Genomic DNA, 56,429 nt, shown 5'->3' on the forward strand with positions numbered 1-56,429 from the left:
ATCACGAGCCGCAAACACCGCATTCCGAACCAACCCGCACTTGATTTCAAAGCCGATTCGTGGGCAAGGGGGGGCATGACTGCTCGCATTTACCAGCGCCCGAAGAATGCCATGCAATCGGGCAAAGCGCGTGACCACCAGTGGGTTCTCGAATTTGCGCCGGCCGAGGCACGGCGGCCCGATCCGCTGATGGGTTGGGCCGGCTCGGGCGATACGCAAGTGCAGGTCGTCCTGACCTTCGCCAGCGCCGACGAAGCCAGGGCCTATGCCGACAAGTACGGCATTGCCGCGCATGTCAGCCCGGTGCCGCCTCGGCGGCTCAAGCTGCAGAGCTACGCCGACAACTTCCGCTAGGGTTCCCGGCTTTCGCGCGGGATTGCATTTTCCTGTGGGCGCCGCCATATGCGCCGCGGGAGTCGGGCGGACGTTAGCTGTCGCCAACCTGGTCAGGTCCGGAAGGAAGCAGCCACAACGATGTGCGGCGGGTCGCCCGGCTCCTTTCAATCTTCCCCCGATATGCCCCGCATCCGTGAACGCGCTTCGTTGCGCGAACCCGTCGCGGGCACCACGCCGCTGACTTTGCCGAGGCCGAAGGGCACCATGTTGGCGTAGATCGTCTCGCTGCCGTGGGCGGGTACGACGTAGGTTTCGTGGAAGATGCCGACAGTGCCGTCATTCCCGATGGCTTTGTTGAAGGCGGTCCATGCCGGCCAGTGCTTCTGGTCGCGGGCGCGGGCATAGGCTTCAAGGCTGTCGAAATCGCGCCAGTACTGCAGCAGCGCGATCGTGCGCAGGCTGCGCAGCATGGTTTCGGTGCCGAGGAAGCCGCTTTCGGGATTGCGTGAGAGTTCGGCGATCATCGGGCCCATGGCATTGATCACCGGCCACCACTTGCTCACCTTGTGGAAGTGGTTGATCCGCATGCCGATCACGAAGACGACAAGCGGATCCTGATGGGCGGCGGTCATCCGCCCGGGAGTGATGGTGCTCATGGGCGGGAATGTCCGGTCAGGCGGCTTGCCTGTCAATCCCCGGCAAGGTGTGCGGCAGGGCTTCGACAATCGGCGCGAGAGAGCCTAATCAGGGACCATGGCCGATTCCACCGACATGTTTGGCGATCCCGCTGCGGACGAGCCCGCGGACGATACCCCCTCGGCAGCCGAGCTTGAGGCGGCGGGGCAGGCTTCGATGTTCGGCGATCCCGTGTCGCCTGCCAGCGTGGTGCAAGAGGAGCGGGCGCCGCCGCCGGTCGCGGCCCCTGCGCCGGCACCGTCCGGCCAGCCCTACCGCGTACTGGCGCGCAAATATCGCCCGCAGACCTTTGCCGAGCTTATCGGGCAGGACGCGATGGTCCAGACGCTGGGCAACGCGATCCGGCGTGGGCGGCTGGCTCATGCCTTCCTGATGACCGGCGTGCGCGGGGTGGGCAAGACCTCGACCGCGCGCCTCATCGCCAAGGCGCTCAACTGCATAGGCCCGGACGGGCAGGGCGGGCCCACGATCGATCCCTGCGGCCAGTGCGAGCCGTGCGTGGCGATTGCCGAGGGGCGGCACATCGACGTGATCGAGATGGACGCGGCGAGCCATACCGGTGTCGACGACGTGCGCGAGATCATCGAGGCGGTGCGCTATGCGGCGGTTTCGGCGCGCTACAAGATCTACATCATCGACGAAGTCCACATGCTCAGCCGCAACGCGTTCAATGCGCTGCTGAAGACGCTGGAGGAGCCGCCCGCGCATGTGAAGTTCCTCTTCGCGACCACGGAAGTCGACAAGCTGCCGGTGACGGTGCTTTCGCGCTGCCAGCGGTTTGACTTGCGCCGCATCCAGACGCCGGTGCTTGCCGCGCATTTCGGCAAGGTCTGCGAGGCGGAAAGCGTGCAGGCCGAGGACGAGGCGCTGGCGATGATCGCGGCAGCGGCCGAAGGCTCGGTGCGCGACGGGCTCTCGATCCTCGATCAGGCGATCAGCCATGCCGACATGGCGGGTGGTGGTGCCGTTACCGCCGAGCAGGTCCGCGAGATGCTGGGCCTTGCCGACAAGACCATGCAGCGCCGCCTGTTTGCGGCGGTGATCGGCGGCAAGGGCGACGGCGTTCTCGAAGAAGTGGCGAGCCAGTTTGCGCTCGGCATCGAGCCCACGGCGATGATGCGCGCGCAGCTCGATCTGGTGCACAAGGTGACCGTGGCGCAGATTTCGGATGCGGCGGATGCGCGTTCGGCCGAAGAGCGCGAGGCGCTGGAGGGCTGGGCCAAGCGGCTGGGCGCAGGCGCGCTGCACCGGCTGTGGCAATTGCTGCTCAAGGGCTACGAGGAAGTGCGCGGCGCGCCCGATCCGCTGGTGGCGGCGCAGATGGCGCTGCTCAGGGTCATGCACGCGGCGGACCTGCCGGACCCAGGCGGGCTGATCAAGCAGCTGGAAGCCTTTGCGGCGAACCCGCCGGTTGTCCAGGCGGCGGCTCCGGCCGGCGGCGGCGCTCCGGTGGCGGCAGCGCCGCCCAGCGTGGATGCCGTGCTGGCGCAGTGGGCGGGGCTGGTCGAGCAGGTCGAGCAGATTTCGCCGCTGATCGGTTCTGCCATGCGGCTTTCGGTGCGGGTGGTATCGCTGGCGCCGGGGCGGCTGGTCTATGCGCTGGCCCCGGGCATTCCGGGCGATCCCACAGCAGACATGCGGCGCGGCCTTGAGGGCGCGACGGGCGGACACTGGCAGGTCGAGCGCAGCCATGATCTGGCAAGCGCGCTGCCCAGCCTTGAAGAGACGCGCGCCGCAGCCGCCGCGCGCGAGGAAGCCGCCTTGCGCGAGGATCCGCTGGTGCGCGCGGCCTTTGCCGCGTTTCCGGGGGCTGAAATGATCGACGAGAGCACTATATCGGCGGCGGAACGCAAACCTTGGAGCAAACGCGCATGAAGTCGATGGAAGAGATGATCCAGGCCGCACAGGCCGCCGCCCAGACCATCCAGAAGCAGATGGAGGACGCGCAAGGGAAGCTCGACCAGATCGAGGTCGAAGGCGTGGCCGGGGGCGGGCTCGTGAGGATCAAGGCTTCGGCCAAGGGCCGCGTGATCGGCGTCGCCATCGACGACAGCCTCATGGAAAAGGCCGAGAAGGGCATACTCGAAGACCTGATCGCCGCAGCCTTCAACGATTGCCGCCAGCGCGCCGATGCCGCCGCGGCCGAGGAAATGCAGAAGGTGCAGATGGCTGCGGGCATCCCGCCGGGCTTCAAGCTGCCGTTCTGAGCGCGGCAGGCTGGCGCTGACAGCGTACTGGCGTTATACACAATTGTTACAAAAGTTGAACGGGCCGCCGACATAACGTCGGCGCGCCCCATGAAGGTCGTTTCCCCCTGAGCGCACTTGTCTTGCTTGCTGCCGCCGCGATGGCCAGCACCCCGCCTTCCGATGTTACGCCGCCGGCTGCCGCCCCTGCTGCGCCGGTTGCCACGCCGGCTCCGCCTGCCGCACCGGCAGCCGCTGCGGCACCCGCACCGGCCAAGGATGCGCTGCCGCCGCTTGCGGGCGAGATCGTCGTTTCAGGCACGATCAAGGCGCCGCCCGAGGACCCGCTCGCAAAGGCGAACGAGACAAGCTACGAAATCCTGCAGACGGTGGACGACAAGCTCGTCGGGCCGGTGGCCAGCGGGTATCAGAAGGCCGTGCCGCGACCGCTGCGCATGGCCTTGCGCAACTTCATCCGCAACGTGCGCGAACCGGTGGTCGCGATTGCCTATGTGCTGGAGTTCAAGCCTGGCAAGGCGGCCGAGACGGTGGCCCGGTTCGGCATCAATTCCACGATCGGCCTTGGCGGCACGATCGACGTTGCACGCAGCAAGCCATTCAACCTGCCCTATCGCCAGAACGGCCTCGCCAACGTGCTGGGCTATTATGGCGTGGGGCCGGGGCCCTACCTGTTCCTGCCGCTGGTCGGCCCGACGACGGTGCGCGACTTGTTCGGCCTGATCGCGGACCGGCTGGTGCTGCCGCTGGGTGTGGGCACGCCGTTCAACAAGCCCTGGTACGCGATCCCGATCTACACGATTGACGCGCTCGACTATCGCAACGAGGCGGATGAGGACTTCAAGCGCCTGCGCAATGCGGCCGATCCCTATTCGACCTACCGCCGGGTCTACCTGCAATCGCGCATCGACCAGATCGAGGCGCTGCATGGGCGCGGGCCGCTTGCGAAGGGGCAGACCCGCTATGGCCCGTTCGCGCGGCCGATCGGTGCAGCGGCTGCGCCCGTCTCGGCAGCGGAGAAGCGGGTAATCGAGGCTGACGACAAGGCAGCGGATGCGGCGGCGGCGGCGGAGCCGGTGCAGCCCGCTGCACCCGCTGCAGAGCCCGCGCCGGTCGCGCCGCCGCCTGCTCCCGCAGCGCAGCCGCCCGCGCCACCGGCGCCGGTGTTCAAATCCGAGCCGGTGGTGCAGCCGACCCCCTGAGGTTTCCGGCTTGCACCCCGGCGAGCACCTGTTTGCGCAGCAGCGTTTCCCGGTATAGCTTTCCCTGAAGCCATGGGAGAGCGTTTCGATGACGCGGCTTGCGGTTGTTCTGGCGCTCGTGCTGGCCGCCTTGCCTGCAGCGGCCAAGGCCTGCGTCTGGCTCCCGGTCGGCAATCCGTCCGTTGCGGAACAACGCCACTGGTCCCGCGTGCAGACGAAGCAGCTGCAGCGTGAGGCGGCGAAGCGCCTCTCATCAGGGCAGGTTGCGGTCGACGATGAGCTGGCCGAGCTGCTGGTCCCCAATGTGCGCCCGATCAGGCTGTGGTTCAGCGATTGCGGACCTGAAGGCGAGCTCGATCTGGCCGGCGGCATCCAGGGGTACAATGATAACCTGTTCGACGATCCCCGGCTCAAGGGCATCAAGCGGGAGAATCATGCGCGCGTGCTGCGCGAGTATCAGGGGCAGACAATCCTCGGGCCGGCCTGCAACGCCGAATTCCGCCGGCGCTTTGCCGAATGGCTGCAGGCGGAGCTTTCGGCGGCCGACCGGGAGAAGGCGTGGCTCTTCCTCATCGCGCGGAAACGCGAAGCGGACCACACCGGGTTGAACGTCTACCGCCGCCTGGTCGCGTTTGAATACGGCACCCGCCGGCCCCCGATCCGCTGGGTGAGCGAGAACCGGTGGATCGCCAGAGATCTTGAACGCTTCAAGCGCAAGAAGGCGGCTGGCCGCCGGCTCGTGGCGGCGATGGCGGCGTTCTGGGCGCGGCAGGAACCTCTGCTGGCATCGGACGAGGCGGTGTGCCCTTCCGCCCTTGCGACCTACCGGAGCGACCGGGAAAACGTGATTTCCACGATCCTGCGCGAGAGGGATGAACAGGTGGAGCGTTGGCGGCAAAGCCGGCGGGCAGCACCGACGCCCTGAACGGCGGCTACCTGCGCCCTCATCCACAATCCCGGCACTAGGGGCCATTGCGGGCAGGGAGGCGGGCTCCCATATTCACTTTCAAGAGAACCTGCCGTTCTTTCTCCCGACGGCAGGGCGAATGGAATTGAAGATCATGGCTCAGTATCCCTTGCTTCCCCTGCGCGACATTGTCGTGTTCCCCGGCATGGTCGTGCCGCTGTTCGTCGGCCGTGAAAAGTCGGTCGCCGCGCTGGAAACCGCGATGGCGGGTTCGAAGGAAATCTTCCTCCTCGCGCAGCTTGATCCCGGCTGCGACGATCCCGACCGCGACGATCTTTACGATACCGGCGTGGTCGCCACGGTCCTCCAGCTGCTGAAGCTGCCCGATGGCACGGTGCGCGTGCTGGTCGAGGGTCAGCAGCGCGCGGAGCTGAAGGCGCTTACCGCCGCGACCGTGGCGGAGGGCGAGCTGGTGCTCGCAGACGTCGAGCTGGTCGAGCCGGCTGACGTCTCCGGCCCCGAGATCGCCGGCATGATGCGCTCGGTGGTCGAGCAGTTTGGCGAATATGCCAAGCTCTCGAAGAAGCTGCCCCAGGATGCGGGTTCGCAGCTGGGCGATATCGAGGATGCCGGCAAGCTGGCGGACGCGGTCGCCGCAAACCTCGCCGCGCGTGTGTCCGAAAAGCAGGCGGTGCTGGCCGAGGCCGATCCCCTCAAGCGGCTCGAGATGGTGCTCTCCTTCATGGAGGGCGAGCTTGGTGTGCTGCAGGTGGAGCGCAAGATCCGCGGGCGCGTGAAGCGCCAGATGGAAAAGACGCAGCGCGAATACTACCTCAACGAACAGCTCAAGGCGATCCAGTCAGAGTTGGGCGGCGGCGATGATGGCGAAGGCAACGAGATCGCCGAGCTTGCCGAAAAGATCGAAAAGCTGCGCCTTTCCAAGGAAGCGCGCGCCAAGGCGACCGCCGAATTGAAGAAGCTGCGCACGATGCAGCCGATGAGCGCCGAGGCGACCGTCATCCGCAACTATCTCGACGTGCTGCTGGGCCTGCCCTGGGGCAAGAAGTCGAAGCTCAAGAAGGACATCGCGGCCGCGCAGGCCGTGCTCGATGCCGATCACTATGCGCTCGACAAGGTCAAGGACCGCATCATCGAGTACCTCGCGGTGCAGGCGCGCACCAACAAGCTGAAGGGGCCGATCCTGTGCCTCGTCGGCCCGCCGGGCGTGGGCAAGACCAGCCTCGGCAAGTCGATCGCCAAGGCGACCGGCCGCCAGTTTGTGCGCCAGTCACTGGGCGGGGTGCGCGATGAGGCCGAGATCCGCGGTCACCGCCGCACGTACATCGGCTCGCTGCCGGGCAAGATCGTGACCAACCTTAAGAAAACGGGCACGTCCAACCCGCTGTTCCTGCTCGACGAGATCGACAAGCTGGGTCAGGACTTCCGCGGCGATCCCGCCTCGGCCCTGCTCGAGGTGCTCGATCCGGAGCAGAACGCGAAGTTCCAGGATCACTACCTCGAGCTCGATATCGACCTCTCGGACGTCATGTTCGTGTGCACGGCCAACAGCCTCAACCTGCCGCAGGCGCTGCTCGACCGCATGGAGATCATCCGGCTCGAGGGCTACACCGAGGACGAGAAGGTCGAGATCGCCGAGCGGCACCTCATCGCCAAGCAGATCGAGGCGCATGGGCTGAAGGAAGGCGAGTTCACGCTCGAGCCGGTGGCGCTGCGCGACCTCATCCGTTACTACACCCGCGAGGCGGGCGTGCGCACGCTGGAGCGCGAGATCGCGCGGCTGGCAAGGAAGGCGCTGCGGCGGATCCTCGAGAAGAAGGACACCGCTGTCACCATCACGCCGGAAAACCTCGCGGACTTTGCCGGCGTGCGCAAGTTCCGCCACGGCATGTCGGACGATGAAAACCAGGTCGGCGCGGTGACGGGCCTGGCCTGGACCGAAGTTGGCGGCGAGCTGCTGACGATCGAAAGCGTGACGGTGCCCGGCAAGGGCGCGGTCAAGACCACCGGCAAGCTCGGCGAGGTGATGAGCGAGAGCGTCCAGATGGCGTTCAGCTTCGTCAAGGCGCGCGGGCCGCAGTACGGGATCAAGCCTTCGGTGTTCAACCGCAAGGACCTGCACATCCACCTGCCCGAAGGCGCGGTGCCCAAGGACGGGCCAAGCGCGGGCGTTGGCATGGTGACGGCAATGGTCTCCACGCTGACCGGCATTCCGGTTCGCGCCGATGTCGCGATGACCGGCGAGGTCACGCTGCGCGGCCGGGTGCTGGCGATCGGCGGGCTCAAGGAAAAGCTCCTGGCGGCGCTGCGCGGCGGCATCAAGACGGTGCTGATCCCCGAAGAGAACCGCAAGGACCTCGCCGAGATTCCGGCCAACATCCGCGAGGGGTTGGAGATCGTGCCGGTAAGCCACGTCGATGAGGTGCTTGCCCGCGCCCTGATCGCGCCTACCGAAGCCATCGAGTGGACCGAGGCAGACGAACTGGCGGCTGGGCCCCAGCCCGTGATTGCGGGCGGAGCGGCGATCCCCACCGCCCACTGACCCTGCTTCATCGCGGGGTGCAGCATGTTGCAGCATGCTGCACCCCGCAGTGCAGCATTAACGAAGGTTTGCTCCACGCCTTCCATTCAGCGGGTTCAGGAGCTCCGTCTCGTCACGAAAGGGCCAGATTCCGCCGATAAATCGGCGATTCGGGGCGTTTTTGGCTTTGACAGCCGATTCTTTCTCGGCTCTCTTCGCGCGACCCGAATTTCGATTCAGGCAGCCGGTTGTTTGCATAAATGCCAATGGGGGTTCCGCAATGAACAAGAACGATCTGATCAGCGCTGTGGCCGACGCGAGCGGCCTTACCAAGGGTGATGCAACGAAGGCGGTCGAAGCCGTTTTCGACAGCGTGACCACCGCGCTGGCCAAGGGTGATGAAGTGCGTCTGGTTGGTTTCGGGACCTTTTCGGTTGCCAAGCGCAAGGCCTCCACGGGCCGCAACCCCCGCACGGGCGAACCGATGTCGATCAAGGCTTCCGCCCAGCCGAAGTTCAAGGCCGGCAAGGGCCTGAAGGACGCCGTCAACTAAGATCGGGAATGGTTCGGCGCGTGGTCTTCCAGCCGCGCGCGTACCGCACCAAAAACGCCGGCCCGGCCATCCGGGGCGGCGTTTTTGTGTCTGCGCTTCCGGACCGGTTGAGCGGCCGGGCTACTTCGCCAGCTTGATAAGTGCTGTCGGCGCGGCGCTCGTGCGCACATCGACCTTCCAGTCGAGCCGGGTCAGTCCGCCGGCCGCCTCAGCTTGCGGGCCCTCGTCGGTGTTGTTCGCCAGGATCTGCCCGTCGGTGCGCACGGTGAAGGTGCCCTCGGCGATCGGCGGCCCGTCTGCGCCAGGCTTCGCGCCCGGCTTGCCCGTGCTCTTCATGCCGCTCATCGCCCCCGCCATGGCACCGAGCCCGGGCATCACGGGGTTTGCCGCAGCCGTGCTGAACGCAGGCGCATCGACCCGCACGCTGCCATCGGCGCGGCGGATGACCGAGACGAACGGCATGACCATCGGCAGGCGTTCGATGGTGGGAAAAGTGAAGTCATGGTCGAGCCTGCCGCTTGCGGTGTAATCCACCTCAAACTTGCCGCCGCCCTTGCTGACGACCGACGCAAAGCCCTGCTGGCGCGCGAGGCGCTGGGCAAAGGCTTCGGCCGCCTTGGGATCGTCGGGATCGATACCGCCCATCATGGACTGCATCATCTTGCGGTTCTGCGCGTCCTCGCCCGCCTTTGCGGCCCTGCGTTCCTTTTGCTCGTCGCTCCACTTCGCGCGTTGCTGCGCGATTTCGGCCGCCGAGCATTCATGTGACTCGTCGGTCTGAGGATCGGTGCAGGGCTGCTGTTCGAAGGGTTCGCTCAGCAGATCGCCGGCCGGAACGTCCCGCGTGCCCTTGGCGCCCTGCGCCAGCGCCGCCAGCACGATCTCGCCTTTGTAGTGGAACGTGAACGTGCCGTCGCGCCGCAGCACAAGATCGCTGGCGAACTTGCCCGGCAGCACCATGCAGCCGGCCAGAAAGAGAAGCATGGCAGCGGCGCCGATAGCGGCTGTGATCCTGCGATTGGCAATCATGGCAGATCCCCCGGTTCCGCGGGGTGAAGGCCGGCTGCGTCAGTCGGTCTCGTCCCGAGTCGCGACAGCATAGAGCGCAATTGCTGCCGCATTCGAAACATTCAGGCTTTCCACCGCGGAAGCAATCGGCAGCCGGGCAATCGCATCGCAGTGCTGCGCGACATTGTGGCGCAGCCCTTCGCCTTCCGCGCCGAAGACCAGCGCGACGGGCCCGGCCGGCACCGCCGAGGGAAACACGGCCTCGCCCTCGCCATCGAGCCCGATCCGCCAATAGCCGGCCTCGGCGATCTGCTCGAGCGCGCGGGCGAGATTGACGACGCGCACCCACGGCACGACTTCAAGCGCGCCCGAGGCAGACTTGGCCAGCGTGCCGGATTCGGGCGGAGCGTGGCGGTCCTGCGTGATCAGCGCGGCGACATCGAACGCGGCGCAGCTCCTCAGGATCGCGCCGACATTGTGCGGATCGGTGACCGAATCGAGCAGGACCAGCGTGCGGCCTTCGGCTTCTTCGAGCACATCGACCAGCGCGACATCCTCGAGCGCAAGGCATTCAAGCACCAGCCCCTGATGCGGCGCATCGCGCGCGACGAGGCGCGCAAGATCGGCCGCCTGCGCGTACTCGACGGGCAGAGTGGAGGGCAGTTCGGCCTCGTTGTCGTCAAGGAGCGACTGGATCGCCTCACGCGTGCCCCAGAGCTTCTTGGCCGAGCGCATCGGGTTCGTCAGCGCCGCCTCGACGGCATGGCGCCCCCACAGTCGCACCGCACCGGTCGAGGCCCGGCCGGAGCCGCGCCCGCCCTGCATGCGCCCCGCGCGCCCGCGCATGGGCTTGCTGCGGCCGGAATTTTCATCGCGCTTGGGCATCGTTGAGGCTTTCATGCTGGAAATTATTGCGCGGGCCATGCCAGTGGGCCCATTGACAGGCAAGCGGAGCTTCGCCAAAGGGGCGCCTCACTCGGCCGGAGCCGCTCTTTTTCGAAAAGGCGTGGCGCACAATCGGGAGCATGCTCCCGGACCGGCAGCACTGGTGTGGACAGGTGGCCGAGTGGTTAAAGGCAGCAGACTGTAAATCTGCCCGCGCAAGCGTACGCTAGTTCGAATCTAGCCCTGTCCACCACCAGCCGTTCCGCCAAGCATCGCAAAACACCGGAGAAACCCGCAGAATTTTGCGACATTTTTCCCGTGCGAGCCCGCCTGTGACCGCTGCATTCCGCCTGCATCCGAGGGGGACGGGAAGACCGCGGGAGAGGACGTTTTTGGGTAAATGATGGGCAAGTTCACGGCTCTGGCGATCTCGGCAGCGTTGACGAGTTCCGGCACCTACCTTGAACGGTAAACCGGTGCCTTGCATTGGCAAGTTCACGCCAATGGGCGCGTAACTTCGTCACCGGTGGCCACCGGGACTGGTAGCGACCGAGCCTGCGATGGGCACCGCTTTGTCCAGCATGGCATCCGCCAGGAGGCGCCGCTTCATCTTGTCCGTCCTCGGCCAATCGCAACGGGACGAAATTACCAGTGGCAGGTCACCGGCTTCGGGCCTTCCAGCGGGCAGAACCGCTCCACTTCGCTCGAAGGCAGTTGGCAGCTTGCGGATGATTTTGCTTGGGAAAGCACCTTGGAGAGGTGGTGCCGCTTAGGTGATTCGAACACCTGACCCCATCATTACGAATGATGTGCTCTACCGACTGAGCTAAAGCGGCGTGCCTTGTGGGCAGGCGCGCCCTTTAGCCAGTGGATGCCCGATAGGCAATGGCATTTCGCGGAGCGCGGGGGGCAAGTTTGCTCGCGACCGTGCTGGCAGACAGGAACCGGGCGGCGCGGGTGCAGTCGGGGCTTCCGCGCGCTCCGTCACCGCTGTGCGGCCGTGGCTTCGGGGTATCCTCGGCGGCGTCACGCTCTGGCGGACGCGCGCAGACCGGTGCGCACGACGAGGCCGAGCGCCAACATGCCGAAGCTGATGAGACAGCCCGACCAGCCGACGTAGCGCACGCTGCTGTAGAGCACGCCCGCGCAGCCGGCGGCGAACAGTAGCGGGAGGAGCGGGTAGAGCGGCACCTTGTAGGGACGGTCGATATGCGGCTGGCGCGTGCGCAGGACGACGACGGCAAGGCCGCTCATGGTCAGGAACAGCCAGTAGATCGGCGACAGGTAATCGACCATGGTCGCAAAACCGCGGCCCGAGGCCGCACCCCAGGCGATCAGCGCGAGTTCGACCGCGGTCTGCACAAGGATCGCGGCACGCGGCACGCCCTTGCTCTGGTCCCACTGGGCAAGGCGGGCGAGGGCGGGTTCGTCCTCTGCGGCGGTGTAAAGCGTGCGGCCGCCCACGATGATGAGCGCGTTGAGGACGGAAAAAGCGGCAACCGCGACGCACAGGACCATCGCCGTTTCGCCCGCCGTGCCGAACGCGCGCGCCATCAGCGCGGCTGCCGGTGCCTCGCTGGCGGCGAGCCCGGCCATGCCGAGCCCGCGTACATAGGCCCAGTTGGCGATCATGTAGAGCGCGGTGATGAGCACCATGCCGCCGAACAGGGCGCGGGTCATGTCGCGGGGGCTGCGCACTTCGGCGGACAGCGTGGCGGCATCGTTGAAGCCGCCGTAGGCCAGCATGATGAAGACCATCGCCTGTCCGAACGCGGCGAGGCTGACGGGCGCTGCAGGCGCGCGCGTGACCTGCTGCGGCGGCACGCCGAGGTGCGTCAGCCACAGCGCCGCACCGCCGAGCGCGAGGAGCGCGGCGACGTCCATCGCAACCATCGCGATCTGTGCGCGCGTCCCTGTCTGCACCCCGCGCAAGTTGAGCGCGGTGAGCACAATCACCATCGCGCCCGCCACAAGGGCCCGGGTGAACGGGCCCATCGGCACGAGTTCGGCAAGGTAGTCGATCCCGACGAACGCAAGCAGCGCGCCCGAGGCGGAGAAGATCACCGCGAAGCGCGACCATGCGAAAAGCCAGGCCGCATCGGCGCCGAAGGCTTCGCGCAGGAAGCGGTAATCGCCGCCCGTATCGGGATAGGCGGCTGACAGTTCGGCATAGCAGAGCGCGCCGATGAGCGCGAAGAGCCCGCCCAGCGCCCAGGCCAGCATCAGTGTGCCCTCGCTGCCAAGGCCCTGCGCCACGCTTTGCGGCGTGCGGAATATGCCTGCGCCGATCACCATGCCCATCACCACGGCGGCGGCGGCAGTGGTACTGAGCACGCGCTTGGGCTGGTGGTGCGGTGCGGGTTCGGGGAGGGAGTGCATCGCGCCAAGGCTAAAGAGTTTTGGCGGCGGGGGAAGGCGGCATTTGCGCCCGCGCCGCTCTGGCTCCGGAATGGGGCGGTCTCCATTCGCCAAGCGGCTGGAATGCAGGCATAGTCTCCGGGCGCAGGCGGAGACTGACATGGCGTTGAAGGCGACCTACGATGTGGTCAACACGGCGGCTGTTCCGCAGTTGGTGGCCAACCTCCTCGTGGGGCTGTGCGACGAGGCGCTGAAGCAGTGGGGCGAGAAACTCGCCGGCGATGCCGATATCGCGATCCGGCTCGAGATCATCCATGGCGGCGAGACCCAGGTCCTGGCCGATGCGGGGCCCGATGCCGGCGCCGTGCTCAAGACTGATGGCGACATCAAGTACTGGGTCAGCGCGGTGGCGCTGAAGTTGCAGGGCAATGTCATCAAGAACCCGGATAATGCGCCGGACATCGTCATCCGGGTCAATGCCGACAATCTCTCGCAGGTCTTTCTCGATCCTACGCCCGAAACGCGCGGCCCCGTACCGGCGAACAAGTATGACGGGCTATCGATCATCCTGCACGAACTGGGCCACGGGCTCGGCTTCAACGGCTTCTTTGACGACGCGACCGGGACGTTCGCGGAGAACTACAAGTCTCCCTTCGATTACCGCATTGTCGCCGGCAGTCCTTACGCCAGTTTCAATGGCCCCACGAGCAGTCGGATCCTGGGCGGAATCCCGCTCACCAAGGGCAACGGCAACCATTATGGCAACGACCCTGGCGATCCGCGCGGCGGCAATATCCTGCTCGGGCTGATGAACGGGCTCGGTGCGGTCCCCGGATATGCCTACGATATCGGCGCGCTCGATCTGGCGATGCTGGCCGATACCGGGCTCGGCACGATCGGCAATGATGTGCTCGACATTCCGTTCCTGCCGATGATGCGCGGCGGGGCCGGCGATGACACGATCACCGGCGGAGATGGCGACAACACGCTGATGGGCGAGAGCGGGCGCGACGTGATTACCGGCAGCGCGGGCGATGATCGCCTGCTCGGCGGGACCGAGGTGGACAACCTGACCGGCGGGGCCGGCAACGATATCCTCGACGGGGGCAGCGGCGCGGATGTCATGGCGGGCGGTGCGGGCAACGACACCTACCTCGTCGATGACACGGGCGACCTTGTCTATGAGACCGATTCCAGCACGGGGCTGGTGGTCGATCCCGGCGGCAAGGACGTGATCCGCTCGTCGGTCGCGTGTGATATGACCGCCTACGGCCGCCAGTTCATCGAAACGGTTGTTCTCACCCGCACCGCAGCGGTGGATGTGATCGGCAACGCGCTCGCCAATCGCATCACCGGCAATGCCGCTGCCAATGTGCTCTCGGGCGGCGATGGCGGGGACGTGATCGCGGGCGGCGGGGGTGACGACACGCTGATCGGCGGCGCAGGCCGCGATGTGCTGACGGGCGGCGCCGGGGCAGACAGCTTCGTGTTTGCCACCGCGCCGGTGCGCGGCCTCTCGCTCGATGTGGTGCGCGATTTTGCCGAGGCCGATGGCGACCGGGTCGCGCTGAAGTTCGCGATGTTTGCCGCTGCAGGTTTCGCCGGGGTGCTGGCGGAGGACGCGTTCTACGCGGCGGCGGGTGCCAACCGCGCCCACGATGCCTCTGACCGTATTCTCTACAACACCGATACCGGCCGCCTGTCCTACGATCCCGATGGCACCGGCCCGCAGGCCGCCATCGCCTTTGCTCAGTTGCGCGGTGCGCCGACACTGGCGGCGCACGACATCTGGCTGGTGGCCTAGGGGCAGGCCTCAAGGTCGCGCCCAACGCCGCAGTCGCGATCGTCTACTGCGCCGATTTCACGGTGATCGATTGGCGCACCACGCCCGATTTGCCGCCGAGCGTGACCGTGACGGGCGCTTCCAGCCTGATCTTGAGCGTGGCGGCCTGCTGCGGATCGAGGTCGAGGCGGTATTCGCCCGCAGGCAGGCGTTCGAACAGGAAGAAGCCATCGGATTCGCTGCGCGCGCGGGCGGCCAGCGTGCCGTCGGCGCGCAGCAGCCGCAGCTGGAGGCGCGAGACGGCGCGGGTGCCGGATTCGGCACGGAAATAGGCGGTGCCCTCGATGTCGCTGAGGGTGACGATGGCAAAGTCGCTGGTGTGGATGCGGCCCGGGCGCGGCACCACCTCGATCCCCGGGCGCGCGGGGGCAAGCGCGATATCGGGCATGGAATCGCCGTCCACCCGGATCGAGGCGCGCGCCCCGTCGCCCAGCCCGGCGACGAAGGCGCGGCCATTGGCGTCGGTGCGGGTTTCATCGGTGCCTGAAAGGAAGGTGACACCCGCCACCGGCGCTTCGCCGGGATCGCGCAGACCGTTGGCATTGGCATCGGCAAACGCGCTCACCGCCACTGCCCCGCCGCTGGTGAGGCCGGGCCGTGCGATGAAGCCGCGGCCCGAAAGCGGGTTGCGCCCGAAGCTGAAGCCGACCCTGAGCGCGAGCGAGAAGTTGCGTGTCGGAAAGCCGTAGGACCCGTCGAACGCCACGTTGACCGGGCCGATGCGGCGGATCGCCGAAAGGCCGAGCGTGGTCTGGTGTTCGGCCAGCGTGTGGGTGATCCCGCCGCGCACCAGCGTGCTTTCGCCGAAGCGGCGGTCGGCCTCCACCGTCACCGATTGCAGGTTGACCCCGGGGGCAAGGCCGTAGCCGAGGCTGGCGCGGTAGCGCGTGCGCGAGCCGGACAGCGTCGCAAGGTCGAAGGTGCCGATCAGGCGGTTGCTGGTATCGGTGCCGCCGGCGATGTTGGGCGCGCTGGTGTGGTTGTAGTCGAAGGTGTTGGAGAGCAGCACGCCGCCCAGCGGCAAGGTGGTGCGCAAGGCGGCATCGGTCTGGCGCCGGCCATCGGCAAATTCTATCCGCCGCACCTGGCTGGTGATCGGCATGATCCGCGCATGGGTGCCCGAGCCGAGGTGCAGCGTGGTGTTGAGATTGAGCTCGGTCGCCCGGCGCAGCGGCTCGCCGGTGAAGGCGCGCACTTCGTCGATCGCGCCGCCGCCGTATTCGGCGTGGTTGAGGCTGTAGCCAAGGCCGAGGAGCTTGCCGCCGAGGCCCATCTCGACCGTGTGCCCGCCGGCGTCCTGCAGGCCGAGATCGAGCCGCAGCGCGGTCGCCCCGATGCCGGTCCTGAGGCCGGTCGCGGCAAGCCAGTGGTGCTTGCCGCCGCTTGCCCAGGTCGCCGCGCCCATCGTCGCGGTGACGGCGCGGTTGATGCCGTAGCCCAGCTCCGCGGTGGCGCGCCACGATCCGAAATCGGGGGCGGCGCTGAAGCGTGGACCGCGTACGCCGAACAGGTTGGTATCTTTCTGCGCCGCGCCCAGGCTGTAGATGAACTGTCCGGGCGCAAGGCGGCCATCGCCGACGCTGATCTTGCGCACCACTTCGCGGCGCTGGCCCTGCGGCCCGTAGAACACGAGGCGGAACACGTTGAGCCCGAAATCGACCGGCACTTGCAGGAAGGCATATTGCCCGTTCACCGGCGTGCGGGTCGATCCGATCAGCGTGTTGTTGCGGTAGAGCTCGACTTCGTAGCCATCGAGCAGATCGCCGCGCAGATCGACCGCGTCGAAAATCGAGGCCTGTTCGAGCGGCGCATTGGTGATGAAGGCGCCGCGCCCGCTTACCCCGCGCAAGCCGATAGGCAGCGCGCCGGTCGCGACATCGCCGAGCTGGAACTCGGTTGCCTTGAGCGGACCCAGCAGATCGCCATCGGGATCGCGCCGGCCCAGCTCGAGGCGGGCGGCGGTCAGGCCGTCGCGGGTTGAAAGGCTGGTATAGGCGCGCGCGGTCATGAACGCGATATCGCCGGAAAGGCGCAAGTCCGCTTCCAGCCGCGCACCGAGATCGTCGTCGGTCAGCGCGCGCAGTTCGGTTTCGCCCATCGGCACGGAAAGGCCGCGCCACGGCGTTTCCTCGCGCGGGAAGCGAGCCGGGCCTTCGCGGCCCGACCGCGAGGCAAGCCGCTCACGGTCGGCCTCGCGGGCAAGGCGCTCCTCGAAGGGAAACGGCTCGCGCGTCTGCAGCGTGATGGTCTGCGCGCGCAGATCGACCTTGAGATCGAGCGGGAAGATATCGCCGATGCGGTCGGCGCGGACATAGAGTTCGCCTTCGTAGGCCACCGCATCGCCCTTGCCGAGGGCGAGCGGCCGGCCGGCGACGACCAGCGTGCCATCGCGCAAGTTGAGCGCGAGGGTGCGCTTCTCATTGAGGAACCAGCCGCTGGCATAGTGCCCGTCGTCGCTCACCGCGATGGGCAGATCGAGGAAGCGGGTGAGGGCGCCCAGCGGCAGATAGACGCCCTCGCGCAGGCCATAGGCGACGATGGTGTCGCTCATCCCGGCCCCTGGGGTCTCGATCTGGAGGATGAGTTCGTCGTCCTCGCTGATCACCGGCACCTTGGTGGCCGCGCCAAGGCCGGCAGAATCGGTGATGTTGGCGCGCTGCGACGATGCGGTGAGGGCGGGTTTCGGGCCGCCAGGGCTGGCGGGCAGGCCGAATCGGGGCTCGGGCAGAGCGCTGCGGCTCGCGGCAAAGCCGGACGCCGCCGCTGCGGGGAGAGCGGCGGCCGTGGTCGCGAGGTAGGCGAGGCGGGGGGGCGCCGGTGCGGATGTAACGGGCGCCCGGGTCGGAGGCGGAGGCGGGTGCGGCGCTGCCGTGGGCGCTGGGCCGCCAAAGGCAGGGCGCGGGAGGGCATCGGCGAGGCTTGTCTTGTTCGGGGTCAGAGCCGGGGCTGGGGCAGTGGTAGGCGGTTCGGGCTCGGCCTTGGGCGCGGCGATCTTGCTGGCGGGCGGCTGGGGCGAGGCCGCTGTGGCCGGGGGCGGCGCGGGTGTCGCAGCAGGAGCCGCATCGGGCGGGGTGGCAGCGACAGCAGGCGGCGCAGCAGCGGGCGCTTCGGCCAGCTGCGCCTCATCCATCGCGGGTGCGGGCGGGCCTTCGGGCGGGATTGCGGGCGGGGCTTGCGGGATCGGCGCGGCCTCAGGCGGTTGGGCCACGGGCTCTGGCGGAGGTGCCTCTTGCGGGGCGACTTCGGGAAGCGTTGGCGCTGCCACTTCTGGTGCAGACGGGGGGGAGGGTGCCGGTGCCGCAGCCGCAAATTCCGGCCCCGGCAGGGCTTCCGGCGCCGCGAACACGGCAGCCTTCTTCGGCGCGGCCCGCTTCGCAGCGGCCTTCCGCGCGGGCGCTGCCGCCGCTTTTGTCACCGGGGCTGCGGCCTCGGCAAAGCGCGGTTCGGGTAGCCGCGCCGGCCGCCGCGCTTTCCTCGCCTCGCGCACCGGATCGGCGGCGGGGCCATCCGGCGGGCTCAGTTCACGGCGCGCGGTATCCCCCGCGAGCGCGAGGGTCGCGCCCAGCACGACCCGCAAGCGTCCGGAGGATCTGGTATCGCCCCCCCCGCGCCGGTTCACGGCACGACGAATTCCTGCCGCGCGAGCACTTTGCCGGGTGACATGTCGTCATCCACATAGCTCACCGTCCAGCGGGTCCCGCGGGCAAGGAAGCGCGGCTCGGTCGCCGGGTCGATCAGCACCTGCACCGCACGCTCGGGGATCTCGGTATAGACGCCGATGCCCTTGACCTCGGCCACAGGCTTCTTCGCGCCCGGGGCCGTCACGATGATGTCGCCGAAGGCCGAACGCGTGCCGTCGCGGGTGATCGTCAGCGAAAGCGCGGCCGGGCTGCCCGCCGCCGCCTTGAACGAGAGATCCTTGAGCCCCGCCGTCAGTGTCGTCTCGCCCACGCGCACGATCACCGGGATCGAGATGCCGAAGCGTGGCACGATCCGCACGCCGATGCCGCCGTTCGCCTCGCCGCCGGCTGCCTCGTCGATGCTGGTGCCGCCGGTTTCAGGCGGAACCGACACCACGGTGAAGTGCGAACGGTATTCGCCCGGCGGGAGATCGGGCGGCACGCGGGCCATGATCCGCACCATCTGCGCCTCGCTGGCCGGCAGCGCGACGTGGCGCGGTGACCAGCGCAGGAAGCCGCTGGCGGTGTGCACGGCATCGCGTGCGGCGCTGTCCTGCAGCGTGGCCAGATCGACCAGCCGCCCGTCGCGCTGCATGGCCATGTCGGAAACGGTGATCTCGTACTCGCCCGCCACCGCTGCGCGGTTATAGAGCCCCACGCTGGCGATGCGGGTGCGATCATCGATCACCACGCGCTTGGGAAAGAGGTTGATGTCGCCCATCCCGCCAACCGCGCCGGCCGGCAGTGCGGCCGGGGCCGGCGGCGCGTCTGGCGCCTCCTCTGCCTGTTTGGCCGGCTGGGCCAGGGCGTTGTTGGAAGAGGGCAAAATAAGGCTCAGCGCCAGCGCGGCGGTCTTCAGGCGCGCTACAGGGCCGAGGGGGCCGGTGGTGTGCAAGGGGTCAGTTCCGGATCAGCGAATTAGGTTAATACCCTTATGGAGAAACCCTGATTCGCTGGCAATCACCGACTACTGATAAGTCACAGTTACCGCATAAGTGCCGGTATAGGTCCCGGTCGTTTGATTTGCGCCGACATTCAGCGTGGCGCCGACCGTGAGGGCGAAAATGCCGGTCGGGCTGAATGCGGTGCCGGCGGTCCAGTTGCTGCGGAAGGCGCTGAGGCGCATGTTGCGGCTGCCCTGGCGCAGGATGGCGACGGTGGGCAGGTCGATGATGAATTGTCGGCCCGGATCACCGTTCACGGTGAAGGTGCCCGCGCGGCGCGGGCCGCTCTGGGCGATGGCCGTGCTGGTCAGCACGCCGCCGGTGGTGGTGATCGCGCCCGAAGGATCGAGCACGACAGTGCCCGCAGCGGTCGGTCGGGTCAGGTCACCGAACGAGAGACTGTCGACCGCCACGATGGCGAGCGGCTTGATCACGACCGCCTGCGCCGCGCCGCTCATGGTCGAGCTGCTCGGAGCTGCGCACGCAGTGCCGGAGAAGGCAACCATGGCGCAGGCCATGGCCGCCATCCCGGACAGAAGTCGCGGGGCGGGTGACATCAGGATGATCCGGTGCGGAGGGGAGGCGAGCATGTCGGGGTGCGCCACTCTGGGCGCACCCCGACCGCTTCGGGATGTCAGTTGTAGGTAACGGTCGCCGGGTAGGAACCGGTGTAGCTGCCGGCTACTTCGGTGCCGGTCAGGGTCAGCGTGCCGCCGACGGTGAACGAGCCGGCACCGCCGCTCAGGGTCGCGTTGCTCGCCGAGGGCGCGGTCGTGAAGGCGATCGAATTGCTGCCGCTGGTCACGCTGCCGCTGCCGGTGGTGATCGCGTACGAACGGTTGCTGTCACCCGCGACGGTGAACGCGTCAGCCGAAGGCGCAACGCCCGGAACCGAAGTGACTTCGCCGGTGTACGAGGTGCTGCCGGCCGCTGTGATGACGACCGAGCCGCCAGCGCCGGTGGTGATCGTGCCGAACGCCAGGGCGGCGCTCGAAACGTGGGTCAGCACGATCGGCTGGACGATGGTGGCCGATGCGGCGCCGTTGGCGCTCGAGGTGTTGCCCGGAGCGGCGAAAGCCGGCGTGGCGGAGAGGAGGGCGATGGCCGAAGCGAGGACGATCTTCTTCACGTGTATGCTCCCGAGTGGCGGCCGTGGCGCCTCCCCCCTGGGCTGCGACACGGCCAAGAAACTGCTGTACGGCGAATTCAGGCTGCATCACCTGTATTCGGTACGTAGAAACACGTATTCGGCGCGAGTTAATGGGTAGTTATTCGCGTTTTTACTTGAAATGTGTTCCAAAATGGGAAAATAAACCTCTGATTAAGGTCTATTTATTCAGTATTAACCATGCAAGTGTCGCAGTTGGATAGAGTAATTGCGCTTTGGAATGCATGGATTTGGCTTGTCTCAGGCTGCGGAACACGCTGCTAGGTGCCGGAAAAATTGAGAGAAATTTTTTGCCGGGGAAGATTTTTCCCTAGCAAAACCGCTTATCGTGCCCAGTGAGCCCCGGCGGACGCGCAAAAAAGCCCGCAGCCGGTGCGGCGCGGGCGGTTCAGAAGCGGTGGGGTGGAGTGGGGGATTCGGGCCGGCCGGGCAAGCGGCTGCTGCGCGTGCCCGCGTCAGTTGTAGGAAGCGGTGACCTGGTAGGTGCCGGTGTAGGTGCCGATCGGCTGCGCGGCACCGACGGCGAGCGTCCCGCCGACCGCGATGTCGAGCGTGCCGACCGGTGATCCGGTGAGTGCGCCGACCGTGAACAGGGTGATCACCATCGACCCGCCGCTGCGGCTCACAGTGGCCGCTGCGGGGAGGGTGACGAAGAACTGTCGGCCCGGCTCGCCGCTGACGCGGAACTTGCCGGCCTGCGGGCCTGCGCTGCCCTGGGCAATCGCGGTGTTGCCGACCATGCCGCCGGTGGTGGTGACATTGCCAGCCGTGCTCACGGTGACCGTGCCCGCCGCGGTCGGCTGGGCCATCACGCCAAAGCTCAGGGGCGCTGTGGCGACGATGCTGATCGGTGTGATGATCTGGGCGCTGGCCGTGCCGGTCACCGTCACCGTGCCGCCGGGGGCCGCAAACGCAGTGCCCGGGGCCGGGAGCGGCGCCACGAGCACGACAAGTGCGGTCAGCAGAAGGCGAAGACGGGGCGTCATGGCATGGCCTTGTTGGCGAGAGCCCGGCTGCCGCCACAGTAGCGGCAGCCGGGGCAATCCCGGGCTCAGTTGTACGTGACAGTCGCGGAGTAGGTGCCGGTGTACGAACCGGCCGGCGCGGTGCCGGTCACCGTCAGCGTGCCGCCGACGGTGAAGCTGGCGGTGCCGGTGGTGCCCAGCGCAGCCGTTGCGGCTGACGGGCTGGTGGTGAACGCCAGGTTGGTCGAACCCGAAGTCACGTTGCCGCCGGTGGTCGTGATCGAGAACGAGCGGCTGGCATCGCCCGCGACGGTGAACTGGTCAGCCGAGGTGGCCGAACCCGGCACGAACGTCACGTCGCTGCCGACCGAGCCGGCGCCCGCTGCCGTGATCGTCACCGTGCCGCCGGTGCCGGTGGTGAAGCGGCCGAAGTTGAGGCTGGCGGCCGCCGGGTGGGTCAGCACGATCGGCGCGACAATCGTCGCGGTCGCGGTACCGTTGGCGGTGGACTGGTTGCCCGAGCCGGCGAAGGCGGGGGTTGCCGTCGCGAGAACGCCGAGCGCGGCGATGGTGGAAGCGAGGATGATCTTCTTCACGTCAAGTGCTCCTGATTGCTGTGCGCCCCGCAACGTCCCGGTCTTGGAGCTGGTAAATCTGTTGTCCATCAGGGCCCCGACTTCCGGCGTCCTGATACGTAAAAGTCCTAATGAAAGATGGTTAATAAAGGGTTTGCAGTTGGAAACCATTTGCACAGACCTCGCATAAAATAGTCCGATTCGGACTATTCGCACGAAAAACAAGTATCTGATTCAAATGGAATTATATGGCGAGTGCGCCGGAAAGTCCCATGCGCAAGCGGCGGCCACACAGAGTGCGCCGCCGCTCCTTCATCAGGTTGTTTGGTTAACCGCTGTTCAGCGGTGGGCCGGTCCATGCAGGCCGGTCCGCGCAGGGCCGGTTCAGTTGTAGGCGACGGTGGCCGAATAGGTGCCGTTATAGGCCCCGATGGGCGCCGTCGGCGAAACCGTCAGCGTGCCGCCCACCGTAAAACTGCCGGTCCCGGCTGCGCTCAGCGTCGCGGTGGTCGCCGAAGGCGCGGTCGTAAAGGTGAGGCTGGTGCCACCCGAGGTCACGTTTCCGCCCGTGGTTGCGATCGAGTAGGACCGGTTGGCATCGCCCGCCACGGTGAAACTGTCTGCTGCCGTGGTCGAGCCGGGAACAAAGGTCACGTCGCTGCCGACCGAGCCGGTGCCGGTGGCGGTCACGGTCACGCTGCCGCCGGTGCCGCGGGTGAAGCGGCCGAAATTGAGGCTTGCGCTGGCCGGATGGGTCAGCACGATCGGTGCGACGACCGTCGCCGTGGCTGTCCCCGTGGCGGTCGACTGGTTGCCCGGCGCCGCAAGGGCGGGGCTTGTCGTTGCAAGCGCGATCAGCGCAGCGGAAAAAAGTCTGTTCACCGGTTTTGCTCCTGTGGTCCCTGTGTGCCCCGCACCGGAGAGACGGCGGGACTGGAGGATCCGGGCCAACCGGCGTCCTCTTATGTATTTTCACTAAGTATATATGGTTAATGAAAGGTAAGCGCTTCGCCAAGTCACACGAGGTGGCGAGGCAGGCCGGTCAGCTGTAGGTGACCATGATCGTCAGCGTCGCCCGGTAATGCGCCGCTGCGGTGCCGGCAGGCACGGTGAGCCGGCCGCCGATCGCGATGCGGTCTTCGCCCTTGTCGTCAAGCTGGCCGATCCTGGTTATCGCGCCGGCGTGGCTGTCCAGATGCACGGTCAGCGCGTCGATCGCCAGCGCCGGTGCGGCCCCGCCGGCCATCAGCGTGCCTGTCGCGGTGATCGCGAGGGGTCCGCTGACGGTATAGCTGCGCCCTGCCTCGCCGCTGACGCGGAAGCGCGCCGGCGTGATCCCCGCGCAACTGCCGCCCCCGGCACAGGCGGGTGAAGCGCCGCCGGTATAGTTGGCGCCGCCCTCGGCCGCGACGGTGACCGCGCCGCTCGCCGAGGGCGAGGACGTAAGCGAGCCGAAATCGAGATCGTTGATCGAGACGGCCATGATCGGCGCGATGATCACCGCTTCGGCCTGGCCCAGCGCCGAAGCGCTTTGGCCCGGCGCGGCAAGGGCGGGGGAGGCGCCGGCCATGCAGGCGATCACTGTGAAAAGGCCGCCGCGCATCACAGCTCCGCCAGAACGGTGACGACGATGGGGATCGGGATGGCCAGCTCAGCTCCGCCCGATGTGCGGGCCACCTGCAAGGTGCCACCAACACGGAACGTGCGGCTGCAGATGCGGCTCTGGCAACCGGTCAGGGTGATCTGCGCGATCTGGCCGGGCAGGAGCGCGCTGACCCCCGGCAGATCGGTGTTGAAACTGGCGATCGTGCCGGTCACTCCGCCGCTGATCTGACTGGCCGTACCGGGCACCAGCACCGCGATCAGCAGCGAATAATTGACGTTGGCATTGATGCCGCGATCATAGGTGAAGGTGAACTGCGCCGGACCCGGCGCGCTGCCGGTGAGCGGAACGATGGCGGAACCTGTAACCGTACCGGTTGCTGAAACGGTCCGCGTACCTGATGTATCGGTGAAAAAGCTGCCGAAGCGCAATGCCTGGTCGGCGGTTACGGTAATCGAGGGTGTGGCGGCAAGAGCGGGGGTGGACAGGGCAAGGCCCGCGCCCAGCATGGCGGCAAGTACACGCCGTGCGGCCCGGGCACACGCCCCGATCTTCGGCCGAACTTGCACGAGCGACGATGCCATGGCCGGAGTGATAAGCCCCGCGCGGTATGGCGGCAAGCCCGCCGACGCGCGCCGTCCCGCGCCGGTACTCGTCCTGGTTCAGTTGTTAACGGACAGCCTTACCGGCCGATCCCCAGAAAACCGAGGCTCTGGCTGTCGAACTTCATCCGCATCGTCGCGAAGATGCCTTTGCTGGTGCTGCGAGCGGCCTCGAAATCGCGGTCGCGGAAGCCGGTCAGGTTATAGCCGATCACCACCATCACGTTGTTGGCCGGAACGATGCCGATCTGCGGGCCCAGCGCGTAGGACGTCGTGCCATCGGAGAGGCTGCGCCGCACGGTTGCGCTGCCGCCCACTTCGATGCGCTTGCCGATGCCGAACCGCGCATCGAGCCCGCCGAGCAAGGTCGTACCTGCAAGGTCGAAGCCCTGGTAGCGATCGAAATTGTACCGCGCAGCCACGAACACGCCGATTTCGGTGCGCTGGACCATCTGGCCATCGACCCGGCCGTTGGGGGCCCAATCGCCCGAGAAGCTGGCAACCATGCGGTGCGAGCGGGCATTGCCATCGACGGTGAGCGCAGTGCCGCCTGTTGCAGTGCTGCCCGTCGCGCTGCCGCCGGTTGCGCTGCCGCCGGTTGCGCTGCCGCCGGTTGCGCTGCCAGTGTCGTTGCCGGTCACCACGCCGGAAATGCGGTCGCTGCGGTATTCCAGCTTGGCGAGGAACGCGAAGGCCGAAGTCGCCGGCCGGTGCGCGATGGAAATTGCCGCGCTGCCAACCGCGCTTGCCGCCCCGCTCGCGTCGTGCATCGACGTCAGCGTCAGCGCGCCGCCGACCACGCTGCCTTCGCCCATCTGCCGGATCGCGCCGAAAGTGAAACCCTTGCGCCGCGTGATTTCGCCGTCGCGCAGTTCGCCGCGCGCGGTCGCGCTCCAGCGGCCCGAGCGCCAGGTCGCGCCGAGCGTATAGGCCCTGAAATCTTCGGCAATCGTCGTCTGGCTGCTCGCCCCGACGACCGCAGTGCCGCCATTGGTCGCAAGCGCGCTCTTGCCGCCGATCACCTTGTTGCCGTCGATGGTCGCATCGATCGTCAGCGCCTTGCTGATCGGCAGCGATTGCGCGAGGCCGTAGGAGGCGAAAGCGCGCTTGCCCTGCTCGGTGATCGTCTGCGGCTGCTCGCTGCCGGTGGTCGCAAGGCCCTTTGTGGTCTGCTGGCCAACGACCGCGGCTATCTTGGCCCCGGTCCACGGCTGCACTTCCAGTCCGCCGCGCAGCGTGCGCGTTTCACCCTGGCCGCCATTGCCGATCTCGTAGTCGCTGATCAGGCGCACATCGGGCGTGATCGCATAGCGCACGCCCAGCCGGTAGCGCGGCGCCTGGTACGAGGTCGCATCGCGGCTGCCGATCGAGACCGAACCGGCCGCGCTCAGTTCCAGCTTGTTGTCGAACAGGCGCTTGGTGCTGCCCGCCTCGATGAGCGTGGTGCTGCCGCCCTTCGCGCCGGTGGGGCCTGCTGCCGCGCCGTCCGCCAGGGTCTCGCTGTAGCGGGCCACGCCGAGGCGCATTTCGGTTCCGGCCGAATTCCACGTCGTGCCCAGTTGCATCGCGCTGCGGTGCGAGCCGTCGACCAGCGAGGTATCGTGCCACGCGGTGGCGCTCACCAGCCACTTCTGGGTGATGCGGTAGCGCGTATCGACACCGATCTTGCGGCGGCCGAGTTCGCCGATGCTCACCTGACCCACTCCGAAATTGGCATCGAGCGAGCGGATATAGGCCAGCACGTCGAGCTTCGCGTCATGGCGCTCGGCCTCGATCATCCACGCGGCCTTGGTGCCGCTGCCGGCGGGGCTGCCGCCGGTCGCATGGCTCATCGCCGCTTCCGCGCGCACTTCGGTCTTGGTGCCGAGAAAGACCTTGGCATCGACCGCGCCGAGATTGGTGCGGGTGACGGCCGCGCCCGCATTCGCCGAGGCATCGCTGATCGCGGTCGCGCCAAGGCGTACCTTCTCGGACTTGCTGCGCCATTCGGTGCGCGCACCCGCGTTCCATGCCCCCCCGTTCAGCGTGTCGATTTCGTAATCGACGACGATCGTCTGCGGATTGAGGTCCGCATCGCGGCTCAGTACCGGCTGCTTGAAGGTGATCGTGCCGGCGAGGAGATCGATATCGTAATCGAGGAAACGCGTGAGCGTCTGGCTTGTGACAACCACTTCCGAACGGAAGCGGTCGCGCACTTCGATCGTTACTGTCTCGCTGTTGGGCACGATCGCGCGGCTGGAGAGGCGATAGGGCCCGCTGATGCCGCCGCCGGGGATCTGGTCGCGGCGATGTGTGGTGGCAACCTTGGCGGCATAGGCCTCGCCGCGCAGCTTGCCGGCGCGCGCTTCGGCCTTCACGCCGGTCATCGTGCGCTGATAGCGGCCAAGCTGGGTGTGATCGAAGCCGGTGTCGAAATCGCCGAACAGCGCGCGGACCTTGGCGCTTTCGATGCGCACATAGAGCTTGTTCACGCTCGCGGCATCGAAGCGGCGGTCGGATCCATCGGCGAAGACGGTGTAATAGGCCTTGGGATCGAGCCCGCCGAGCAGACGCTGCTCGGCACGCTGCTTTGCGCTGTCATAGGCGACCGTGGTCAGCCATTTGCCCTTGATCCGGCCCTTGGCATAGAACGCGATGCGCGCGTGATCACCAAGGTCGCTGTCGAAGCGACCGGTGCGCTGCATGTGATCGGCTATGGTCTTCGCGCCTGCTGCGGCTTCAGCAAGGCCCACCAGCGTCCACTTCGCCTCGCCGGGGACGACCCACGCTTCGAGAACCTGGCTGCGTTTCACTTCGCGGTCGGTGAACTGGAAGGTGAGGTCGACGCTGCCGCTGACCATGGTCGGCGCCAGCTCGATCAGCGCGACGCCGTCGTCGCCCTTCACCGTCCACGTCGGCGGCGCGCGATCCAGTCCGGCCAGCACGCGGCTCTGCATGGCATCGAGCGCAGCGGCGCTTTCATAAGGTGCGGACAGCGTGATCGGGCCGGAAATGCCGGCGTGGACCGGGCGGCCGGTGCGGTCGAGCACGCGCACCGCCACCACCGGGCGGGGCGCCCCGTCCGCCACCAGCCGCGTGCGCTCGGGCACCAGTTCGACCCGTGCAGGCGTCGCCCCGAAATGCACGGTGCGGGTGAGCGATTGCACCACCGCGCCGGAGGGATCACGCACCTCGGCGTCGAAGCGGGTGTCCTCGCCGGGCAGCGGCAGGCCGCGCCAGATGCTCACGGCATGGCCGTCGGGCGCGCTCTGGGTGCCGTCGAAGGCCAGCTTGTCGACCGGCTTGCCGTCGATCTTCAGTGCCACTGTTTGGCCCTTGCGGTGGCGGATCACCACGCGGGTGGTCGGCGCGCGCGGGTTGTAGTCGGCGGTGGGAAACAGGAATTCGGTCGGGCCGTCGCCCATGCCGATCCAGTCGGTATCGCCGCCGGCCGCCGTGCGGTCGGTTTCGGCGACGGGCTTGGCGGCCTCGGCGGCAGCGGCCGCGGCGGCCAGTGTTTCGGCGGGCACCGTGGCAGCGAAGTTGGCGACGGCAAGGCTGCCGCCCTGGCCGATCACGAAGCGGCTGGCGGCGCTGCCCGCGCTGCGGGTGGAGCGTGTGCAATCAACGAACTTGCCGCCCTTGGGCAAGGTTACCTCTTGCGCTTCAACGACATGCGTGCCGGGCATCAGCCCTTCGAAGTGGTAGCGGCCATCGGCGTCGGTGACCGCAAAGCTGCCGTCTTCGAGCACCAGCCGCACGCCGCCGATGCCCGGGCGCGGTGCCTTGCGGGTGTTCGGCACGTCGCAGCCGCCCAGCGTCACGCGCCCGATCAGCGTCATCGTCGCGGCCAGGTTGTCGCGCTCGACGCGTACGGCGGCGCTCGCCGTTGCGGTTAGTCCGCGTGCATCAATGGCGTCAATGCGGTTAACTGCGTTGCCGGCCGAGGCTTCCGGCCGCACGGTCATGGCATACGTCACGGTCCGCGTCGCGCCGGGGGCAATCGTGCCGATCGCGATCGTCAGCGTGCGCCCGTCGGGGGCCACGGTCACCGTGTCCTTCGCCGCCTTCACGCCATCGATGCGGATCGTTCCCGCGCGCAGGCGCAGGCTGGAGGCGGGCGTGTCGCTCAGCACCACGCCGCGTTTGGCCCTGCCGGGGTCGGTATTGCGCACGGTGACCGTATAGAACACCGCATCACCCGGCTGGGCGACTTGGCGGGATGCCGTCTTGCTCAGGCTCACCGCAACCGGGGGCCGGTCCACCGGAATGTCTACGCGCACCGGCGCAGGGCTCGAAAGTGCCAGACTTTCACCATAAGAGGCCGGTAGAATAACCAGATCGCCCCCATCGGGGCGCCGCAGGCCGGCAAAGTTCTTGGGTGTAAGCGCCGAGGGCGCCGTGTAGGGCTCTGGCGGCTCCACCACCAGCCGGTAGGTGCCGAGCGGAGCGAGCGGGAAGCGGTATTCGCCCTCCGGCATCTGCCAGGTGCGGCCGGCGCCGTCGGTGATGAGTGAGCCGGTGACGATGGTTGAAGGCCAGGTTGTCACGCCGTCCTCGGCGAACACGCGCGCGGGCTTGCCGGTCGCGACATCGACCAGCGTCACGCGCGCACCATCGATGGGCGCGGCATCTTCGCTATCGAAAACAAGGCCATAGGGGTCCGCCAGCACGTCCACGTCGGTCTTGATGACCGAGCCGTCGCCGCTCGCGCCGTTGTAGGAGACGGTGACCTTGTCGCCGCCCGAGACGCTGAGCCGGCAATCGCCGTCCCGGGGCTGGGGCGGAATCGCGCTGGTCGGGATCGCGCCATAGAAAACGCCGCTGTCCGCCGCGGTCTCGGTCACCGTGATCTGCTCGCGGTCGCCACTGGCGGACGTGATCGTCACCTTCACGATGTCGGGCCTGGTGGGATCGAGTGCGCCGCGCGCCAGCACGAGGCGGAAGACGACCGGTTGGCCGACCGTGATGCTCGAAATCGTCTTGGGATCGGTCGGGTCGGCGCCGCCCGCATCGACATCGACGGCCGGCAGCGGCGCTCCGGCGCACATCCCGCCGTTGACTGTGAACGTGTCGCTGCCGCCGGGCAGGGGCAGGACTGAAATCGTGGGGTTTTCCGTCACCACATCGAACGAGACCACGTTGGAATCGGTGGTGATCTCGGTATCGCCTGCGATCCAGTGAGCGTGGGCGGTGTTGGTGATGGTGGTCGCCGCGGCGGGAACGCTGGTCATGGCAAACAGCGCTGCAAAAAGCAGCGCGGCCATCGCCCAGATCCTGTTCCGCAATGCCGACATGGCGTTTGTTCTTTGTTTTCAGGACAAAAGAAGGGTGGGGCGGTGGCGTTCCCCCAGGGTCGCCACCGCCACAGTTCCCGAAGACCTCAATGCCTTGAGGGGTGGCCGCCTAGGCCCCGCTCAATTGATTGTGGCCTGGAACACCACCGTCTTGGTTTCACCGCCGGCAACCGAAGCAAGGGTGCCGCTGACCGTGTTGGAGGCCATCGTGCCCGTGCCGGTCGTGTCGGCCGCGCACGTCGCGACGCCGCTGGCGATCGTGGCCGTGCCGTTGGTCTTCACGCCGAACGTCGAATCGTAGGTCAGGTTCGCCGGGATAGGGTCATTCACGGTGATCGAAGTCGCCGTGGCGCTGCCCGAGGCGTTGCTGATCGCGATGCAATACTGGATCGTTGCACCGGGGATCATCTTCGGGTTGGTCGACCCGTTGATCGGATCGCTGATGATACGCGAGGACTTGATCGCGCTGAGCGTCGCGGCCGAGACGGTGTAGTCGTCCTTGGCCGAGAACGCAGCGTCACGCGCCGAGTCGGTCGCACCCGCGCCATCCGCGAACACCGTATCCATACCCGAGGTGTTGGCACCCGTGGTCTGGACCAGCGCCGCACCGAGGCTGCCAACGCCGCCGGCTTCGCGGCCGGTCGCCGTCAGGGTGACCGCGGCCACCGCGCCATTGGCCTGGCCCAGTGGCACGTCGGAGACGACGAGCACCTGCACCGAAGCGTCAGCGGCCACTTCGTCGAGGAAAGTCACCGCCGTATCGGTGCCCGCTTCATAAGTGCCGTTGTTGTTCACGTCGCGGAAGATGCGCACGTTGGTCACGTCGAACGTGTCGGTGTTCGAGTGCGCACCGGCGCCGCCCACCTGCTGCGCCGCCGCGAGCGCGAGGTCGAGCGGGGCGTTCGAGGTGTTGACCACCGTGAAGGCCGTCACCTGGTTCACTGCGCCCGGCGTCACGGTCGTCGTGGTGGTGCCCACTTCGGCAACGGTGAGTTGGACGCGGCGGTCGACCGTCAGCGTGTCAGACGCGCTGGTGCCAGTCTGGCTGATGCCACCGACCTGGAAGGCGACCGACACGGTGTTGGTGATGGTCGAACCGGCCGTGGTTCCGGCCGCATGGGCCGGGTTTGCGCCGAGAGCGGCAAGGGCGCAGACGCCCGCCGCACCCAGCAGTTTGCTGCGATACGTCATTTTCTTATGCTCCACTGGGTTGCCTGCGAATATTCCGGTCGCTCGCAGGCCCTGCGACCCCCCGTTCCGCTACATTAGCGAACGATTCCATGATATTGGACCTCGCCCGAAGCGCCTGGGGCGATCTGGGCAATGGTCCAGCGGATGTGTGTGACATCGGCTGCTGCGGCGGCCCGCGGGCTGCCATCGGTGGCTGTCACCTTGAGCGCGTCGAGCTTGCCCCAGGTCTTGCCGCCATCGACCGAGACATCGGTGCCGGGCGCGCCGTCGGGCGCGAGCAGGACGGCTGAAGGCAGCGGGTTGGTCATCACGTAGTTGACCGCAGGCAGGCCGCCCGCATTGTGATAGCGCAGGGTGTAGACCAGCTTGTCGCCGGGCACGACGACCTTGGGGTCGACCAGCTGCACCTTGCTCACGCCATTTTCGGTCACGGTCTTCTCGATCATGACGTCGATCTTCAGCGATACGGCTGCGGGAGCCTGGGCGCTGGCAGCCGGTGTGGCCTGAGCCGCCGCCAAGGCGGGGCTCGCCATGGCCATCATGGCAATCGATCCGGCGAGGGACTTGACGAGGATGGACACGTTCATGGTTGGCTTCCCTGATTGATCAGTTGATCTTGACGGCGAAAACGACGGTCTTGGTGGTGCCGCCGGCAATCTTGCCGAGAGTCACGTCGATGCCGCTCGCACCGCCGACACCGGCATCGCCATCGGCCGCATCGGTGAGGGCTGCAGCATCGAGCTTGAGCGAACCGGGCACGTAGGTCGTGCCATCGGGGATGGTGTCGATCACATGCAGCCCGTCGAGCGAGCCGCTTCCGGACACCTTGGCCGCAAGCGAATAGGTGACGACTGCACCGGGCACAGGCTTGGCCGTGCCGAACGGATCGAGGATCGTGGCCGATTTGGTCAGCGTGAGGTTGGCAAGGCTGGCAACCAGGCCGGCCAGCGAGTTTGCTGATGCCGTGGTCAGGCCCACAACGGCATCGCCGCCGCCTTCGCCCTTGCCGGTAAAACTGGTGCCGGGCGTGCCAGTGCCGGTCTGCGCTGTGGCGGTGAGGCGCACCTGGCTGGTCTGCGCGTCGGCTGCGCCGGCAGGCAGCGTCACGAGCACGAAGACCTTCACGCTCTTGTCCGGTGCCAGCACAGGCGTCGCCAGTGCGCCGGCGGTCAGCAGGGTATCGACGCCGGGATCATAGACGCCGTTGTTGTTGCTATCGAGCGCGAGCGACTTGATCGTGCCGTCGAAGGCATTGCCCGAAACCTTGGGATCCGCGGCGAGGTTGAACGCCTCTGGGCCGTTGCCGCTGTTGGTCACAGAATAGACGAGCACGGCGGGCGCGCTCGTGGCCGTTGCCGGCGCGGTGCTCAGCGTGGACACTGCCACATCAAGCAGTTCGTCGACCTTCACGGTCACCTTGTTCGAGGTGACCGAGCCGGTGCCTGCGCCGGTCTCGTATGTCGCGGTGGCGGTGTTCTCGATCAGCGTGCCCGCGAGCACGCCGGTGGCATGCGCAGTCTGCGCGAGAGGAGCGGTGAGGGACAGGGCGACGATCGAGCATCCAGCGATGCCCGCAGCCCGGCGGAGGGGAGTGAGGTACGTATTCATACGTGGCCCTTTCCACCCGGCGTGGTTAACAACGCGTAAGGGCGAAAATGGCTCGAGCCGTGAATTTGCGCGGCTCTGCGTTACAGGCGTTCGGCAAGAGCGTAACCAACATTCGTTAGGTCGCGCTGCAGGAGATCAGCATATCCTGCTGATTTAAGGTGACTTTTCGAATTGCCCGGAGATGGCGCGGAAGCAATCCTTACCGTCGCGAAGGCTGCGTATCCGCCCGGATGCTCTGAAAAAAATTTTTTAATTGAGTCCGCAACGGTGACGATCGTCGCCGTTTGAAGGTAAATCCGATGATGCCTCGCCGAAACCCCTTGCCAACCACCAGCGCGGTCGCTGGTGCGGGGCGAACGTATCCGCAGGACGGCGATCGGGGACTCTGGGTGCTTGTCGCCGCGCGCGCTCGGGCCTAGAGGGGCGCTATGCCGGGAGAAATTCTAGACAATCGTGGGCGCGGCACGGCCGGGTTCACTTGGCCCGCCATCCATCCGGAAGGTCGCATGTTCGGCGCGATCGCCGGGGCGCTGTGTATTGCCGGTGCGTTGCTGGGCGGTTCGCTGGTCGGCTGGCCCTTGGCCTTTCTGACCCTGGGGGTGCTCGCCTTCTTCCGCGATCCGGAGCGGGTGACACCGCGCGACGACAGCTTCATAGTCGCGCCTGCCGATGGCCTCATCACCCAGATCTGCACGGTGCTCCCCCCGCGCGAGATGACAGCGGACGACGGCAGCGGCCTTCCCGCCCTCGCCGAGGTGCCCGTTACGCGGGTCTCGATCTTCATGTCGGTGTTCGACGTGCACGTGAACCGCACGCCGATCGGCGGCACGATCCGGCGGGTGGTCTACATTCCCGGCAAGTTCCTCAACGCCGATCTCGACAAGGCGAGCGAGGAAAACGAGCGTCAGCACTTCGTGGTCGAGCGGAGCGACGGCGTGCGGGTGGGTTTCACGCAGATTGCCGGCCTTGTCGCGCGGCGCATCGTCCCGTTTGTCAAGGCGGGGGATATCGTCGCAGGTGGCCAGCGCGTGGGCCTCATCCGGTTCGGCAGCCGGGTCGATGTCTACCTGCCTGCCGGCACTGAACCGCGCGTGCTGATCGGCCAGCGCGTGGTTGCCGGTGAGACGGTGCTTGCTGTGCTGGGCCAGAGCCCGGTGATCGAGGGCGTGCGCCAGTGAGCGAGCTGCCGCCGCCGGGCAGGCCGCGCAGTGCAGCGAGGGAAGGGGCGGCAGACAAAGCCTATCGCGAATATTCGGGCGAGGACTTCGGTCGCCGCCGCTTGCCGCGCGGGCTTACCCTGCGCGCCCTGGTACCCAACGCCATAACTTCTGCCGCGCTCTGCAGTGGCCTCACCGGAATCCGCTTCGCAATCGGCGGAGATTTCCATTCCGCCGTGCTGGCCGTTCTGCTGGCTGGCTTTCTCGACGGGATCGACGGGCGCGTCGCGCGGTTGATGAAGGCGCAGTCGCGCTTTGGGGCTGAGCTCGACAGCCTCTCCGATGCGATTGCGTTCGGGGTCGGACCGGCGCTGATTCTCTATCTGTGGTCGCTAAGTGCGGTGCCGCGGTTCGGCTGGTTTGCCGCCCTGGCGCTGGCCGTTGCCTGCGCGCTGCGCCTCGCGCGGTTCAATGCGTCGATCGATCTGCCCGGCCAGCCGCACAAGTCGGCGGGCTTCATGACCGGGGTGCCCGCTCCTGTCGGGGCGGGTCTTGCCTTTCTGCCGCTTTATCTCTGGTTCGCCAGCGGCATCGAATGGATGCGCGCGCCCTTCGTGGTTGGACCGTGGGCGCTGCTAATAGCGTTTCTGATGATATCCAATCTGCCAACGCTGGGTTGGGGAGCGCTGCGGCCGCGCCGAGCAATCCGGCTCGAGGTGATCGCGCTGGCAGGCATGCTCACTGTCGCATTGATGACCGAGCCATGGTTCACACTCGTCGGCGTCTGCGCCTTGTATCTTGCGCTCATGCCGGCGGGCCTGTGGCGCTATCGCCGGATCATGCGGCAGCGCGCAGGCGCTGGCCAGTCGAAGCCGGAGCCGCAACCGGCGCCTTGACCAGCCGGACCGCTGGGCGGCGTGGCCGCATGGCGGCACCTTCGGCTACCCGCGGCGCGGCAGGTGTCGCCGTGGCGGTGATCTGGACGAGGAACTCCCGGTCGGTAGCCAGCGCGCGCGAATCCGCGATCAGCTGGCGCAGGGCTGGAAGCTGGGCGCGCACCGTGATCGCGATCGCTGCGAGAGCCATGCCGGCGGCGCTGACCATGACAAGCGAGGCGACAAAAGGGATCATGGACATGGCAAAGATGTCTTTCGAACCGTGGACCGACCGCTTGACAAGCGGTGGGTACCCTGTGGATAACCTCGGGACAGAATCGGAATGTCCAAGTCGTTCCCGTCTATGGGTGGATTGTTCTCTTTTTGTTCCGATGCGTCAAGCTGATTCGAGCTTGGCATTCCAAAAATTTTCGGCGCAGGAATTCAGGCGTTTGCTGTGAACGCGCGCTGGCACAAGCGGGCAGCGCAGGTCAGGCTTCTTCGGTCTCGGGGTGCCGATCGGTTACGCGCCGGATGGCGGTCCCCGCGCGCGGGGGGCGCGGGGACCGCGGTGGCGGTCTGGGAGGGCGCCTGGTCGGGGCGCGACCGCCTAGGCCGCATGGGTGCGCGGCCGGCATGGCCGCTGGGTCTGCGGCCAATCACAATAATGGCGTGCAATCGTGCTGGGCTACACAGTGGTGGCCCGAAGTATCGGCATCAGCAGTTTCGGCACTGAACTGGTAGGCGCTCCACAAGATCCGCTTGGGGGAGCTGAAAGCCAGGTGAACCGCGCTTGATCCGGGGCAACTTGAAAATGCCGGGGAATTTCGCGATTGGCGGTGTTTGCCGTCGCCTGCCCTTATGGGCATGTCCAAATAGTTTTACAACTAGTATTCATTACCTATTGGACACATGTCAGTCCATATTGACGCTTTCTTCGCTCCTCGCGCGGCCATGATTGGCATGGCGCGGATCGGTGCGATGTCCCGGGCCGGCATTTGACGGTAGACGTGGTGGTGATGCGGCGCTAACGGCCCACTCGCAGCGTTTCCGATTCGGACATGGGGTTCGGGGCAGGGCGCGGCAATCCACATGGAATGCGCATATACCGGTGCCGCGCTGGGGTTCCTCCCGCCAGCGGTTCCTGCATTCCAGAGGCTGAACCGGAAAGGAATGACCTATGGCGGCTCCCGTCGTCACCATGCAGCAATTGATCGAGGCCGGCGCACACTTCGGCCACCAGACCCACCGCTGGAACCCGCGGATGAAGCCGTACATCTTCGGCGCCCGCAACGGTATCCACATCCTCGACCTCTCGCAGACCGTGCCGCTCTTCGCTCGCGCGCTCGAGTTCGTTTCGGCCACCGTCCAGGGCGGCGGCAAGGTCCTGTTCGTCGGCACCAAGCGTCAGGCGCAGGAGCCGATCGCCCAGGCCGCGCGCGCTTCGGGCCAGCACTATGTCAACCATCGCTGGCTGGGCGGCATGCTCACCAACTGGAAGACCATCTCGGGCTCGATCAAGCGCTTCAAGGCGCTGGAAGAGCAGCTTTCGGGCGACACGACCGGCCTCACCAAGAAGGAAGTGCTCCAGCTCACCCGCGAGCGTGACAAGTTCGAGCTCTCGCTCGGCGGCATTCGCGACATGGGCGGCATTCCCGACGTGATGTTCGTGATCGACGCCAACAAGGAAGAGCTTGCGATCAAGGAAGCCAACGTTCTCGGTATCCCGGTCGTGGCGATCCTCGATTCGAACGTTTCGCCCGACGGCATCGCGTTCCCGGTTCCGGCGAACGATGACGCCAGCCGCGCCATCCGCCTCTACTGCGAGGCCATTGCCGCTGCCGCGACCCGTGGCGGCCGCGATGCGGCGATCGCCTCGGGCGCCGATCTCGGCGCGATGGACGAGCCGCTTCCCGAGGAAGCGATCGAGGCCACCGAGCAGGCTGACGCCTGATCTTGCCAGTTTCGGTGACGGTCTTCGTCAAGGGACCGTCACCGAACTGACCCGGACACCCACTACGGGCCGCGCCAGGGAGTTATGACCGGGCTGCGGCCTAACCCGTATTCACGAGACAAGAAGGATCACCGCAATGGCCTATACCGCCGCTGACGTGAAGAACCTGCGCGAGCGCACCGGCGCAGGCATGATGGATTGCAAGAAGGCGCTGGACGAGACCGGTGGCGATTTCGAAGCCGCGGTCGACGCCCTGCGCGCCAAGGGCCTTGCTGCTGTCGCCAAGAAGTCGAGCCGCACGGCCGCTGAAGGCCTTGTCGGCGTTGCTGTTTCGGGCACCCGCGGCGTGGCCGTGGAAGTGAACTCGGAAACCGACTTCGTCGCCAAGAACGAGCAGTTCCAGGACTTCGTGCGCAAGACCACCGAAGTCGCGCTGACGCTGTCGGCTGACGACGTCGACGCCCTCAAGGCGGCCGCCTATCCGGATGGCGGCACGGTGGCCGACAAGCTGACCAACAACGTCGCCACGATCGGCGAGAACCAGCAGGTTCGCCGCATGAAGACCGTCGCGGTCTCGTCGGGCCTCGTCGTGCCCTACATGCACAATGCCGCTGCCCCGGCCCTCGGCAAGATCGGCGTGCTCGTCGCGCTGGAATCGCAGGCCGGTGCCGACGTGCTCGAGCCGCTCGGCAAGCAGATCGCGATGCACATCGCCGCCGCGTTCCCGCTGGCGCTGAAGGCCGAGGATCTCGATCCCGAGACGATCGCGCGCGAGCGCAAGATCGCGGCCGAGAAGGCCGCTGAAAGTGGCAAGCCCGCCGAAGTCCAGGCCAAGATGGTCGATGGCGCGGTCGCCAAGTACGCGAAGGACAACGCGCTGCTCAGCCAGCTCTTCGTGATCGACAACAAGACCCCCATCGCGCAGGTCGTCGAGGCGGCTGGCAAGGCGGCCGGCCACAAGATCACGCTGACCGACTACGTCCGCTTCCAGCTCGGTGAAGGCATCGAAAAGGCCGAGACCGACTTCGCGGCTGAAGTCGCGGCGGCAGCCGGCATCAAGTAAGCGGCAAGGGCCAGTGACGCCTCCCGCCCGGCGGGAGGCGTCACGGCTGCCGGACGCGCTGCCCCGGCCTGCATTGCCGGTGGCTGCGGACAACACTGAGCCGCGCCCTTGGCACGCGCTGCCCCTGGCGTATAAGGGCGGCGCCTTTTCCATGACGAGTTCTTCCGAACAATGAGCCTTCCTCCCCTCAAGCGCGTGCTTCTGAAGCTCTCGGGCGAAGTGCTGATGGGAAGCCAGCCCTTCGGTATCGATACCGATTTCGTGGGCCAGATGGCCGAGGAGCTGAAGGCGGCGCGCGATACCGGGCTCGAGCTGTGCCTCGTGATCGGGGGCGGCAATATCTTTCGCGGCATGGCGGGGGCAGCCAAGGGCATGGACCGGGCGCAGGCCGATTACATGGGCATGCTCGCCACGATCATGAACGCGCTGGCGATGCAGAGCGCGCTGGAAAAGATCGGCGTTGAAACCCGCGTGCAGTCGGCTATCCAGATGGACGAGGTCTGCGAACCAGTGATCCGCCGCCGCGCCGAACGGCACCTCCAGAAGGGCCGCGTGGTGATCTTCGCGGCGGGCGTGGGCGCCCCTTATTTCACCACCGATTCCGGGGCGGCGCTGCGCGCGGCCGAGATGAAGTGCGATGCCCTGTTCAAAGGCACCAGCGTCGACGGCGTCTACGATGACGACCCCAAGAAGAATGCTTCAGCAAAGCGTTACGAAACAGTCGATTACGACACGGTTCTGGCAGATAACCTGAAGGTTATGGATGCTTCCGCCGTGGCGCTTTGCCGCGACAATGCGATCCCGATCGTTGTGTTCTCGATCCGCGAGCGCGGCAATCTTGCCCGCGTTCTGGCAGGGCAGGGAACGCAGACAATCGTCACTAAAACAAGTGTTTAGAGAAGGAAGCTCGAATCATGGCCAAGTATGACAAGGCCGATCTCGAACGCCGCATGAAGGGCGCTGTGGAATCGCTCAGGAGCGATCTTTCGGGCCTGCGCACGGGTCGCGCCAACACGGCGCTGCTCGATCCGATCACCGTCACCGTCTATGGTGCGAACACGCCGCTCAACCAGGTGGCCACGGTTTCCGCGCCCGAGCCGCGGATGCTGACGGTGCAGGTATGGGACAAGTCGAACATCGGTCCCGTCGAGAAGGCGATCCGTTCGGCCGGGCTGGGGCTCAATCCGATCAACGATGGCAACACGCTGCGCCTGCCGATCCCGGACCTGACCGAGGAGCGCCGCAAGGAGCTCGCCAAGCTCGCTTCGCAGTATTCCGAGAAGGCCAAGATCGCGATCCGCAACGTCCGCCGCGACGGGATGGACGCGCTCAAGACCGACGAGAACAAGAAGGAAATCTCGGAGGACGAGCGCAAGCGGCTGGAGACCGAACTGCAGAAGCTGACCGACGAGCAGATCAAGGCTGCAGACGAGGTCAGTGCGCAGAAGGAAAAGGAAATCCTCGGCAAGTGAGTCCGGCTGCGGCGCCTCGAGGGGACGATGCGGTCGCCGGTCAGCCCGGCGGCTATACCGGCCCGGCGCGTCATGTCGCGATCATCATGGATGGCAACGGACGCTGGGCGAAGAAGCGCTTCCTGCCCCGCGCTGTCGGCCACAAGCGCGGCGTCGATGCGGTGCGCGAAGTGGTGCGCGCGGCGCGCCACATGGGCCTTGAGGCGCTCACGCTCTATGCCTTCTCGTCCGAGAACTGGAAGCGGCCCGAGGACGAGATTTCCGACCTCATGGGCCTGCTGCGTGCGTTCATCCGCAGCGATATCGACGAATTTGCCGCGAACGACGTGCGCCTGAAGATCATCGGCGATTACAAGATGCTGCCCGCCGATATTGTCGAGTTGATCGAGGATGCGCTGGCGCGCACCGCGCAGGGGCGCAGCACCACGCTGGCGATCGCGCTCAACTATGGCTCGCAGCAGGAAATCGCCCGTGCCGCGGCGGCGGCGGCGGCCAAGGGCGCGGTAACGGTCGAGGCGATAGAGGCCGAGCTTGATACCGCCGACATGCCCCCGCTCGATCTGCTGATCCGCACGTCCGGCGAGATCCGGCTCTCGAATTTCCTGCTGTGGCAGGCGGCTTACGCCGAGATGTGGTTCACCGACGTACTCTGGCCCGATTTCACGCCCGGCCACCTGCGCGAGGCGCTCGACCATTACGCCACCCGCGAGCGCCGCTATGGAGGGCGCTGAGCCCGCTTCGACCCCTGCCACCGCGCCGCGCAGCGATCTGCCGGTGCGTGTGGCCTCGGCGCTCGTCATGCTGGCTGTCGCGGGCTTCGCGCTGTGGCAGGGCGGGCTGGTTCTCAAGGGCTTCATCGCGCTCGTCGGCTTCGGCGTTTTTGCCGAATATGTTTCGCTCGCGGCGAAGATAGCGCCTGATCCGGCGCGGATGGTAACCGCCGTGATCACCGGCGGGCTCTATATCGGCTGGGCCGCCTTTGCGCTGATCGTAATGCCGCAAGTGCTGCTGATTGCGGTGCTCGGCCTTGTCATCAGCACCGATACCGGAGCCTACTTCGCCGGCCGGGCCATCGGCGGACCCAGAATCGCGCCCTCCATCAGTCCGTCCAAGACCTGGGCCGGTCTTGCCGGCGGCATGGCTGCCGCGGCGCTCTGGGCCAGCCTGTTCATCCTCTTCATCGGCTATGTGCTTTCGGCCATGAGTCCGACCGGACCGAGCATCGCCGAAGCGTTCCGCACCACGCGCCTCGGCATGGCGGCGCTGGCGGGCGCAGGGCTGGCGATTGCGGCGCAGGCGGGCGATTTCTACGAAAGCTGGCTCAAGCGTCGCGCCGGGGTGAAGGACAGTGGCCGCCTCATTCCGGGGCATGGCGGCTTGTTCGACCGGGTTGACGGGCTGCTGCCGGTCGCCATCATAGCAGGAACAGCGTGGGCTGCCTTCGGGGCAGCAGGCGCGGGAGCAGGAGGCGCATGACGCGCACGATTACAATTCTGGGCGCAACGGGTTCGGTCGGCGCGTCCACGCTGGATCTGGTGCGGCGCAACCGCGACATGTTCCGCGTTGTCGCGCTTACCGCCAATGGCAATGCCGGGCAGCTTGCCGCGCTGGCGCGCGAATTCGGCGCGGAAATCGCTGTTGTCGCCGATGAAGCGGCCCTGCCGGAATTGCGCGGTGCGCTCTCCGGCAGCGGCATCGAGGCGGCAGGCGGCGCTGCGGCGGTGGTCGAGGCCGCCGCGCGCGGCGCGGATATCACCATGGCCGCGATCGTCGGCTGTGCAGGTCTGGCGCCCACGATGGCCGCGATCGAATGCGGCAAGGCCGTCGCGCTCGCGAACAAAGAGGCGCTCGTTTCCGCGGGCGAGGTGATGACGGCGGCGGTGAAGCGCACCGGGGCCACGCTGCTGCCGGTCGACAGCGAGCACAACGCGATCTTCCAGTGCCTTGCCGGCAACGATCCCGCGCATGTCCACGCGATCACGCTGACGGCAAGCGGCGGCCCGTTCCGCGAATGGGAGATGGAGCGCATCCAGCGCGCCACGCCGGCCGAGGCGGTGAAGCATCCCACCTGGTCGATGGGGGCCAAGATCAGCGTGGATTCGGCCACCATGATGAACAAGGGCCTCGAATTCATCGAGGCCTATCATCTGTTCCCGGTGGGGGTGGAGCGGCTGCGCATCGTGATCCACCCGCAGTCGATCGTCCATTCGATGGTCGAATACCGCGATGGCTCCACCCTGGCACAGCTCGGCCCGTCGGACATGCGCGTGCCCATCGCTTCGGCGCTGGCCTGGCCGGCGCGGATGGACACGCCCTGTGCGCCGCTCGATCTGGCCGCCATCGGCAACCTGAGCTTCTTCAAGCCCGACGAGCAGCGCTTCCCTGCCACCCGCGTCGCGCGCGACGCGGTGATTGCTGGCGGCGCGGCCCCTGCGGTACTCAACGCCGCGAACGAGATCGCGGTGGCCGCCTTCCTCGCCGGTCAGATCGCGTTCACCCGCATCGTGCAATGTGCCGAGGATGTGCTGGCGCGCGGCGTGCCGCAGCCCCCGGTGACGCTTGAGGAAGTGATCGCCGTGGACCGCGAAGCCCGCATCCGCGCTGCCGAGATGATGGAGTCCGTGTCCTGAACGCTGCCGTGCAAAGTCCGGGTATCCTGCTCACCGTGCTGGCCTTCGTGCTGGTGCTGGGGCCGCTCGTGTTCATCCACGAACTGGGCCACTACCTCATGGGCCGCGTGTTCGGCGTGAAGGCGGACAGCTTCTCCATCGGTTTCGGCAAGGAAGTGGCCGGCTGGACCGACCGGCGCGGCACCCGCTGGAAGCTCTCCGCGCTGCCGCTGGGCGGCTATGTCCAGTTCGCGGGCGACATGAACCCCGCCAGCACGCCGAGCGCCGAATGGCTGGCGCTGCCCGCCGAAGAGCGCGAACAGACATTCCAGGCCAAGCCGGTATGGCAGCGTGCGCTGATCGTACTGGCCGGGCCGCTCACCAATCTCCTCCTCGCCGTCGCCATCCTGGCCGGGTTCACCATGGCCTACGGCAAGATCGTGGTGCCGCCGGTTGTCGGCATGGTGCAGGAAGGCTCGGCCGCCGCGAAAGCCGGTGTCGCGCTGGGAGACCGCATTGTCTCGCTGCAGGGCTCGCCGATCGACAGCTTCCTGCAGATCCGCCTCGCCGTTGCGCAGCATCCGGGCGAACCGCTCGATCTCGTGGTCGAGCGGGGCGGGCGGCGCATCGCGCTGCCGGCGGTCGCCGCCTACAAGGAAGTGACCGACCGTTTCGGCAACACGCAGAAGATCGGTTATCTCGGCATTGGCCCCGCGACCGCGCAGCGCGTGGCGGTCGGCCCCATCGAGTCCGTGGGTGATGCCGTCATCCAGACGCGCGACATCATGGGCATGATGATCACCGGCATTGGCCAGATCGTGACCGGCAAGCGCGAGATCAAGGAACTTGGCGGGCCGATCAAGATCGCCAAGTATTCGGGCGAGCAGCTCGTCTCGGGCTGGGCGAACTATGTCTGGTTCATCGCGCTCATCTCGATTAACCTCGGGTTCATCAACCTCTTGCCAATTCCGGTACTCGATGGCGGTCACCTCGCGTTCTACGCGATCGAGGCGGTCAGCCGCCGGCCGGTCAGCCAGCGCGGGCAGGAATGGGCCTTCCGCACAGGGCTTGCTCTGGTCGTCGCGCTGATGCTGTTCGTGACCTTCAACGACGTGGCATCCTTGCGCGTATTCGGAGGGTGAGGAGACCTGTGTCGACCGGTTCCGTCCGCGCTGTATCGGCGGACGGTGGGGGAAGCCGGATTTTCCACAAAATGCGGGGCAATTACGGTCTGCTGCGGTGAGCTTGCTTGATTGGCAGGCCTTCATCGGGCAGGAGGCGGCATCGCGGGGCGTGACGGACTGTTGCCGTCGCGCAGCGCGGTGCGCAGGCGATCCGGCCAGAGCCGGCTTGCCGCACGAAAAGACGGGATGGCGCTTGGTGATGAATGCTTGCAACTTGCCTCGGGCCGCGCGGCGCATGACCGGTCAGACCAGACTGGCCGCCACGCTCGCGGCGCTCGCGGCAACAACCTGCCTCGCCGGCCTGCCGGCCGCGGCCGATGCGCAGACCCGCCGTCCGCCTGCCAAACCTGCTGCTGCCCCTGCGGCCCCGACTCCGGCCCCTGCTGCAGCGGCTGCTCCGGCAGCTGCGCCTGTCGCGGCTCCGGCTCCTGCGCCAGTCGAACTCGTCCGTTCGATCACCATTTCGGGGGCGCAGCGGCTCGAGGCTGATACGATCCGCTCGTACATCCGCCTCAAGGAAGGCGACAAGTACAGCCAGGCCGCCGCCGACCAGGTGCTGAAGGACCTCTACGCCACCGAACTCTTCGCCGACGTGCAGCTGCGCGACAACGGCGGCGACGTGGTGATCGAGGTGAAGGAAAACCCGGTCGTCAACCGGATCATTCTCGAGGGCAACAAGCGCCTGAAGGAAGACAAGATCCTGCCCGAAATCAAACTTTCGGCGCGGCAGATCTTCACCCGTTCCAAGGTCCGCGCCGATGTCGCGCGGATCATCGAGCTGTACAAGCGGCAGGGCCGCTTCGCCGCCTCGATCGAGCCCAAGATGGTCATGCTCGATCAGAACCGCGTCGATATCGTGTTCGAGATCAGCGAGGGGCCGAAGTCGCGCGTTCGCCAGATCAACATCATCGGCAACACGAAGTTCGATGCCGGCCAGCTGCGCGCCGAGATGGTGACCAAGCAGGCGCGCGTGTTCCGCGTGTTCTCCAGCGGCACCAGCTACGATCCCGATCGCCTCGCGTTCGACCAGCAGAAGCTGCGCCAGTTCTATCTCACTAACGGTTACGCCGATTTCCGCGTCGTCTCTGCGGTTGCCGAACTGACGCCCGACAAGCGCGATTTCATCATCACCTACGTGGTCGAGGAAGGGCAGCGCTACAAGTTCGGCGACGTGAAGGTCGATAGCCAGCTGCGCGATTTCGATGGTGATGCGCTGGCCAAGCGCCTGCCGCTCAAGGCGGGTCAGTGGTACAATGCCAAGCAGGTCGAGGATACCGTCGACAGCCTGACCGAGACGGCGGGCAGCTTCGGGTATGCCTTTGCGGACGTCCGGCCGGACTTCAACCGCAACAAGGACGATCTGACGATGTCGATCACCTTCCGCATTGCGGAAGCACCGCGCGTCTATGTCGAGCGGGTCGACGTCAACGGCAACACGCTGACGCAGGACAAGGTGATCCGCCGCGAGTTCCGCGTGGCCGAGGGTGACGCGTTCAACTCGTTCCAGATCAAGCGTTCCTCGAACCGCATCAAGTCGCTCGGCTACTTCCAGGAGAAGTTCGAGGTCGAGCAGAAGCCCGGCAGCGCACAGGACCGCATCGTGCTCGAGGCCAACGTGGAAGAGAAGCCCACCGGGCAGCTCCAGCTTTCGGCCGGTTTCTCGAGCCTCGAGAGCTTCATCTTCCAGGCCTCGATCCAGCAGAACAACTTCCGCGGCCGCGGCCAGACGATCGGCGCCAGCGTCGATTACTCGCGCTACTCGCGCTCGGTCCAGCTCAGCTTCACCGAACCGTATCTGTTCGATCGCAACGTCTCGCTGGGCGTCGATGTCTATCGCCGCGATTACAACAGCTTCAACTTCTACAACGCGAACCGCAACACGACCTACAAGCAGTCGACCACCGGCTTTCAGGTCCGCGCCGGTCTGCCACTGACCGAGTATATGTCGCTGATCGGGCGCTACACGCTCAACTTCGAGAACGTGACGCTCGACAAGGACACGTATTACCTGCCTGATGCCAACGGCAATCTGCAGTGCTCGATCTACCTCGCGGGCCGCTACCTGTGCGATGCGATCGGCAAGCGGACGAGCTCGATCCTCGGCGCCAGCGTGGTCTACGATACGCTCGACAACCGCATGCGTCCGACCAACGGCACGCAGTTCGTCGTCGGCGTCGATTTCGCCGGGCTCGGCGGTTCGGTGCGCTATGCCCGTATCAGTGCCAATGCCGCGCGCTATTTCGCGCTGGGCAAAGGCTTCGTGTTCTCGCTGCGCGGCGAGGGCGGCGCGATCAAGTCGCTGGGCAACCGCACGAACGATCCCACGATCGACGACGTGCGCCTGACCGACCGCTTCTTCCTCGGCCAGCCGCAGCTGCGCGGCTTCGACATCCGCGGCGTCGGTCCGCGTGTGCTGCGCAAGTTCTACAGCGGCTTTGATCCCAAGGACGGCACCGGCGGCGTGACCAGCACCGACCGCAACCAGTGGGTCGATGACGCGCTGGGCGGCAAGTACTACTACCTGGGCCATGCCGAGCTCGAGATCCCGCTCGGTTCCGGTGCACGCGAACTGGGTCTGAGGCCCTCGATCTTCGTGGATGCGGGCGCGGTGTTCAGCGTGGCAAAGCCTGCCGTTTTCGGCACCACTCTCCTGTACCAGGACAATCTCACGGGCCGCCTCACCACCTCGGCCGCCGACTCCGCCGGCAAGGCCAACAACGTGGCCCAGAAGTTCGACGAGACCTTTGTTGGGGACAGCCCGAAGCCGCGCATCTCGGTCGGCTTCGGGGTCAACTGGAACTCGCCGTTCGGACCGTTTCGCATCGACGTGGCGAAGGTCCTCAGCAAGGTCGATGGCGACAATCCCCAGACAGTCAACTTCAACGTAGGAACACAGTTCTGATGCAAAACCGTATCTTCGCGGCCTTCGTCGCCGCCCTCGCGCTGGGCACGGCGCCCAATGCCATGGCCCAGGCGGCTGCCGCCCCGGCACAGAGCACGCCAGGCGGCATCGTCGCCCCCGGCATCGCCTATGCCAACGCGCAGGCGGTTGTCGGTGCCTCGGCGGCTTACAAGACCGCGATGGCCCAGCTGCCCACCACCTACAAGGCGCAGATCGACGCGGCGAACACCCGCCGCAACCAGATCGCCGCGCAGCTCAAGCCGCTCTACGACAAGTTCGAGGCGGACCAGAAGGCGCCCAAGCCCGACACCAATGCGCTGCGCACCCAGGCCGCCCAGATCCAGCAGATCGAGCAGTCCGGCGAGCGCGAGATGCAGCAGCTGGCCGAGCCGCTCAACATCGCGCAGCAGTACATCATCGAGCAGATCAGCGACAAGCTGACCGCCGCCACCCAGGCCGCGATGACAAAGCGCAAGATCACGCTCGTGCTCGATTCGCAGAGCGTGCTGAAGGCGGACGCGGTCTACAATCTCAATCAGGACATCCTGAACGAGCTCAACGCCCTGATCCCGAGCGCGCAGCTCGTGCCGCCCGCCGGCTGGATGCCGCGCGCACAGCGTGAAGCCGCTGCCCAGCAGGCTGCCGCCCAGGCCGCTGCCGCCCCGGCCGCCCCCGCACCCGCGGGCAAGCAGCCCGAAGGCCGCTGAGGCCCTGACGGAATGAGCGAGGATATTGCCGAAACCGGTGCAGCGGCTCCCGTCGCTGCACCGCTCAGTCTGGACATCCGGGGGGTGATGGCGGCGCTTCCGCACCGCTATCCCCTTCTGCTCGTTGACCGCGTGGCCGAACTGGTGGTGGGGGAACGCATCCACGCCATCAAGGCGGTTTCGATGAACGAGCAGTTCTTCCAGGGCCACTTCCCCGGTCGACCGATCATGCCGGGCGTGCTCCAGATCGAAGCGCTGGCGCAGGCTGCCGGCGTCCTCGCGGTGGAATCGCTCGGCCTCGCCGGTACGGGCAAGCTCGTCTACTTCATGGCGATCGAGGAAGCGAAGTTCCGCACACCGGTGGAGCCGGGCTGCCTGCTCGATCTCCATGTCGAATTCACCCAGAAGCGCGCGCGCGTCTGCAAGTTTGCGGGCAAGGCCATGCTGGGGGACAAGATCGCGACCGAAGTCAGCTTCACCGCGATGATCGCGGACTCCTGATCGGTGTGCCTTGGGCATCCGCCCAGGGCTTGCGGCACCGGCCCGCTCCCGACCGAGGTCGGGAGCGCTCGAAACAAAGACTCATCTCGACAATTCCGCCTGCTTCGTTTAACGGCGCGCCTTTCCGAGATCCCCTGAAGCCGGTCGGAACCGGCTTCGCCTTGTGGAGCCAAGACCCATGAAAGCCAATACCCACCCCGACTACCACATGATCAAGGTGCAGATGACCGACGGCACCGTGTTCGAGACCCGTTCGACCTGGGGCAAGGAAGGCGACACCATGGCGCTCGAAATCGATCCCCTTTCGCACCCGGCGTGGACCGGCGGCACCCGTCAGCTCGATCAGGGCGGTCGCGTTGCGCAGTTCAACAAGCGCTTTGGCGGCCTCACGCTCAAGAAGTGAGCGTGGTCTGGACGTGAGCGCCAGGTTCGATCCAGTGCAAAAAGGGCGGCTTCGGTCGCCCTTTTTCGTGAAACAAGGCGGATCGGGCCCTTGCCTTGGCGGCACGGCCGGTTGAAAGAGCGCGTATGGCGGTCCTGACCAACGCATTAGACAAGCTGTTAGGCTACCAGATGCGCCGCGCAACCGCGGTGCTAATGACGGATTTCGTCCGCACGCTTTCTGATTTCGACATGCGCCCCGCAGAAGTGACCACACTGCTGGTCATTGCCGAGAACCCGGATTGCTCGCAAAGCGAAGTGGGCGAGGCGCTTGCGATCAAGCGCGCCAACATGGTGCCGATCATTGCTCGCCTCATCGAGCGCGGCCTGGTCGCGCGTACGCGCGTCGATGGGCGCAGCCTTGCCCTGCGCGTCACGGACAAGGGCGCGGACCTCGCGGCCGAGGCCTGGCGGCGCATCGGCGTCCACGAGGCGCGCTTCCGGGACCGCTTGGCCGCGGCGGACCTCGAGACAGTGCTGACGGTTCTGCCGACACTGCGTTCAGCGGCGCAGGAAAGCGACGAATAGCGCTTCTTCTTCGGCAACAGCCGGTAACACGGCAATCGCCATTACCCCACGGTCTCGTGACCCGGATGCACTCTACGGGCAAATGCGCGCTATCTGGGATGGTCCTCGTTCGCGGCGCGCGTGGGATCCCTGTCCGCCGTGGGCACCCGCGAGGGGGCGCGATCCAGCAATCCAGAACGCAGCGCCTGGTCGGCACTGGATTGCTTCGCTAGGCTCGCGCGTGACGAAGGCAAACAGGACGCAGCCGGCGCGTGACATTCCGGCGATGCAGCCGCATGGTCAGCCTCTTGCAAGATTCCGCTTCCCATTTCGCGCTCATTCTGCAAAAGCGCGCCTCCGCAGTGCCGATGCGTCGGCGCAGCGTCGATCTGTGGCGATCGTAGCTCAGTTGGTTAGAGCGCCGGTTTGTGGTACCGGAGGTCGTGGGTTCGAACCCCATCGATCGCCCCATTTTCTCCCCTCCTGAAACATGCGGGCGCACCTGCACCAAGGTCTACGCCTGCTAACCCCTTGCCCCGCTTGCTGGCAGGTGGCAGAGAAGATGCCAGTGCGGACAGTATCGACTGTATCGCCAAGTTACGGACGTACCTGCCCGCTCATGCACGGCTTTGCCAATCCTGCCCGGTTCCTGCGCATGGCGCGCTGGTTGATGCCGCTTATGTTGATCCCGGGACTTGTCCTCGCTTTCGGCGCGCTCGCCTGGGGCCTGTTCATGGTGCCGCCAGACCGGCTGATGGGCCAGACGGTGCGCATCCTTTTCATCCATGTGCCTTCGGCGTGGCTCGGCATGGCCGGCTGGTCGACAATCGCGATCGCGAGCCTGACGGAACTGGTCTGGCGCCATCCACTGGCCGGCATCGCGGCACGGGCGGCGGCGGTACCGGGCGCGGCTTTCACCGCGATCTGTCTCGCCACGGGCTCGATCTGGGCGCGGCCGACCTGGGGCACCTGGTGGGTGTGGGATGGCCGGCTCACCAGCTTCCTCATCCTCCTCTTCCTCTATTTCGGCTACATCGCGCTCGCCGGTGCCGCGCAGCGCGATGCGGCGGCGGGCGAGGGGGCAAGCCGGGTGACGGCGATCTTCGGCCTCGTCGGCGCGGTCAATATCCCGATCATCAACCGTTCGGTGGTGTGGTGGAACAGCCTGCACCAGCCGCCGTCGATCACCGCCGGCAAGTCGTCCATCGACGCGGCCTTCCTCTATCCGTTGCTGATCGCGGCGCTGGGGTTCACCCTCATCTTCGGCGGACTGGTGCTGGCGCGCATGCGCATGCTGCTCGCCGATATCCAGACCGAGGCGCGCCTGCGCCGCAAGGCGATGGCATAAGCGGCACACGATGCACGAGAGACTCGATCAGTGGCAGTTCGTGATGGCGGCGCTCGCCATCGGTGTGATCGGCACGCTGGTGCTGGTCGGCTGGACCCTCTGGGCCATGAAGCGCGCGGAAGCGCGAAGGGACGCCTCTCGCAATTCCGGGCAACGCGGTACATGAACACGATGATAAAGCCCAAGCATCAGCGCCTCGTGCTGATTGTCGTCGCGCTCGTCGCGCTGATCGGCGCGGGGCTGCTTGCGGCCTATGCGCTGAAGAATCAGGCGGCCTATTTCTACCTGCCGAGCGAACTCGCCGCCAAGCCGCCCGAACAAGGGCGCGCCGTGCGCCTCGGCGGCATGGTCGAAAAGGGCTCGATCCGGACCCGGCCGGACGGCGTGACGATCGATTTCATCGTCAGGGACGACAAGGCCCGCGTGCCTGTCCGCTTCTCCGGCATCACCCCCGATCTCTTCGTCGAAGGCTCCGGCGTCGTGGCCGAAGGGCGCCTGGAAGGCCCCACCTTCGTGGCCGACAATCTCCTCGCCAAGCATGACGAGAAGTATGTCCCGCGTGAAATGAAGAACATGAGCACGGCCGAAGCCAAGGCCGTGATCGCGGAGACGAAATGATCGCCGAACTTGGTCTTGCGGTTCTGTGGATGGCGGCGGCGCTCGCTGTCCTGCAGCTTGTGGCCGGCGCGCTGGCACTGCGCCCGGCCACCGCGCATCTGGCCGGCGTCGTCCGCCCTGTCGCGATCCTGCAGGGCGTGCTGGTCGCCTGCGCCTTTGCCGCGCTGGTCTCGCTGTTTCTGACGACTGACCTCTCGGTCAAGCTCGTCGCGGAAAACAGCCACTCTGCCAAGCCTTTCATCTTCAAGCTCGCCGGCACCTGGGGCAACCACGAAGGCTCGATGCTGATGTGGGTGACGATCATGAGCCTTGCCGGCGGCTTCGTCGCGCTCATCGAAAAGCGCCTGCGCGAGGAAACGCTGATCGCCACGCTCGCCGGGCAGGCCTTCGTCAGCCTCGGCTTCTATGCCTTCCTCCTGCTCGCCTCGAACCCGTTCACGCGCCTGCCCGAACCGGCCCCCGAAGGCGCCGGGCTCAATCCGCTGCTGCAGGATATCGGCCTCGCGTTCCACCCGCCCACGCTCTACGTCGGCTATGTCGGGCTCTCGATCGCGTTCAGCTTTGCGGTTGGCGCGCTCGTCACCCGCGATGTCGGCCCGGCCTTCGCGCGCGCGATGCGCCCCTGGGTGCTGGGGGCGTGGATTTTCCTCACGCTCGGCATCACCGCCGGGTCCTACTGGGCCTATTACACGCTTGGCTGGGGCGGCTGGTGGTTCTGGGATCCGGTCGAGAACGCCTCGCTGATGCCGTGGCTGGCCGCCACCGCTCTGCTCCATTCGTGCAGCGTGCTCGCGGCGCGCAATGCGCTGCGCACCTGGACGGTCATGCTCGGCGTGGTCGCGTTCTCGATGTCGATGGTCGGCACCTTCCTCGTGCGCTCGGGCATCCTCACCTCGGTTCACGCCTTCGCGGTCGATCCCACCCGCGGCACGTTCATCCTGGCCTTGCTGGCGATCTACATCGGCGGCGCGCTGCTGCTCTTCGGCCTGCGCGCAAACACCGTGACCGAAGGCGCGCGCTTTGCCGTGCTCAGCCGCGAATCCGCGCTCGTGTTCAACAACGTGATGCTCTGCGGCATTCTCGGCATCGTCCTCGTCGGCACGCTCTATCCGCTGCTGACGGAAGCGATGGGCGTAAAGGTCTCGGTCGGCCCGCCCTATTTCAACCCCGTCTCGGCGGTCTTCGCGATTCCCATGATGCTCGTCATGGCGGTCGGCCCGGTGCTGCGCTGGCGCGAGGACAAGGGCGGGCGGATCACCTGGCAGGTCGCGGTTCCCGCGCTGGTTTCGGCGGCGGCGCTGCTCGCGGTCGAACTGCTGTTCGCGCCGATCAATCTGCTCCCCGCGCTGGGCCTGGCCATCGCGCCGGGCCTTGCGGTCGCCTCGGTCCAGCCGCTTGTCGGCCGCAATCTGCGCCGCACCCCGCTGCCGATCTACGGCATGGTCCTCGGCCACCTCGGTATCGCCGTCGCCCTGTTCGGCATGGCGAGCGAGGGTGCCTTCTCCACCGAGCGCCTCGCCGCGATGAACCCGGGCGACAGCCAGCAGGTCGGTCCGTTCAAGGTGACGCTGCAGGATATCGGCCCCGTCGCCGGCCCCAACTGGACCGCGCTCGAGGCGACGGTTTCCGCGAGCTATGCTGGTGGCGCGGGCACCGTGCTCCACCCGCAGGCGCGCACCTTCGCCAATCCGCCCGGCAACCGTACCGAAAGCGCGCTGCTGACCCGCTGGAACGGCCAGCTCTACGCGGTGCTCGGCGAAGAGGGTGAGGACGGCCGCTGGCAGATGCGCTTCTGGTGGAAGCCGTTCGTGCCGATGATCTGGTATGGCGGCGCGCTCGTCGCGCTGGGCGGCCTCCTTGCGCTGCTCGGCCGCGTTGCGCGCGATGTGCGGCGGCTGGTGGCGATCGACAAGATCGCCTTCCGCCGCGAAAGGCAGGGCCGATGAGCGAAGCATCCGCCCCCACCAGCAAACGCCCCGGCCTTGCCGTCTGGCTCCCGCTCGGCCTGTTCGCCGGCTTCCTCGCGCTGGTCTTCGTCGGCCTCTACTGGCCGGCGGACCGTGAAGTTTCGAGCGCCTTCATCGGCAAGCCGCTCCCCGCGTTCGATCTGCCCCCCGCCACCGACGAGCGCCCCGGCCTTGCCACCAAGGTGTTCGAGCAAGGCGGCAAGCCGCGCCTACTCAACGTCTTCGCCAGCTGGTGCGTTCCCTGCGCCGTGGAATCGCCACAGTTGGCCGTGCTGGCCAAGCAGGGTGTCGAGATCGACGGCGTCGCCATCCGCGACCGCAAGGAAGACGTCGCCCGCTTCCTCGGCCAATACGGCAATCCCTTCGCGCGGATCGGCAAGGATGATTTGAGCCAGGTCCAGCTCGCCATCGGTTCCTCCGGTGTGCCCGAGACCTTCGTGGTCGATGGCAAGGGGATCATCCGCTATCAGCACATCGGCGATATCCGGCCCGAAGACGTGCCGCTGATCCTGCGCAAGCTGGCGGAAGCCGCAGGGGGGGGCGAGTGATGCGCGGCCTGCTTCTCGCGCTCCTGGCACTTTTCGCGCTGACCCAGCCGCTCGCCGCGCAGGACATGCTCCCGCCCGCGCCCTATGCCTACAAGCAACTGGCCGATCCCCGGCAGGAAGCCAAGGCGCAGGCGCTGATGGAAACGCTGCGCTGCCTCAAGTGCCAGAGCCAGTCGATCGCCGATTCCGATGCGCCGATGGCGGGCGACATGCGCCACCAGGTGCGCACCCGCATTGCTGCCGGAGAGGATCCCGAAGCGATCCGCCAGTGGCTTATCGAGCGCTATGGCGATTACGTCAGCTACACGCCGCAAGTGAAGCCGATCACCTGGCCGCTGTTTGCCGCGCCGCTCCTGTTCCTCGCGCTGGCGGCGTTCCTGCTACGCGGACGCTTCCGCCGGAGTAAGGGCGCATGACCTGGGTTCTCATTCTCGTCATCGCGCTGGTCGTGCTCGGTGTCATGGTCTTCCTGCTCAAGCTGCCGCGCACCGGCTGGGAAATCACTGCTGCCGCGCTGCTGTTCGGCATTGCGGGCTATGCGCTGCAGGGCCATCCCGGACAGCCCGGCGCCCCGCAGGCACCGGTCGAGAACGCCAGGCTGACGGATCAGACGCTGCTCAAGGAGCGCCAGCAGATGGGCGCCGGCTTCGGGCAGGGCCAGTCGTGGCTGATCCTCGCCGATGCGCTCACCCGGCAGGGCCAGTTTGGCGCGGCCTCCGATGTCCTGCGCAAGGCGATTGCGAAGTCACCGCAAGACGCTGACCTGTGGGTCGCGCTTGGCAACGCGCTGGTCGGCCATACCGAAGGCGTGATCACCCCGGCGGCGCAGTTCGCGTTCCAGAAGGCGGCGAACATCGCACCCGATCACCCCGGCCCGCCGTTCTTCATGGGCCTTGCGCTCGCACAAACCGGCCGCCTCGCCGAAGCCCGCGTGCTGTGGGCGCAGCTGCTCGCCCGCTCTCCGGCCGATGCGCCGTATCGCCCAGATCTCCAGTCGCGGCTTCAGCAGCTCGACTCGATGATCGCTGAACAGGCCCGGATGCAGGGCGGGATGGCAGGCGCACCGGCCGCGCCGCCTCCGGGTGCCAAGCCGGCTCAGCAATAATCCTCGAAACCAAGGGTTTATTGCCCTTTTTGGCGCTACTGACACGACTGTGCATCCCATTGCGGGCACCATGGGGCAGTGCTAAAGCGCGCCGCCGTCCGGGGGCATGTGTGCTATGCCTGCGGTCAGTTTGGGCAAAGCGCCCGGGGACCCGCTGACATGAATGAAGCCGTGGTTGACGCTGCACCGGAAAGCGGAGGGCAGAGCGCCCCTTGCCCACCCGGAGCCGGGCGCGAAGCCGCGCCCGCGGCAAGGCAGGTCGGGGGGCTCGGCCTTGCGGTCGGCGCGATCGGCGTCGTCTTCGGCGATATCGGCACCAGTCCGCTCTACGCGCTGCGCGATACTTTCGCGGGCCACCACCCGCTCCCGCTCGACCGGTTGCACATCTACGGCATCGTCAGCCTGATGTTCTGGTCGATGATGCTGATCGTGACCCTGAAATACGTCACTGTCATCATGCGCGCGGACAACAAGGGCTCCGGCGGCAGCCTCGCACTGCTCGCGCTGATCAATCAGCACACCACCGGTCGCCGCTGGGGCAAGGGCATCATCCTGCTGGGCGTGCTCGCCACCGCGCTGTTCTACAGCGATTCGATGCTTACCCCGGCGGTCTCGATCATGAGCGCGGTGGAGGGCATCTCGGTCTACAACCCCTCGCTGCACGGCCTTGTCGTCCCGATCGTTGTCGCGCTCGTGATCACGCTGTTCGCCACCAAGAGCCAGACGAGGGGCACGCGGCTGAGCTGGGCCTCGCGCTGGGCCGGGCCGTTCATGCTGCTCTACTTCGCCACGATCTCGCTGCTCGGCCTGCGCAGCATCGCGGCCGATCCGCAGGTTATCCGGGCGCTTTCGCCACAATGGGCGCTGGCGATGTTCATGGCCGATCCATGGCACGGCTTCATCGCCATGGGCACCGCCGTGCTCGCGGTGACGGGGGCTGAGGCGCTCTATGCCGATATGGGCCAGTTCGGCCGCTCGCCGATCCGTGTCTCGTGGCTGGTCTTCGTGCTGCCGGCGCTCGTGCTCAATTATCTCGGGCAGGCGGGGCTGCTCCTGCGCGATCCGCAGGCGATCCACAGCCCGTTCTTCCTGCTCGCACCGCAGGGCTTCGAATGGCCCTTGCTGGTGATCGCGACCACCGCGGCGGTGATCGCGGCCAAGGCGGTCATTTCAGGCGCGTTCCTCGTCACCCAGCAGGCGATCCAGCTCGGCTTCATCCCGCGCATGACGATCCGTCACACCTCGACCAGCCTTGGCCAGATCTACATCCCGGCGATCAACTGGGCGCTGATGATCGCGGTGATCCTGCTCGTGCTGGTGTTCGAACGCTCGCGCAATCTCACCGCCGCCTATGGCATCGCGGTGACCGGGGCGATGCTGATCGACAACATCCTGCTGGCGGTCGTGCTGTTCAAGCTGTGGCGCTGGAAGCCGGTCTTCGCGTTGCCGCTGCTCGGCCTGTTTTTCGCCATCGACGCGACCTACCTCGGCGCCAATCTCGCCAAGATTCCCGATGGCGGCTGGGTGCCACTCCTGATGGGCATGGCGATCTTCACCCTGCTCACCACCTGGTCACGCGGGCGCGCGCTGATGCGCCAGAACATGGCCGAGGGCGCGCTGCCGCTCGAGGTGTTCACCCGTTCCGCCCACACCAGCGCCGCGCGTGTGCCCGGTACCGCGGTGTTCATGGCCTCGGCGGCGGCGGGCGTGCCTTCGGCGCTGCTTCACAACATCAAGCACAACAAGGTGCTGCACGAACGCGTGGTGGTGCTCACGGTGCAGATCAGCGACGTGCCCACGGTCGAGCCCGCCGAGCGCGCGCAAGTCAAGGATTTCGGGCAGGGGTTCTACCGTCTCATCCTGCGCTTCGGCTTCATGGAGGAAACCGACGTGCCGGCCGCGCTGTGCGGCATCTCGGTCTGCGGCGAACCGTTCGACATGATGCGCACCAGCTTCTTCCTCTCGCGCCAGACGCTGATCCCGGCAGATGTCCCCGGCATGGCGCTGTGGCGCGAAATGCTGTTCGCATGGATGCTGCGCAACGCGGCGGACGCGATGGGCTTTTTCCGCCTGCCCACCAACCGCGTCGTGGAACTCGGCAGCCAGCTCAAGATCTGAGGATAGGTCGGGGGGCTCCAGGGCCCCCCTGTGCGGATCACTTGGGCGCAGGTGTCGGCGTTGGCGACGGCGGTGATTTCAGCGCATCCCGGGCCTCGCTCGCGCCCTGCTTGATCCGCTTGCCCAGGCGGTCGGCGGCTTCTTCAGCCCGGTCCACGGCGGCCCCGGCCTTGGCACCGGCCGCCGCGGCGCCCGTGCTGGCGGCGTTCTGGGTATCGGATGCGGCGGCTGAGATGTCGTCGCCGGCCGATGTCGCGGTGTCGGCGGCGTTTTGCTGGGTCTTTGGCGAACAGGCGCAAAGCGCAAGGGTGGCGGCAATCACCGCGAGGGAAACAGTACGCATGGCTTTGGGGTACCTTTCTGGCGTGGACTTTCGTCCGGAGCGCGCGGTTTCCCTCCCCCAAACGCAAACGGCGCGGCGTCCGCTCGGGACACCGCGCCGTTGTGGGCGCGATTGCTCAGGCAATCAAGCGAAGTTGGCGCCTGCCATGCAGTATAGCATGGGGATCGACAGCAGCAGGTTGGTGCGGCTGGCATAGAGGGCGCGCGGCGCGGCAGCGGCCTTCTCCTCAGCGGTCGCCTCGACGATGCCGAGGATCTTCTTCTGGGCGGGCCAGATGATGAACCACACGTTGAACGCCATGATCAGGCCGAGCCACATGCCCACGCCGATCAGGCCGCCCTTGCCGACGCCCTGGAAGGTCAGCGATTCGTGGCCGTAGCCGCCGATGGCTGCGGCAACGAGGCCGGTGATCACGGTCAGCAGCGCGCCGTAGCGGAAGAAGAAGAACACCTTCGGCGCGATGTGTCCGGTGATCGCGCCCTTCTGCTCGGCCGGAATCTTGGGCATGGTCGGCACCTGCACGAAGTTCAGGTAGTAGAGCAGGCCGATCCAGACGATGCCGAAGAACACATGGAGCCACAGCGTGGCCGAATAGCTGGTGACCGGCACCGAGCTGTGAAAGCTGAACATCAGGATGAGCGCGGCGGCGAACCCGACGCTGAGCACGAGGTGCAGATTTCCAAAGAACTTTGCCATTTCTTGTTTCCCCCGAAGAGATGTTGTCTTGATGGCAGTCCGGCCACCCAGCCGGTCCTGATGCGGTTCATATGCGCGAGGAGCCGCGCTTGTCATTGCATTTTAGGGCGATTCGTCAACCGGCGGGCGGGTTTTGCTCCACTTCGGCTTCCGCTTCCTCGCCGAGGCCGT

General features: G+C 66.7%; 52 protein-coding genes, 3 tRNA genes and 1 other RNA gene (1 of these 56 only partly in view). 34 read left to right on the forward strand and 22 right to left on the reverse strand.

What is annotated here, in order from left to right; translation table 11 throughout:
• Window positions 1-75 precede the first annotated feature (75 nt).
• Both AQZ52_RS08035 and ffs read left to right on the forward strand, forming a co-directional pair.
• Window positions 76-354 carry an ETC complex I subunit gene (locus AQZ52_RS08035; RefSeq protein WP_067908231.1) on the forward strand — a complete coding sequence of 93 codons (279 nt, stop codon included), beginning with the start codon at window positions 76-78 and terminating at the stop codon, window positions 352-354.
• Between the two features lie 55 nt (window positions 355-409).
• Window positions 410-504: signal recognition particle sRNA small type (gene ffs, locus AQZ52_RS08040), an RNA gene on the forward strand.
• Here the strand turns inward: ffs and AQZ52_RS08045 are convergent.
• On the reverse strand, window positions 501-992 hold the full coding sequence (locus AQZ52_RS08045) for a DUF4188 domain-containing protein (protein WP_067908234.1): 492 nt from the start codon (window positions 990-992) through the stop codon (window positions 501-503). The genes ffs and AQZ52_RS08045 overlap by 4 nt on opposite strands.
• A 97-nt stretch (window positions 993-1,089) precedes the next feature.
• Between AQZ52_RS08045 and AQZ52_RS08050 the strand changes: the two genes are divergently transcribed.
• From AQZ52_RS08050 to AQZ52_RS08075, 6 genes are all read left to right on the forward strand, one after another.
• Window positions 1,090-2,907, forward strand: a complete 1,818-nt coding sequence (locus AQZ52_RS08050) for a DNA polymerase III subunit gamma/tau (RefSeq protein WP_067908238.1) — start codon at window positions 1,090-1,092, stop codon at window positions 2,905-2,907.
• Window positions 2,904-3,239 carry a YbaB/EbfC family nucleoid-associated protein gene (locus AQZ52_RS08055; RefSeq protein ID WP_067908241.1) on the forward strand — a complete coding sequence of 112 codons (336 nt, stop codon included), beginning with the start codon at window positions 2,904-2,906 and terminating at the stop codon, window positions 3,237-3,239. Before AQZ52_RS08050 ends, AQZ52_RS08055 begins: the two co-directional genes overlap by 4 nt.
• A gap of 122 nt (window positions 3,240-3,361) precedes the next feature.
• Entirely contained in the window at window positions 3,362-4,438 is a 1,077-nt protein-coding gene (locus tag AQZ52_RS08060; protein WP_240481481.1) for an MlaA family lipoprotein, read from the forward strand.
• An 88-nt stretch (window positions 4,439-4,526) separates the two neighbouring features.
• Window positions 4,527-5,363 carry a hypothetical protein gene (locus tag AQZ52_RS08065; protein ID WP_067908243.1) on the forward strand — a complete coding sequence of 279 codons (837 nt, stop codon included), beginning with the start codon at window positions 4,527-4,529 and terminating at the stop codon, window positions 5,361-5,363.
• Between the two features lie 136 nt (window positions 5,364-5,499).
• Complete coding sequence (gene lon, locus AQZ52_RS08070) at window positions 5,500-7,905, forward strand: endopeptidase La (RefSeq protein WP_067909689.1); 2,406 nt, start codon at window positions 5,500-5,502, stop codon at window positions 7,903-7,905.
• A 259-nt stretch (window positions 7,906-8,164) separates the two neighbouring features.
• Window positions 8,165-8,437: an HU family DNA-binding protein gene (locus AQZ52_RS08075; RefSeq protein ID WP_067908246.1), complete on the forward strand. Its 273-nt coding sequence runs from the start codon at window positions 8,165-8,167 to the stop codon at window positions 8,435-8,437.
• A gap of 120 nt (window positions 8,438-8,557) precedes the next feature.
• On the opposite strand, the gene AQZ52_RS08080 is transcribed toward AQZ52_RS08075, so the two are convergent.
• The gene (locus AQZ52_RS08080; protein WP_067908248.1) at window positions 8,558-9,466 is read right to left on the reverse strand and encodes a hypothetical protein; all 909 of its coding nucleotides are present in this window, start codon (window positions 9,464-9,466) and stop codon (window positions 8,558-8,560) included.
• Window positions 9,467-9,505: 39 nt separating this feature from the next.
• On the reverse strand, window positions 9,506-10,330 hold the full coding sequence (rlmB, locus tag AQZ52_RS08085) for a 23S rRNA (guanosine(2251)-2'-O)-methyltransferase RlmB (protein WP_067908252.1): 825 nt from the start codon (window positions 10,328-10,330) through the stop codon (window positions 9,506-9,508).
• 167 nt (window positions 10,331-10,497) lie between these two features.
• On the opposite strand from rlmB, the gene AQZ52_RS08090 reads away from it, so the two are divergent.
• Window positions 10,498-10,583: transfer RNA gene (locus AQZ52_RS08090), tRNA-Tyr, on the forward strand.
• Between the two features lie 507 nt (window positions 10,584-11,090).
• Here the strand turns inward: AQZ52_RS08090 and AQZ52_RS08095 are convergent.
• Both AQZ52_RS08095 and AQZ52_RS08100 read right to left on the reverse strand, forming a co-directional pair.
• Window positions 11,091-11,166: transfer RNA gene (locus tag AQZ52_RS08095), tRNA-Thr, on the reverse strand.
• A 190-nt stretch (window positions 11,167-11,356) separates the two neighbouring features.
• Window positions 11,357-12,709: an APC family permease gene (locus tag AQZ52_RS08100; RefSeq protein ID WP_082697627.1), complete on the reverse strand. Its 1,353-nt coding sequence runs from the start codon at window positions 12,707-12,709 to the stop codon at window positions 11,357-11,359.
• 139 nt (window positions 12,710-12,848) lie between these two features.
• On the opposite strand from AQZ52_RS08100, the gene AQZ52_RS08105 reads away from it, so the two are divergent.
• Window positions 12,849-14,492, forward strand: a complete 1,644-nt coding sequence (locus tag AQZ52_RS08105; protein WP_067908254.1) for a calcium-binding protein — start codon at window positions 12,849-12,851, stop codon at window positions 14,490-14,492.
• A gap of 43 nt (window positions 14,493-14,535) precedes the next feature.
• Here the strand turns inward: AQZ52_RS08105 and AQZ52_RS08110 are convergent, their stop codons facing one another.
• The 13 genes from AQZ52_RS08110 to AQZ52_RS08175 form a co-directional block, all read right to left on the reverse strand.
• A complete protein-coding gene (locus AQZ52_RS08110) occupies window positions 14,536-18,150 on the reverse strand; it encodes a hypothetical protein (RefSeq protein WP_156424815.1) in 3,615 nt (1,204 codons plus the stop codon).
• Entirely contained in the window at window positions 18,147-19,106 is a 960-nt protein-coding gene (locus AQZ52_RS08115; RefSeq protein WP_067908262.1) for a fimbrial biogenesis chaperone, read from the reverse strand. The genes AQZ52_RS08110 and AQZ52_RS08115 overlap by 4 nt, the downstream gene beginning before the upstream one ends.
• Window positions 19,107-19,178: 72 nt before the next feature.
• Window positions 19,179-19,745, reverse strand: a complete 567-nt coding sequence (locus AQZ52_RS08120) for a DUF4402 domain-containing protein (RefSeq protein WP_082697629.1) — start codon at window positions 19,743-19,745, stop codon at window positions 19,179-19,181.
• 44 nt (window positions 19,746-19,789) lie between these two features.
• Window positions 19,790-20,284 carry a DUF4402 domain-containing protein gene (locus AQZ52_RS08130; RefSeq protein WP_067908271.1) on the reverse strand — a complete coding sequence of 165 codons (495 nt, stop codon included), beginning with the start codon at window positions 20,282-20,284 and terminating at the stop codon, window positions 19,790-19,792.
• Window positions 20,285-20,778: 494 nt separating this feature from the next.
• On the reverse strand, window positions 20,779-21,309 hold the full coding sequence (locus AQZ52_RS08135; protein WP_067908274.1) for a DUF4402 domain-containing protein: 531 nt from the start codon (window positions 21,307-21,309) through the stop codon (window positions 20,779-20,781).
• Window positions 21,310-21,374: 65 nt separating this feature from the next.
• Window positions 21,375-21,884 (reverse strand): DUF4402 domain-containing protein, encoded by a 510-nt coding sequence (locus AQZ52_RS08140; RefSeq protein ID WP_240481482.1) that lies wholly within the window; start codon window positions 21,882-21,884, stop codon window positions 21,375-21,377.
• A 363-nt stretch (window positions 21,885-22,247) separates the two neighbouring features.
• Entirely contained in the window at window positions 22,248-22,745 is a 498-nt protein-coding gene (locus AQZ52_RS08145; RefSeq protein ID WP_240481483.1) for a DUF4402 domain-containing protein, read from the reverse strand.
• A gap of 160 nt (window positions 22,746-22,905) precedes the next feature.
• On the reverse strand, window positions 22,906-23,466 hold the full coding sequence (locus AQZ52_RS08150; RefSeq protein WP_067908279.1) for a DUF4402 domain-containing protein: 561 nt from the start codon (window positions 23,464-23,466) through the stop codon (window positions 22,906-22,908).
• Window positions 23,466-24,050 (reverse strand): DUF4402 domain-containing protein, encoded by a 585-nt coding sequence (locus AQZ52_RS08155; RefSeq protein ID WP_082697631.1) that lies wholly within the window; start codon window positions 24,048-24,050, stop codon window positions 23,466-23,468. Before AQZ52_RS08155 ends, AQZ52_RS08150 begins: the two co-directional genes overlap by 1 nt.
• Window positions 24,051-24,148: 98 nt before the next feature.
• Window positions 24,149-29,314, reverse strand: a complete 5,166-nt coding sequence (locus tag AQZ52_RS08160; protein WP_067909698.1) for a DUF11 domain-containing protein — start codon at window positions 29,312-29,314, stop codon at window positions 24,149-24,151.
• A 150-nt stretch (window positions 29,315-29,464) separates the two neighbouring features.
• On the reverse strand, window positions 29,465-30,535 hold the full coding sequence (locus tag AQZ52_RS08165; protein WP_067908285.1) for a DUF11 domain-containing protein: 1,071 nt from the start codon (window positions 30,533-30,535) through the stop codon (window positions 29,465-29,467).
• A gap of 74 nt (window positions 30,536-30,609) precedes the next feature.
• Complete coding sequence (locus AQZ52_RS08170) at window positions 30,610-31,122, reverse strand: DUF11 domain-containing protein (RefSeq protein ID WP_067908289.1); 513 nt, start codon at window positions 31,120-31,122, stop codon at window positions 30,610-30,612.
• A 19-nt stretch (window positions 31,123-31,141) separates the two neighbouring features.
• Window positions 31,142-32,143 carry a hypothetical protein gene (locus AQZ52_RS08175; RefSeq protein WP_067908292.1) on the reverse strand — a complete coding sequence of 334 codons (1,002 nt, stop codon included), beginning with the start codon at window positions 32,141-32,143 and terminating at the stop codon, window positions 31,142-31,144.
• Between the two features lie 428 nt (window positions 32,144-32,571).
• On the opposite strand from AQZ52_RS08175, the gene AQZ52_RS08180 reads away from it, so the two are divergent.
• Window positions 32,572-33,321 carry a phosphatidylserine decarboxylase gene (locus AQZ52_RS08180; RefSeq protein WP_067908295.1) on the forward strand — a complete coding sequence of 250 codons (750 nt, stop codon included), beginning with the start codon at window positions 32,572-32,574 and terminating at the stop codon, window positions 33,319-33,321.
• Between the two features lie 101 nt (window positions 33,322-33,422).
• The gene (locus AQZ52_RS08185; RefSeq protein WP_067909701.1) at window positions 33,423-34,196 is read left to right on the forward strand and encodes a CDP-alcohol phosphatidyltransferase family protein; all 774 of its coding nucleotides are present in this window, start codon (window positions 33,423-33,425) and stop codon (window positions 34,194-34,196) included.
• Here the strand turns inward: AQZ52_RS08185 and AQZ52_RS08190 are convergent.
• The gene (locus AQZ52_RS08190) at window positions 34,138-34,437 is read right to left on the reverse strand and encodes a hypothetical protein (RefSeq protein ID WP_067908298.1); all 300 of its coding nucleotides are present in this window, start codon (window positions 34,435-34,437) and stop codon (window positions 34,138-34,140) included. The genes AQZ52_RS08185 and AQZ52_RS08190 overlap by 59 nt on opposite strands.
• Before the next feature lie 918 nt (window positions 34,438-35,355).
• On the opposite strand from AQZ52_RS08190, the gene rpsB reads away from it, so the two are divergent.
• The 22 genes from rpsB (at window position 35,356) to AQZ52_RS08295 (ending at window position 55,219) form a co-directional block, all read left to right on the forward strand.
• Window positions 35,356-36,129, forward strand: a complete 774-nt coding sequence (gene rpsB / locus AQZ52_RS08195; RefSeq protein WP_067908301.1) for a 30S ribosomal protein S2 — start codon at window positions 35,356-35,358, stop codon at window positions 36,127-36,129.
• Window positions 36,130-36,265: 136 nt separating this feature from the next.
• Complete coding sequence (tsf, locus tag AQZ52_RS08200) at window positions 36,266-37,192, forward strand: translation elongation factor Ts (protein ID WP_067908304.1); 927 nt, start codon at window positions 36,266-36,268, stop codon at window positions 37,190-37,192.
• Window positions 37,193-37,363: 171 nt separating this feature from the next.
• The gene (gene pyrH, locus AQZ52_RS08205; RefSeq protein ID WP_067908306.1) at window positions 37,364-38,089 is read left to right on the forward strand and encodes a UMP kinase; all 726 of its coding nucleotides are present in this window, start codon (window positions 37,364-37,366) and stop codon (window positions 38,087-38,089) included.
• Window positions 38,090-38,106: 17 nt separating this feature from the next.
• Window positions 38,107-38,664, forward strand: coding sequence for a ribosome recycling factor (gene frr, locus AQZ52_RS08210; RefSeq protein WP_067908309.1), 558 nt, complete (start codon window positions 38,107-38,109; stop codon window positions 38,662-38,664).
• Window positions 38,665-38,750: 86 nt separating this feature from the next.
• Window positions 38,751-39,395 carry a polyprenyl diphosphate synthase gene (uppS, locus tag AQZ52_RS08215; RefSeq protein ID WP_067909704.1) on the forward strand — a complete coding sequence of 215 codons (645 nt, stop codon included), beginning with the start codon at window positions 38,751-38,753 and terminating at the stop codon, window positions 39,393-39,395.
• Window positions 39,382-40,140, forward strand: a complete 759-nt coding sequence (locus AQZ52_RS08220) for a phosphatidate cytidylyltransferase (protein ID WP_067908312.1) — start codon at window positions 39,382-39,384, stop codon at window positions 40,138-40,140. The genes uppS and AQZ52_RS08220 overlap by 14 nt, the downstream gene beginning before the upstream one ends.
• Window positions 40,137-41,294, forward strand: coding sequence for a 1-deoxy-D-xylulose-5-phosphate reductoisomerase (locus AQZ52_RS08225; RefSeq protein WP_067908315.1), 1,158 nt, complete (start codon window positions 40,137-40,139; stop codon window positions 41,292-41,294). Before AQZ52_RS08220 ends, AQZ52_RS08225 begins: the two co-directional genes overlap by 4 nt.
• Window positions 41,295-41,332: 38 nt before the next feature.
• Entirely contained in the window at window positions 41,333-42,415 is a 1,083-nt protein-coding gene (rseP, locus tag AQZ52_RS08230) for an RIP metalloprotease RseP (protein WP_067909707.1), read from the forward strand.
• Between the two features lie 277 nt (window positions 42,416-42,692).
• The gene (gene bamA, locus AQZ52_RS08235) at window positions 42,693-45,359 is read left to right on the forward strand and encodes an outer membrane protein assembly factor BamA (protein WP_067908318.1); all 2,667 of its coding nucleotides are present in this window, start codon (window positions 42,693-42,695) and stop codon (window positions 45,357-45,359) included.
• Window positions 45,359-46,066 (forward strand): OmpH family outer membrane protein, encoded by a 708-nt coding sequence (locus AQZ52_RS08240; protein ID WP_067908320.1) that lies wholly within the window; start codon window positions 45,359-45,361, stop codon window positions 46,064-46,066. The genes bamA and AQZ52_RS08240 overlap by 1 nt, the downstream gene beginning before the upstream one ends.
• 12 nt (window positions 46,067-46,078) lie before the next feature.
• Entirely contained in the window at window positions 46,079-46,567 is a 489-nt protein-coding gene (fabZ, locus tag AQZ52_RS08245) for a 3-hydroxyacyl-ACP dehydratase FabZ (protein WP_067908323.1), read from the forward strand.
• Between the two features lie 178 nt (window positions 46,568-46,745).
• On the forward strand, window positions 46,746-46,970 hold the full coding sequence (gene rpmE, locus AQZ52_RS08250; RefSeq protein ID WP_054123190.1) for a 50S ribosomal protein L31: 225 nt from the start codon (window positions 46,746-46,748) through the stop codon (window positions 46,968-46,970).
• Between the two features lie 125 nt (window positions 46,971-47,095).
• Window positions 47,096-47,536 (forward strand): MarR family winged helix-turn-helix transcriptional regulator, encoded by a 441-nt coding sequence (locus AQZ52_RS08255; protein ID WP_067908326.1) that lies wholly within the window; start codon window positions 47,096-47,098, stop codon window positions 47,534-47,536.
• Window positions 47,537-47,909: 373 nt separating this feature from the next.
• A tRNA-His gene (locus AQZ52_RS08260) sits at window positions 47,910-47,986 on the forward strand.
• Between the two features lie 148 nt (window positions 47,987-48,134).
• Window positions 48,135-48,863 (forward strand): heme ABC transporter permease CcmC, encoded by a 729-nt coding sequence (gene ccmC, locus AQZ52_RS08265; RefSeq protein WP_067908329.1) that lies wholly within the window; start codon window positions 48,135-48,137, stop codon window positions 48,861-48,863.
• 10 nt (window positions 48,864-48,873) lie between these two features.
• The gene (locus AQZ52_RS18745; RefSeq protein ID WP_169793725.1) at window positions 48,874-49,029 is read left to right on the forward strand and encodes a hypothetical protein; all 156 of its coding nucleotides are present in this window, start codon (window positions 48,874-48,876) and stop codon (window positions 49,027-49,029) included.
• The gene (gene ccmE / locus AQZ52_RS08270) at window positions 49,026-49,481 is read left to right on the forward strand and encodes a cytochrome c maturation protein CcmE (protein WP_067908332.1); all 456 of its coding nucleotides are present in this window, start codon (window positions 49,026-49,028) and stop codon (window positions 49,479-49,481) included. Before AQZ52_RS18745 ends, ccmE begins: the two co-directional genes overlap by 4 nt.
• A complete protein-coding gene (locus tag AQZ52_RS08275; protein WP_067908335.1) occupies window positions 49,478-51,427 on the forward strand; it encodes a heme lyase CcmF/NrfE family subunit in 1,950 nt (649 codons plus the stop codon). Before ccmE ends, AQZ52_RS08275 begins: the two co-directional genes overlap by 4 nt.
• Complete coding sequence (locus AQZ52_RS08280) at window positions 51,424-51,996, forward strand: DsbE family thiol:disulfide interchange protein (protein ID WP_067908337.1); 573 nt, start codon at window positions 51,424-51,426, stop codon at window positions 51,994-51,996. The genes AQZ52_RS08275 and AQZ52_RS08280 overlap by 4 nt, the downstream gene beginning before the upstream one ends.
• Window positions 51,996-52,412: a cytochrome c-type biogenesis protein gene (locus AQZ52_RS08285; RefSeq protein ID WP_067908341.1), complete on the forward strand. Its 417-nt coding sequence runs from the start codon at window positions 51,996-51,998 to the stop codon at window positions 52,410-52,412. The genes AQZ52_RS08280 and AQZ52_RS08285 overlap by 1 nt, the downstream gene beginning before the upstream one ends.
• Window positions 52,409-53,101: a tetratricopeptide repeat protein gene (locus tag AQZ52_RS08290; protein WP_067908344.1), complete on the forward strand. Its 693-nt coding sequence runs from the start codon at window positions 52,409-52,411 to the stop codon at window positions 53,099-53,101. The genes AQZ52_RS08285 and AQZ52_RS08290 overlap by 4 nt, the downstream gene beginning before the upstream one ends.
• Before the next feature lie 159 nt (window positions 53,102-53,260).
• Entirely contained in the window at window positions 53,261-55,219 is a 1,959-nt protein-coding gene (locus AQZ52_RS08295) for a potassium transporter Kup (RefSeq protein ID WP_082697633.1), read from the forward strand.
• A gap of 37 nt (window positions 55,220-55,256) precedes the next feature.
• On the opposite strand, the gene AQZ52_RS08300 is transcribed toward AQZ52_RS08295, so the two are convergent.
• The 3 genes from AQZ52_RS08300 to AQZ52_RS08310 all read right to left on the reverse strand — a co-directional run.
• Window positions 55,257-55,562 carry a hypothetical protein gene (locus AQZ52_RS08300; RefSeq protein WP_067908347.1) on the reverse strand — a complete coding sequence of 102 codons (306 nt, stop codon included), beginning with the start codon at window positions 55,560-55,562 and terminating at the stop codon, window positions 55,257-55,259.
• 123 nt (window positions 55,563-55,685) lie between these two features.
• Entirely contained in the window at window positions 55,686-56,258 is a 573-nt protein-coding gene (locus tag AQZ52_RS08305; protein ID WP_067908348.1) for a urate hydroxylase PuuD, read from the reverse strand.
• 115 nt (window positions 56,259-56,373) lie between these two features.
• Window positions 56,374-56,429, reverse strand: the 3' end of a protein-coding gene (locus tag AQZ52_RS08310; RefSeq protein WP_067908351.1) for an inner membrane-spanning protein YciB. Its footprint extends 592 nt past the window's final position; only the last 56 of its 648 coding nucleotides appear in the window; its start codon lies off the right edge, out of view — the gene reads right to left on this strand; its stop codon occupies window positions 56,374-56,376.

It is taken from the genome of Novosphingobium fuchskuhlense, assembly GCF_001519075.1.
Classification (GTDB): Bacteria; Pseudomonadota; Alphaproteobacteria; order Sphingomonadales; family Sphingomonadaceae; genus Novosphingobium; species Novosphingobium fuchskuhlense.

Coding starts and splice junctions, on each gene's coding strand:
- AQZ52_RS08035 (WP_067908231.1), top strand. CDS start 76: ATGACTGCTCGCATTTACCAGCGCCCGAAGAATGCCATGCAATCGGGC.
- AQZ52_RS08045 (WP_067908234.1), bottom strand. CDS start 992: ATGAGCACCATCACTCCCGGGCGGATGACCGCCGCCCATCAGGATCCG.
- AQZ52_RS08050 (WP_067908238.1), top strand. CDS start 1,090: ATGGCCGATTCCACCGACATGTTTGGCGATCCCGCTGCGGACGAGCCC.
- AQZ52_RS08055 (WP_067908241.1), top strand. CDS start 2,904: ATGAAGTCGATGGAAGAGATGATCCAGGCCGCACAGGCCGCCGCCCAG.
- AQZ52_RS08065 (WP_067908243.1), top strand. CDS start 4,527: ATGACGCGGCTTGCGGTTGTTCTGGCGCTCGTGCTGGCCGCCTTGCCT.
- lon (WP_067909689.1), top strand. CDS start 5,500: ATGGCTCAGTATCCCTTGCTTCCCCTGCGCGACATTGTCGTGTTCCCC.
- AQZ52_RS08075 (WP_067908246.1), top strand. CDS start 8,165: ATGAACAAGAACGATCTGATCAGCGCTGTGGCCGACGCGAGCGGCCTT.
- AQZ52_RS08080 (WP_067908248.1), bottom strand. CDS start 9,466: ATGATTGCCAATCGCAGGATCACAGCCGCTATCGGCGCCGCTGCCATG.
- rlmB (WP_067908252.1), bottom strand. CDS start 10,330: ATGCCCAAGCGCGATGAAAATTCCGGCCGCAGCAAGCCCATGCGCGGG.
- AQZ52_RS08100 (WP_082697627.1), bottom strand. CDS start 12,709: ATGCACTCCCTCCCCGAACCCGCACCGCACCACCAGCCCAAGCGCGTG.
- AQZ52_RS08105 (WP_067908254.1), top strand. CDS start 12,849: ATGGCGTTGAAGGCGACCTACGATGTGGTCAACACGGCGGCTGTTCCG.
- AQZ52_RS08120 (WP_082697629.1), bottom strand. CDS start 19,745: ATGCTCGCCTCCCCTCCGCACCGGATCATCCTGATGTCACCCGCCCCG.
- AQZ52_RS08135 (WP_067908274.1), bottom strand. CDS start 21,309: ATGACGCCCCGTCTTCGCCTTCTGCTGACCGCACTTGTCGTGCTCGTG.
- AQZ52_RS08150 (WP_067908279.1), bottom strand. CDS start 23,466: ATGCGCGGCGGCCTTTTCACAGTGATCGCCTGCATGGCCGGCGCCTCC.
- AQZ52_RS08155 (WP_082697631.1), bottom strand. CDS start 24,050: ATGGCATCGTCGCTCGTGCAAGTTCGGCCGAAGATCGGGGCGTGTGCC.
- AQZ52_RS08160 (WP_067909698.1), bottom strand. CDS start 29,314: ATGGCCGCGCTGCTTTTTGCAGCGCTGTTTGCCATGACCAGCGTTCCC.
- AQZ52_RS08165 (WP_067908285.1), bottom strand. CDS start 30,535: ATGACGTATCGCAGCAAACTGCTGGGTGCGGCGGGCGTCTGCGCCCTT.
- AQZ52_RS08170 (WP_067908289.1), bottom strand. CDS start 31,122: ATGAACGTGTCCATCCTCGTCAAGTCCCTCGCCGGATCGATTGCCATG.
- AQZ52_RS08175 (WP_067908292.1), bottom strand. CDS start 32,143: ATGAATACGTACCTCACTCCCCTCCGCCGGGCTGCGGGCATCGCTGGA.
- AQZ52_RS08180 (WP_067908295.1), top strand. CDS start 32,572: ATGCCGGGAGAAATTCTAGACAATCGTGGGCGCGGCACGGCCGGGTTC.
- AQZ52_RS08190 (WP_067908298.1), bottom strand. CDS start 34,437: ATGTCCATGATCCCTTTTGTCGCCTCGCTTGTCATGGTCAGCGCCGCC.
- rpsB (WP_067908301.1), top strand. CDS start 35,356: ATGGCGGCTCCCGTCGTCACCATGCAGCAATTGATCGAGGCCGGCGCA.
- tsf (WP_067908304.1), top strand. CDS start 36,266: ATGGCCTATACCGCCGCTGACGTGAAGAACCTGCGCGAGCGCACCGGC.
- pyrH (WP_067908306.1), top strand. CDS start 37,364: ATGAGCCTTCCTCCCCTCAAGCGCGTGCTTCTGAAGCTCTCGGGCGAA.
- frr (WP_067908309.1), top strand. CDS start 38,107: ATGGCCAAGTATGACAAGGCCGATCTCGAACGCCGCATGAAGGGCGCT.
- uppS (WP_067909704.1), top strand. CDS start 38,751: ATGGATGGCAACGGACGCTGGGCGAAGAAGCGCTTCCTGCCCCGCGCT.
- AQZ52_RS08220 (WP_067908312.1), top strand. CDS start 39,382: ATGGAGGGCGCTGAGCCCGCTTCGACCCCTGCCACCGCGCCGCGCAGC.
- AQZ52_RS08225 (WP_067908315.1), top strand. CDS start 40,137: ATGACGCGCACGATTACAATTCTGGGCGCAACGGGTTCGGTCGGCGCG.
- bamA (WP_067908318.1), top strand. CDS start 42,693: ATGACCGGTCAGACCAGACTGGCCGCCACGCTCGCGGCGCTCGCGGCA.
- AQZ52_RS08240 (WP_067908320.1), top strand. CDS start 45,359: ATGCAAAACCGTATCTTCGCGGCCTTCGTCGCCGCCCTCGCGCTGGGC.
- fabZ (WP_067908323.1), top strand. CDS start 46,079: ATGAGCGAGGATATTGCCGAAACCGGTGCAGCGGCTCCCGTCGCTGCA.
- rpmE (WP_054123190.1), top strand. CDS start 46,746: ATGAAAGCCAATACCCACCCCGACTACCACATGATCAAGGTGCAGATG.
- AQZ52_RS08255 (WP_067908326.1), top strand. CDS start 47,096: ATGGCGGTCCTGACCAACGCATTAGACAAGCTGTTAGGCTACCAGATG.
- ccmC (WP_067908329.1), top strand. CDS start 48,135: ATGCACGGCTTTGCCAATCCTGCCCGGTTCCTGCGCATGGCGCGCTGG.
- AQZ52_RS18745 (WP_169793725.1), top strand. CDS start 48,874: ATGCACGAGAGACTCGATCAGTGGCAGTTCGTGATGGCGGCGCTCGCC.
- ccmE (WP_067908332.1), top strand. CDS start 49,026: ATGAACACGATGATAAAGCCCAAGCATCAGCGCCTCGTGCTGATTGTC.
- AQZ52_RS08275 (WP_067908335.1), top strand. CDS start 49,478: ATGATCGCCGAACTTGGTCTTGCGGTTCTGTGGATGGCGGCGGCGCTC.
- AQZ52_RS08280 (WP_067908337.1), top strand. CDS start 51,424: ATGAGCGAAGCATCCGCCCCCACCAGCAAACGCCCCGGCCTTGCCGTC.
- AQZ52_RS08285 (WP_067908341.1), top strand. CDS start 51,996: ATGCGCGGCCTGCTTCTCGCGCTCCTGGCACTTTTCGCGCTGACCCAG.
- AQZ52_RS08290 (WP_067908344.1), top strand. CDS start 52,409: ATGACCTGGGTTCTCATTCTCGTCATCGCGCTGGTCGTGCTCGGTGTC.
- AQZ52_RS08295 (WP_082697633.1), top strand. CDS start 53,261: ATGAATGAAGCCGTGGTTGACGCTGCACCGGAAAGCGGAGGGCAGAGC.
- AQZ52_RS08300 (WP_067908347.1), bottom strand. CDS start 55,562: ATGCGTACTGTTTCCCTCGCGGTGATTGCCGCCACCCTTGCGCTTTGC.
- AQZ52_RS08305 (WP_067908348.1), bottom strand. CDS start 56,258: ATGGCAAAGTTCTTTGGAAATCTGCACCTCGTGCTCAGCGTCGGGTTC.